Source organism: Gluconacetobacter sacchari (genome assembly GCF_014174255.1).
Classification (GTDB): Bacteria; Pseudomonadota; Alphaproteobacteria; order Acetobacterales; family Acetobacteraceae; genus Gluconacetobacter; species Gluconacetobacter sacchari.
On record NZ_JABEQJ010000006.1, the window covers coordinates 1 to 57671 of the forward strand.

The 57671-nt window shown below is 67.2% G+C and carries 46 protein-coding genes (1 of these 46 running past the window's edge); 30 read left to right on the forward strand and 16 right to left on the reverse strand.

Features of this window, described 5'->3' with window-relative positions; all coding sequences use genetic code 11:
• Positions 1 to 230: 230 nt before the first annotated feature.
• From HLH48_RS06125 to HLH48_RS06135, 3 genes are all read left to right on the forward strand, one after another.
• Complete coding sequence (locus HLH48_RS06125; protein ID WP_182996622.1) at positions 231 to 2015, forward strand: tetratricopeptide repeat protein; 1785 nt, start codon at positions 231 to 233, stop codon at positions 2013 to 2015.
• A gap of 7 nt (positions 2016 to 2022) precedes the next feature.
• Positions 2023 to 2904 (forward strand): 4-(cytidine 5'-diphospho)-2-C-methyl-D-erythritol kinase, encoded by an 882-nt coding sequence (locus tag HLH48_RS06130; RefSeq protein ID WP_264812450.1) that lies wholly within the window; start codon positions 2023 to 2025, stop codon positions 2902 to 2904.
• Between the two features lie 76 nt (positions 2905 to 2980).
• The gene (locus HLH48_RS06135) at positions 2981 to 3373 is read left to right on the forward strand and encodes a hypothetical protein (RefSeq protein WP_182996624.1); all 393 of its coding nucleotides are present in this window, start codon (positions 2981 to 2983) and stop codon (positions 3371 to 3373) included.
• 136 nt (positions 3374 to 3509) lie between these two features.
• Here the strand turns inward: HLH48_RS06135 and HLH48_RS06140 are convergent, their stop codons facing one another.
• The 4 genes from HLH48_RS06140 to HLH48_RS06155 all read right to left on the reverse strand — a co-directional run bounded on the left by HLH48_RS06140 (position 3510) and on the right by HLH48_RS06155 (position 7582).
• Positions 3510 to 4898, reverse strand: a complete 1389-nt coding sequence (locus HLH48_RS06140; RefSeq protein WP_182996625.1) for a hypothetical protein — start codon at positions 4896 to 4898, stop codon at positions 3510 to 3512.
• The gene (locus tag HLH48_RS06145) at positions 4895 to 5770 is read right to left on the reverse strand and encodes an ABC transporter ATP-binding protein (protein WP_182996626.1); all 876 of its coding nucleotides are present in this window, start codon (positions 5768 to 5770) and stop codon (positions 4895 to 4897) included. Before HLH48_RS06145 ends, HLH48_RS06140 begins: the two co-directional genes overlap by 4 nt.
• Before the next feature lie 96 nt (positions 5771 to 5866).
• Positions 5867 to 6868: an SDR family oxidoreductase gene (locus HLH48_RS06150; RefSeq protein ID WP_182996627.1), complete on the reverse strand. Its 1002-nt coding sequence runs from the start codon at positions 6866 to 6868 to the stop codon at positions 5867 to 5869.
• A 135-nt stretch (positions 6869 to 7003) separates the two neighbouring features.
• Positions 7004 to 7582: a YqaA family protein gene (locus tag HLH48_RS06155; RefSeq protein WP_182996628.1), complete on the reverse strand. Its 579-nt coding sequence runs from the start codon at positions 7580 to 7582 to the stop codon at positions 7004 to 7006.
• Between the two features lie 404 nt (positions 7583 to 7986).
• On the opposite strand from HLH48_RS06155, the gene HLH48_RS06160 reads away from it, so the two are divergent.
• The 4 genes from HLH48_RS06160 to HLH48_RS06175 all read left to right on the forward strand — a co-directional run bounded on the left by HLH48_RS06160 (position 7987) and on the right by HLH48_RS06175 (position 13587).
• A complete protein-coding gene (locus tag HLH48_RS06160; RefSeq protein ID WP_182996629.1) occupies positions 7987 to 8997 on the forward strand; it encodes a lipid A deacylase LpxR family protein in 1011 nt (336 codons plus the stop codon).
• Between the two features lie 120 nt (positions 8998 to 9117).
• Positions 9118 to 11433, forward strand: a complete 2316-nt coding sequence (locus HLH48_RS06165) for a TonB-dependent receptor (RefSeq protein WP_264812449.1) — start codon at positions 9118 to 9120, stop codon at positions 11431 to 11433.
• Positions 11434 to 11546: 113 nt separating this feature from the next.
• On the forward strand, positions 11547 to 12203 hold the full coding sequence (locus HLH48_RS06170; protein ID WP_182996630.1) for a response regulator transcription factor: 657 nt from the start codon (positions 11547 to 11549) through the stop codon (positions 12201 to 12203).
• A gap of 22 nt (positions 12204 to 12225) precedes the next feature.
• Positions 12226 to 13587 carry a sensor histidine kinase gene (locus HLH48_RS06175; RefSeq protein WP_182996631.1) on the forward strand — a complete coding sequence of 454 codons (1362 nt, stop codon included), beginning with the start codon at positions 12226 to 12228 and terminating at the stop codon, positions 13585 to 13587.
• A 35-nt stretch (positions 13588 to 13622) separates the two neighbouring features.
• On the opposite strand, the gene HLH48_RS06180 is transcribed toward HLH48_RS06175, so the two are convergent.
• Positions 13623 to 15020, reverse strand: coding sequence for an ATP-binding protein (locus HLH48_RS06180; RefSeq protein ID WP_246387029.1), 1398 nt, complete (start codon positions 15018 to 15020; stop codon positions 13623 to 13625).
• A gap of 40 nt (positions 15021 to 15060) precedes the next feature.
• Positions 15061 to 15783 carry a response regulator gene (locus tag HLH48_RS06185; RefSeq protein ID WP_182996633.1) on the reverse strand — a complete coding sequence of 241 codons (723 nt, stop codon included), beginning with the start codon at positions 15781 to 15783 and terminating at the stop codon, positions 15061 to 15063.
• A 147-nt stretch (positions 15784 to 15930) separates the two neighbouring features.
• Between HLH48_RS06185 and HLH48_RS06190 the strand changes: the two genes are divergently transcribed.
• Entirely contained in the window at positions 15931 to 16689 is a 759-nt protein-coding gene (locus HLH48_RS06190; RefSeq protein WP_182996634.1) for a PRC-barrel domain-containing protein, read from the forward strand.
• A gap of 37 nt (positions 16690 to 16726) precedes the next feature.
• Positions 16727 to 18043, forward strand: a complete 1317-nt coding sequence (locus tag HLH48_RS06195; protein ID WP_264813166.1) for an MFS transporter — start codon at positions 16727 to 16729, stop codon at positions 18041 to 18043.
• Here the strand turns inward: HLH48_RS06195 and HLH48_RS06200 are convergent.
• Positions 17988 to 19022: a cysteine synthase A gene (locus tag HLH48_RS06200; protein ID WP_182996635.1), complete on the reverse strand. Its 1035-nt coding sequence runs from the start codon at positions 19020 to 19022 to the stop codon at positions 17988 to 17990. The two genes, HLH48_RS06195 and HLH48_RS06200, sit on opposite strands and share 56 nt — an antisense overlap.
• A 114-nt stretch (positions 19023 to 19136) precedes the next feature.
• On the opposite strand from HLH48_RS06200, the gene HLH48_RS06205 reads away from it, so the two are divergent.
• Positions 19137 to 19544, forward strand: coding sequence for a rhodanese-like domain-containing protein (locus HLH48_RS06205; RefSeq protein ID WP_182996636.1), 408 nt, complete (start codon positions 19137 to 19139; stop codon positions 19542 to 19544).
• Positions 19545 to 19583: 39 nt separating this feature from the next.
• Here HLH48_RS06205 and HLH48_RS06210 read toward each other — a convergent pair whose 3' ends face one another.
• The gene (locus HLH48_RS06210; RefSeq protein ID WP_264813167.1) at positions 19584 to 21038 is read right to left on the reverse strand and encodes an MFS transporter; all 1455 of its coding nucleotides are present in this window, start codon (positions 21036 to 21038) and stop codon (positions 19584 to 19586) included.
• A 20-nt stretch (positions 21039 to 21058) separates the two neighbouring features.
• On the opposite strand from HLH48_RS06210, the gene HLH48_RS06215 reads away from it, so the two are divergent.
• The 6 genes from HLH48_RS06215 (at position 21059) to HLH48_RS06240 (ending at position 30481) form a co-directional block, all read left to right on the forward strand.
• Positions 21059 to 21673, forward strand: coding sequence for an RNA polymerase sigma factor (locus HLH48_RS06215; protein WP_246387006.1), 615 nt, complete (start codon positions 21059 to 21061; stop codon positions 21671 to 21673).
• A complete protein-coding gene (locus tag HLH48_RS06220; RefSeq protein WP_182996638.1) occupies positions 21642 to 22586 on the forward strand; it encodes a DUF4880 domain-containing protein in 945 nt (314 codons plus the stop codon). The genes HLH48_RS06215 and HLH48_RS06220 overlap by 32 nt, the downstream gene beginning before the upstream one ends.
• Before the next feature lie 137 nt (positions 22587 to 22723).
• A complete protein-coding gene (locus HLH48_RS06225; RefSeq protein ID WP_182996639.1) occupies positions 22724 to 25495 on the forward strand; it encodes a TonB-dependent receptor domain-containing protein in 2772 nt (923 codons plus the stop codon).
• Positions 25495 to 27765, forward strand: a complete 2271-nt coding sequence (locus HLH48_RS06230) for a Ca2+-dependent phosphoinositide-specific phospholipase C (RefSeq protein WP_182996640.1) — start codon at positions 25495 to 25497, stop codon at positions 27763 to 27765. The genes HLH48_RS06225 and HLH48_RS06230 overlap by 1 nt, the downstream gene beginning before the upstream one ends.
• Positions 27766 to 27767: 2 nt before the next feature.
• Positions 27768 to 29978 carry a GH92 family glycosyl hydrolase gene (locus HLH48_RS06235; protein WP_220795018.1) on the forward strand — a complete coding sequence of 737 codons (2211 nt, stop codon included), beginning with the start codon at positions 27768 to 27770 and terminating at the stop codon, positions 29976 to 29978.
• A gap of 8 nt (positions 29979 to 29986) precedes the next feature.
• Positions 29987 to 30481 (forward strand): hypothetical protein, encoded by a 495-nt coding sequence (locus tag HLH48_RS06240; protein WP_182996641.1) that lies wholly within the window; start codon positions 29987 to 29989, stop codon positions 30479 to 30481.
• Positions 30482 to 30708: 227 nt separating this feature from the next.
• Here the strand turns inward: HLH48_RS06240 and HLH48_RS06245 are convergent, their stop codons facing one another.
• A complete protein-coding gene (locus HLH48_RS06245) occupies positions 30709 to 31200 on the reverse strand; it encodes a hypothetical protein (RefSeq protein ID WP_182996642.1) in 492 nt (163 codons plus the stop codon).
• On the opposite strand from HLH48_RS06245, the gene HLH48_RS06250 reads away from it, so the two are divergent.
• The 5 genes from HLH48_RS06250 (at position 31193) to HLH48_RS06270 (ending at position 36895) form a co-directional block, all read left to right on the forward strand.
• Positions 31193 to 31720 carry a GNAT family N-acetyltransferase gene (locus HLH48_RS06250; RefSeq protein WP_182996643.1) on the forward strand — a complete coding sequence of 176 codons (528 nt, stop codon included), beginning with the start codon at positions 31193 to 31195 and terminating at the stop codon, positions 31718 to 31720. The two genes, HLH48_RS06245 and HLH48_RS06250, sit on opposite strands and share 8 nt — an antisense overlap.
• 187 nt (positions 31721 to 31907) lie before the next feature.
• Positions 31908 to 34460, forward strand: a complete 2553-nt coding sequence (locus HLH48_RS06255) for a TonB-dependent receptor plug domain-containing protein (protein WP_246387008.1) — start codon at positions 31908 to 31910, stop codon at positions 34458 to 34460.
• Positions 34461 to 35040: 580 nt separating this feature from the next.
• On the forward strand, positions 35041 to 35358 hold the full coding sequence (locus HLH48_RS06260; protein ID WP_182996644.1) for a hypothetical protein: 318 nt from the start codon (positions 35041 to 35043) through the stop codon (positions 35356 to 35358).
• A complete protein-coding gene (locus HLH48_RS06265; RefSeq protein ID WP_182996645.1) occupies positions 35355 to 36254 on the forward strand; it encodes an alpha/beta fold hydrolase in 900 nt (299 codons plus the stop codon). The genes HLH48_RS06260 and HLH48_RS06265 overlap by 4 nt, the downstream gene beginning before the upstream one ends.
• Positions 36255 to 36361: 107 nt before the next feature.
• Positions 36362 to 36895, forward strand: a complete 534-nt coding sequence (locus HLH48_RS06270) for a GNAT family N-acetyltransferase (protein ID WP_182996646.1) — start codon at positions 36362 to 36364, stop codon at positions 36893 to 36895.
• Here the strand turns inward: HLH48_RS06270 and HLH48_RS06275 are convergent.
• Positions 36838 to 37419 (reverse strand): winged helix-turn-helix transcriptional regulator, encoded by a 582-nt coding sequence (locus HLH48_RS06275; RefSeq protein ID WP_182996647.1) that lies wholly within the window; start codon positions 37417 to 37419, stop codon positions 36838 to 36840. The genes HLH48_RS06270 and HLH48_RS06275 overlap by 58 nt on opposite strands.
• A gap of 365 nt (positions 37420 to 37784) precedes the next feature.
• Between HLH48_RS06275 and HLH48_RS06280 the strand changes: the two genes are divergently transcribed.
• From HLH48_RS06280 to HLH48_RS06295, 4 genes are all read left to right on the forward strand, one after another.
• Positions 37785 to 38204 carry a tautomerase family protein gene (locus HLH48_RS06280; protein ID WP_182996648.1) on the forward strand — a complete coding sequence of 140 codons (420 nt, stop codon included), beginning with the start codon at positions 37785 to 37787 and terminating at the stop codon, positions 38202 to 38204.
• Between the two features lie 356 nt (positions 38205 to 38560).
• Positions 38561 to 39082, forward strand: a complete 522-nt coding sequence (locus HLH48_RS06285; protein WP_182996649.1) for an RNA polymerase sigma factor — start codon at positions 38561 to 38563, stop codon at positions 39080 to 39082.
• A 134-nt stretch (positions 39083 to 39216) separates the two neighbouring features.
• A complete protein-coding gene (locus tag HLH48_RS06290) occupies positions 39217 to 40173 on the forward strand; it encodes a FecR family protein (RefSeq protein WP_182996650.1) in 957 nt (318 codons plus the stop codon).
• A gap of 320 nt (positions 40174 to 40493) precedes the next feature.
• Positions 40494 to 42947, forward strand: a complete 2454-nt coding sequence (locus HLH48_RS06295) for a TonB-dependent siderophore receptor (RefSeq protein ID WP_182996651.1) — start codon at positions 40494 to 40496, stop codon at positions 42945 to 42947.
• 323 nt (positions 42948 to 43270) lie between these two features.
• Here the strand turns inward: HLH48_RS06295 and HLH48_RS06300 are convergent, their stop codons facing one another.
• The 5 genes from HLH48_RS06300 to HLH48_RS06320 all read right to left on the reverse strand — a co-directional run bounded on the left by HLH48_RS06300 (position 43271) and on the right by HLH48_RS06320 (position 51702).
• Positions 43271 to 45598: a xanthine dehydrogenase family protein molybdopterin-binding subunit gene (locus HLH48_RS06300; RefSeq protein ID WP_182996652.1), complete on the reverse strand. Its 2328-nt coding sequence runs from the start codon at positions 45596 to 45598 to the stop codon at positions 43271 to 43273.
• Positions 45591 to 46067, reverse strand: a complete 477-nt coding sequence (locus HLH48_RS06305) for a (2Fe-2S)-binding protein (protein WP_182996653.1) — start codon at positions 46065 to 46067, stop codon at positions 45591 to 45593. The genes HLH48_RS06300 and HLH48_RS06305 overlap by 8 nt, the downstream gene beginning before the upstream one ends.
• Positions 46068 to 46083: 16 nt before the next feature.
• Positions 46084 to 47430 carry a c-type cytochrome gene (locus HLH48_RS06310; protein WP_182996654.1) on the reverse strand — a complete coding sequence of 449 codons (1347 nt, stop codon included), beginning with the start codon at positions 47428 to 47430 and terminating at the stop codon, positions 46084 to 46086.
• Positions 47431 to 47699: 269 nt separating this feature from the next.
• Complete coding sequence (locus tag HLH48_RS06315; protein ID WP_182996655.1) at positions 47700 to 50087, reverse strand: glucose/quinate/shikimate family membrane-bound PQQ-dependent dehydrogenase; 2388 nt, start codon at positions 50085 to 50087, stop codon at positions 47700 to 47702.
• Between the two features lie 112 nt (positions 50088 to 50199).
• Positions 50200 to 51702, reverse strand: coding sequence for a mannitol dehydrogenase family protein (locus tag HLH48_RS06320; RefSeq protein WP_182996656.1), 1503 nt, complete (start codon positions 51700 to 51702; stop codon positions 50200 to 50202).
• Between the two features lie 210 nt (positions 51703 to 51912).
• On the opposite strand from HLH48_RS06320, the gene rpmI reads away from it, so the two are divergent.
• From rpmI to lpxB, 5 genes are all read left to right on the forward strand, one after another.
• Positions 51913 to 52116: a 50S ribosomal protein L35 gene (rpmI, locus tag HLH48_RS06325; protein WP_114729229.1), complete on the forward strand. Its 204-nt coding sequence runs from the start codon at positions 51913 to 51915 to the stop codon at positions 52114 to 52116.
• A 14-nt stretch (positions 52117 to 52130) separates the two neighbouring features.
• A complete protein-coding gene (gene rplT / locus HLH48_RS06330; RefSeq protein WP_114729155.1) occupies positions 52131 to 52490 on the forward strand; it encodes a 50S ribosomal protein L20 in 360 nt (119 codons plus the stop codon).
• 155 nt (positions 52491 to 52645) lie between these two features.
• Positions 52646 to 53716 (forward strand): phenylalanine--tRNA ligase subunit alpha, encoded by a 1071-nt coding sequence (gene pheS / locus HLH48_RS06335; protein WP_182996657.1) that lies wholly within the window; start codon positions 52646 to 52648, stop codon positions 53714 to 53716.
• Positions 53717 to 53719: 3 nt separating this feature from the next.
• The gene (gene pheT / locus HLH48_RS06340; protein WP_182996658.1) at positions 53720 to 56188 is read left to right on the forward strand and encodes a phenylalanine--tRNA ligase subunit beta; all 2469 of its coding nucleotides are present in this window, start codon (positions 53720 to 53722) and stop codon (positions 56186 to 56188) included.
• A 5-nt stretch (positions 56189 to 56193) separates the two neighbouring features.
• Entirely contained in the window at positions 56194 to 57366 is a 1173-nt protein-coding gene (lpxB, locus tag HLH48_RS06345; RefSeq protein WP_182996659.1) for a lipid-A-disaccharide synthase, read from the forward strand.
• Positions 57367 to 57379: 13 nt separating this feature from the next.
• Here lpxB and HLH48_RS06350 read toward each other — a convergent pair whose 3' ends face one another.
• Positions 57380 to 57671: the 3' portion of a helix-turn-helix transcriptional regulator gene (locus HLH48_RS06350; protein ID WP_182996660.1), read on the reverse strand. It continues 29 nt past the right edge of the window; only the last 292 of its 321 coding nucleotides appear in the window; the start codon falls outside the window, past its right edge; its stop codon occupies positions 57380 to 57382.

Genomic DNA, 57671 nt, shown 5'->3' on the forward strand with positions numbered 1-57671 from the left:
GGTGGCGCGGCGGGTGGCGGGCTCGCGGCCGGGGCGCGCGGGGGCGGCGCGGACGAGGCGGGCGGCGGGAGGTGGGCCAGCCGGTTCGCCGGGCGGTCGTCCAGCGCCGCGTCGGCTCCCCATTCGACATACAGCCGCAGCAGGGCGAGTGCTTCCATCATGCTGTCCGGGGAACTCCTGCGCGGGTGGGTGTTTGGCAGTTTAGCCGACGCGGGGTAGGGTCCGCCATCATGCAGCGTCTTCGCTCTTTCTGCGCGTTTCTTCTGGCCCTGTCGGCGCCGGCCGGCGCCCTGTCCGCCCGCGAGGTGGCGGGACCGCCCGCGCCCGTCGTGGAGAGCGGCGCCGCGTCGTGGCCGCCCGGCCTGGATGCCCCGTATCTGGTCGCCACCGTCGCGGCGCTGGAGGGGGAGGACGCGGTGGCCGCGACGGCGTTCCGCCAGGCGGCGCAGATCGATCCGGCGCAGCCGGTCCTGCTGCGGCGGGCCTTTCTCTATAGTGCCCTCGCGGGCGACGACTCGGCGGCCGTGCTGGCGGCGCGGCTGCCGGGCCAGACGCTGGCCGAGCTTGTACTGGGCAACCAGGCGGTGCGGACCGGGCAATGGACCGGCGCGCTGGCCGCCTATGGCCGGGTCCGCACGGATGCGTTGCTGGCGACGGTGCGCCCGTTGCTGGAAGGCTGGACCCTGCTGGGGGCCGGGAAGGGCGAGCGCGCGCTCGCCGCGCTCGATCCGCTGGTGGCGGACCATGATCTGGGTGGATATTACGCCGTGCATGCCGCGCTGATCGCCCGCGCCGCCGGCTGGACCGATCGGGCGGACCGCTTCATGCGCGCGGCGCTGGCCGCGCCGGAATCGGGCCATGACCTGTTTGCCGTCCTGACGCTGGGGCACTGGCTGATCGGCCAGGGGCGGCGCGCCCAGGCCGCGCATCTGGTCGACGTTCTGCTGGCCGGGGCGCCCGGCCTGTCGCTGTCGCGGCAGGGCATCGTGGCCGCGATGGACCGCGCGCCGCCGGCCGCGCCGCGCCAGGGCATCGCGCAGGCCTATACCTTCCTGGCCGGGCTGGTGGGGCAGGAAGTGGAGCGGATGGCCGATCCGTCGGGCCGGCTGGCCCAGGATGTCGGGCTGCGGGACATGCGGATGCTGCTGCTGCGCTTCGCGCTGGGGCTGGACCCGGCCCAGGGCCAGGCGCGGCTGATGCTGTCGGCGCTCCAGTATGAGAGCGGCCATGCGGCGGCGGCGCGGGACATGCTGGCCGGCGTGGGGGCGGACGATCCGCTGGCGAGCGTCATCCAACTGCAACTGGCGCGGCTGGATGCCGCCACCGGGCGGTGGGACGACGCGAAGGCCGTGCTGGACCGGCTGATCGCCGCCCAGCCCGGCCAGCCGCGTATCTGGCAGACGCTGGGCGACCTGCAATCGGACCGGCAGGACTGGCTTGGGGCCGAGAGCTCCTACAGCCGCGCGATCGCCGCCGCGGGGACCCTGACCGGTGACGACTGGCTGCTGCTGTTCGGCCGGGCCGTGGCCTATGACCGGCTGGACCGGTGGCCGCAGGCGCAATCCGACCTGGAGCATGCGCTGGCCCTGGCGCCCGATGAGGGGTTGCTGCTGAATTATCTGGGCTATTCGCTGGTGCAGCAGGGGCGCGACCTGCCGCATGCCGAGTCTCTGTTGCGCCGGGCCGTTGCGCTGGAGCCGCAGAACGCGGCGATCCGCGACAGTCTGGGCTGGGCGCTGGTGCGGCAGGGGCACATCGCCGAGGGCGTCGCGGTGCTGGAGCGCGCGGCGGAACAGACGCCTGAGGACCAGGCGGTCAATTACCATCTGGGCGTGGCCTACCAGGAATCCGGCCGGCTGCGCGAAGCGATCAACCAGTGGCATTTCGCCCAGGGGTTGCCCGCCAGCGACCCGGGCGACGCGCGGCGGATCAGCGATGCCCTTGCGGAGGCGGCGCGTTCGGTCCATCAGGTCGGGCCGCCGGTTCAGGCACCGTCCGGCCAGAAGAAGGACTGAATCGCCCGTGACAGGGACCCTGTACGAATCCGCGCACGCGAAGATCAATCTCTACCTGCATGTGACGGGGCGCCGGGCCGATGGCTACCATCTGCTGGACAGTCTGGCGGTGTTTGCCGGCGCGGGCGACACGCTGGCCCTGCATGCCGGCCACGGGGCGGCCGGCGCCGTCTCGCTGGATATTGCCGGGCCGTTCGGGGCCGGGCTGGCGGCGGATGCCGACAGCAACCTGATCCTGCGGGCGGCGCGCCTGCTGCGCTCGGAAATCGGCGGCACCGACCGTCTGGACCCGCTGCATATCGTGCTGGACAAGAGGTTGCCGGTCGCCTCGGGCATCGGCGGCGGCTCGGCCGACGCGGCGGCGGCGCTGCGGCTGCTGCTGCGCGCCTGGCCGGCGAACGTGCCGCGCGAGCGGCTGATGGCGCTGGCGACCGAACTGGGGGCCGACGTGCCCGTCTGCGTCGACCAGCGCGCCGCCCGCATGGGCGGCATCGGCGAACGGCTGGACCCCGCGCCGGGCCTGCCGCCCTGTGGTCTGATGCTGGTGAATTGCGGCGAGGCGGTTTCGACCCCCGCCGTGTTTCGCGCGCGCGCGCCGGTCTTTACCCCGGCCGCCGCCCTGCCCGCCGCCTGGCCTGACGTGGCGGCGATGGCGCGTGACCTTTCGGGGCTGACCAACGATCTTCAGGACGCTGCCTGCGCGCTGTGTCCGGCGATCCGTACCGTGCTGGACGTGCTGGAGACGGCGCCCGGCTGCCGGCTGGCGCGGATGAGCGGGTCCGGCGCGACCTGTTTCGCGCTGTTCGACAGCCCGCAGGCCGCCGAGGCCGCGCGGGCGGCGGTGGAACGGCCCGACTGGTGGGTCTGGGCCGGTTCCCTTTTCGCCTGAGCCTCTGTCCGAGAACCGGGTTGCTCCCGCCCGCCTTGTGGTATCCTGCATCCCGTGACGGGTCGGGAGGCGAGGGATGAGCGCGCGGATGCAGGTTACGCTGTCTGAGGATCGCCAGACGGCCACGCTGGCGTTTCTGGACGGCAGCGGGGTGGAGGGGGCGATCGCCCTTACGCTGGCGCAGTTGAGCGAGTTGATCGCGAGCCTGGGCACCGTGCGCGGCGCGATGGTCGAGACCCTGCCGCCGCCGCCGATCGAGGGCGTGCCGGTGGTGCCGGTGTTGCGCACCAACTGGGCCGTCCAGCCCGAGGCGCTGAGCGAGGGGTCGCTGATCGCCTTCCAGCACCCGGCCTATGGCCCGGTCGGGCTGGCGCTGGCGCCCGACGATGTGCGGCGCGTGGTGCAGGCCCTGACCCGGCATCAGGCGATGATGCATTCCGGCAAGGGGAAGACGGGCCTGCCGAGCTGATGCCGAGCCGTCGTTGAATATGCGCGTTGGGCCTAGAGCCATATCCGTTCACACTGGTTCACGGATATGGCTCTAGATCATTGTTTTATAGAGCATCTTTATCCGACCGAATGAGTCCATCCGGTTGGATGATGCTCTAAAGCGCGGGCGGTTCGATCGGCCAGTCGGCGCGGGCCAGCGCCCGGGGGGCCAGGCGGGCCATCAGCAGCGCGAAGGCGATCGCCGCCACGGGCAGGCCCCAGTAGAGCAGAGGCGGGGGCAGGCGCCCGTTGAACAGGACGCCGGTATAGAGCTGGAGGCCGGCCATGCTGCCCAGCATCGACAGGAGCAGCATGACGCCGGGGCGGTTGGTCACGGGCGAGAGCACGGCCAGGCTGGGCAGGTAGCTGCCGCCGATGATGACGGCCGCCAGGGCCGGCCACGCCGCCAGGGCGCGCAGCGGCGGCACCGTGCCGATCAGGCCGGCGGCCAGTGCGGCGAACAGGCTGAGGATGATTCCGGCCATTATGGCGCGGCCGGCATGGGCGCGGTAGAGCGCGCGCGCGAAATCGGCCCGCGCGCCGAACGGGCCCAGCGACAGCAGGAACGGCCAGTCGCGGCGCGACAGCATCCAGCTGGGCAGGACCGCCGCGCCCAGCATCACGACCTGGCCCAGTGCCATGGTGGCGGCCTCGCGCCCGTCTTGCGGCGTGGGCACGCGCAGGGTGCTGAGTCCGTTGACCAGCAGCATCAGGACTGTGCTCGCCATGAGGATCAGGGCCGACTGTACGAACAGTCCCAGCGGCGCGCCGGTGGCCAGCCCGTTGGGCAGCGGCATCGCGCGCAGGGCGGGTGGCTGCCACATCAGCACGCGGGCCAGGGCACGGACGGTGGCACGCGGCGGCCCGCCGTCCGGCCCGGCGGCGGAGCGGGCGGGGCCTTGCTCCCCCGGATGGGCGAAGGGATCGTGGTGCAGTTCGACAAGGGCCGCGGGCAGCGCCACGGCCAGCAGCGCCAGCGCGACGAACCAGGGGGCCTGCATCAGCCGGTCCTGCATCGCGGGCAGCATGAACAGGGCGAACAGGCCGAAGACGATGGCGGTGCGCGCCTTGCGCAGGCGCGGCCGCAGGACCTTCGGCCCGGTCAGGTCGCTGCCGGTGCTGAGCGCGAGGTTGAGGGATTCCAGCGCCAGCACGTTCAGCAGCGGTAGGCCGCGCACGATGGCGGGCACGGCGAGCAGCCCCAGCGCCAGGGCGAGCATGAGGTGGATCGCCCGGTATTCGGCCCCGATCAGGCGCGGGACCATCGGCGACAGCGGCGAGCGCACCTGGCGCCAGTACTGGCAGCACAGGCCGGTGAAGAGCGCCTGCTGCGCCAGCCACCACATGATGCCGATATCGTGGAGGCTGCCGGGGTGCCCCGGCCGCGGGTGGTGCAGGCTGAAGGCGGTGATGGCGCCATAGGCCGCGGCGGGGATCAGGGAGGGATTTTCACGGATGAAGACCGGCGAAACATAGAGCCGGAGCGCATGCAGCGTGTCCATCATCGGGTCAGGGCCAGGAACAGCCGTTCGATGTCCCCCGGCAGCATGGCGTGGCCCGCCGCCGCAGCCGCCGCGTCCAGTGCCGGATGCCAGCCGCGCACCCACACGCCTTCCGCCCCCTGGGCGGTCCCCGGGGCGGCCCCCGGGGCGGCAATGACGTCGAGGTTCCAGCCCGCGTCGGGCGGCCCGGAGAGGCGGCGGACGGTGGCCGCGATCTCGCGCGCCGTCATGTCCAGCATCACCTGCCCGTGGCGCATCATGATGAAGCGGTCGCTGGTGTCCTGGAGGTCCGAGATGATGTGCGAGGAGATCAGCACGCTGGCGCCGCTGCGCCGCGCATAGGCCGGCAGCAGGCGCATGAAATCGTAACGGGCCTGCGGGTCGAGGCTGGCGACCGGTTCGTCCAGCACGATCAGGTCGGGGCGGAAGCGCAGCGCCAGCACGATCGCCAGCCGCTGGCGCTCGCCGCCCGACAGGGTCTTGATGCGCGCGCGCGGGTCGAGCGCCGCCCAGTCCTCCCATGTCCGGTCCTCGGTGTCGTCGGGGCGGGCGCGGTAGCGGGACAGGTAGGCCATCAATTCGCCGACCCGGAACCAGGTGAAGCCGGTCATGGTCTGCGGCACGAAACCGATGCGCGCCCGGGTTTCGGCGCGCAGGGAGGTGGCGTCCTCGCCCCAGAGCCGCACCGTGCCGCCATCGACCGACAGCAGGCCGAGCAGACAGCCGATCAATGTGGTCTTGCCCGCGCCGTTGGGACCCAGCAGGGCCGTGATCTCGCCGGGGCGCAGGGTCAGGCTGAGATCGTCGAGGACGGGGCGTCCGCCGAGCACCTTGCGCAGATGGGAGATTTCGACCGGGATTTCTGGATCAGGCATCGTTCATGCGTCGGAAAACATTGCAAATTGTTGCAGTGTCGAACGCTTGTCTGTCAAGGGGCAGCGGCGGGAGGTCCGTGGAGACGGGCCGGAGCGTCACCCGCGCCTGTCCGCGGCCCCGCGGCGCAATGTCGCCAGCAGGGCGGCCGCGCCGACGGCCAGGGCGGTGCCGGCGAGGATCGTCTGCAGGGTGGTGGTCAGCAGCAGCGGCATGCGCCGCCGGCTGAGATGGTCGAAGGGACCGTGCGCGGCGTGGGCGCCGGCGACGGGGGTGAACAGATTGTCCGGCGTGTCGTCGTCGGCCGGATGTTTTTCCAGTTGCTGGCGATAGGCGTGGACGGCCTGGCGCCGGTCCAGCAGCGAGGGGGCCAGCAGGGCGGCCACGCGCTGGCCCACGCCCGACAGGCCGACCCGCAGGTCGCGGTGGCGGCCGAAGGCGGCGCGGCTGATCGCCTCGGCCGCGATTTCGGGTTCGAAGACCGGGCCGGCCGGGCGCAGGCGCTTGCCGGTATGGTTGCGCGTCCATACGAAGCGCGGGGTGTTGATGGCCGGCAGGCTGACCAGCGACAATTGGATGCGGTCGCCGTCATGCAGGATTTCGGGGCGCAGGCTTTCGGTAAAGGCGCGGATTGCCGCCCGGGCGCCGCTTTCGATGCTGCGCAGCGGGCGGGGCAGGGAGAGCGCGTCCAGATTGACGATGGTGCCGTACCCCCGCCGCCGCATGCGGATCAGCGCAGTCCGGGTGCCGAAGACGGTGCCGAGATAGGTCACGTCGGTCGCGCGGCGGATTTCCTCGGGAGCGAGTTCCACGAACTGGCCGCTGACGCCCGCGCCGGCGCAGTTCACCCACAGGGTGATCGGGCCCAGCGTGTCCTCGATCCGGTCGGCCGCGCGTTCCAGTGCCTCGGCGTCGGTGACGTCGGCGGCGATGGTGAGGGTACGGATATGCAGTTCCGCCAGTTCCGCCGCCGTGTCTTGCAGCCGTGCCGCGTCGCGGCCGATCAGCGCGACGTCGCACCCCGCGCGCGCCAGGGTCCGCGCCGTGGCGCGGCCGATTCCGGCGCCGGCTCCGGTGATGACGGCGATCTGGTGGGGCATGGTGCGGACTCCGCTCGACGGATCGTGGTGGGGATCGTGGTGGGGATCGTGGTGGGGATCGTGGTGGGTGCGCCTTGTTTGCTCCGGGAGCGGGCGCGCCGCAAGTCGGGGGCGGTATGCCGGGGGCGGGTTCTTCTACAGATATTTCAGGGCGACGAAGCCGCCGACGAGGATGGCGCCGAACAGGGTGGCCACCAGGGTCAGGCGGCGTTCGATGAAGGCCTGGATCGAAGCGCCGTAGCGCCGGAGCAGGGCGGCGAGCAGAAAGAAGCGGGCGCCGCGGGTGACGAGGCTGGCCAGCACGAAGGGGATGAGCGGAAAATGCGCCGCCCCGCTGGCGATGGTGACGATCTTGAAGGGGATCGGCGTCAGGCCCTTGAACAGGATGATCGCCACGCCCCAGTGGCGGAACTGCGCCTGCATCGCGGCCAGCCGGGCCTCGGCGTGGTAGAAATGGATGATCGGCATGGCGACGTGTTGCAGCAGGGCGGCCCCGATATACCAGCCGAGCAGCCCGCCGCAGACGCTGGCCAGCGTGCAGAGCGCGGCCAGCGCCCAGGCCCGGTCGCGATGGGCCAGGACCATCGGCACCAGCAGGATATCGGGCGGCAGGGGAAAGACGCTGGCCTCGGCGAAGGCGATCACGCCCAGCCAGAGCGGGGCGTGGCGGCTGGCGGCCAGGGACAGGGTGCGGGCGTAGAGTCGGTCGAGCATGTCGGTGCGCCTGGTCGGGTGTCGGGGCCGGATTCCGCCTGACACAACGCCCGAAACGGGCGGCGTGCGCAATCGGGGGGCGTCTGAAATACGGCGATCATGCCATTTTCATCCGTGCCTGCGTCTGCCCGCCTGCCGGTTCCGGCGACGGGCGCCGGAAGAAGAAGGACATATCTTCATCGGCATCGATATTTGATCGTTATTTTCAGAATGCGTTCTTCCGGCCGGATGTGGACCATATTTTACTGTATCGGTCTCTGTCGGGAGAAATTCTGGAAACGTGACGGGGTGGACCCGCCATCATCAGGTTCGCATCAGGTTGACATGTTAGGAGGCGCGCCTGGTGTCAGGAAAGGGCGTGCCGGGTGGGACAGGATATCAAGGTCTTCAGGAGGGCCCTGCCGTTGGCGTCCAGGCTGGCGGTCACGTCCATCGGTTTGCTGATTGGCACCGGATTTCTCTCCCGGACGAGGGCGCAGGCAGCGGACCTGCCGCCAGCCGACCCGCGCAGCATCATCACGCTTCAGGACGAGAATGCCTCGATCAGCACCGCGTCGCTGACGGATCGCTATTATGTCAACGGCTTGCGGCTGGGATACACATCGCCCACGGACATCACGCCCGGCTGGATGCAGCGTCTGGGCCATGCGATCTGGGGCGCGGGGCGCCAGCGATTTGCGATCGATATCGCGCAATCGATGTTTACGCCCGGCGACACGTCTGTTGCCCCGCCCGCGCCTTATGACCGTCCCTATGCCGGGCTGCTTCAGGCAACGGCGACCCTGATCCAGGACTCGCGGACGACGCGGGACATTCTCTCCTTCTCGCTTGGCGTCATGGGGCCGGGGTCGGGCGCCGGCGATCTGCAGGACGGTTTCCACAATGTCATCGGCCAGGGCCACGATGCGGGGTGGCATGACCAGCTCCCCAATCAGGCGGTCGGCGAGGTCATGGCGCAGCGGACGTGGCGACTGCCGCTCGCGCGCCTGGCCGGCATGCAGGTCGATGTGCTGCCGGCGGCCACGATCGCGGCCGGCAATGTGCGGAGTTACGGGCAGGCATCGGCGCTTTTCCGCATCGGCCAGGGCCTGGAGTCCGATTTCGGCGTGGCGCGGATACAGCCCGGCATCACGGGGGCGGACGCATACATGCCGTCCCGGCCGCTGGTATGGTACGTGTTCGGCGGCGGCGACGGCCAGATGGTCGCCAATGACATCACCCTCGACCCGGGCGGTGCGCCCTATCTGTCGCATGTTTCGATGATCAACGAGGTCGGGGAAGTGGAGCTTGGCGCGGCCCTGATCTGGCATGGGGTGCGGATCAGCTACACGCAGGTGTTCCAGGCCCGCGAATTCCATGGCCAGACCGGCGGCATGCACCAGTTCGGCTCGCTGGTCGCCGGCGTACGGTTCTGAACGATGCGGGTTTCCATTAAAATCACGACGGGTTCCCGCTCATATGCATGCCTTCTGGCCTGTACGGGTGCGTTCGCGGGCCTTCATGCCTATGCGCAGACACCAGTCAGAAACCTGCCTGTGCGTCACGCCCAAGGCGCGTCACCCACCCGTGCGGCGCCCGGCAAGCCGGTCCGGCCGGTCCATGCCGGCACCGCGACGAAGCCGACCGGGGAAAATATCGTCGTCACGTTCCGCCGTCACCGGTCGGCGGACGGCGTGACGGGCCTGCAACCGGGTGGTGGCCTGATCAAGCCCGAAACCGCGCCCAAATCGGTCAGCACCGTCAGCCGAGACTTTATCCAGAAGCAATCGCCGGCTCAAAACCCGTTGCAATTGGTGCAGTTGCTGCCGGGCGTGGTCGTGGGGTCGGCCGATCCGTTTGGCGTGACGGGGGGCACCATCTCGCTGCGCGGCCTCGATCAATCCGAAATGGCGATGACGTGGGAGGGAGCCCCTGCGACCGATGTCGGCGTCTACACGATCGACACGTCGGAATTCGCCAGCAACGAGGATCTGGAGGACATGACCGTCCAGCAGGGCTCTTCCAATCTCGACACGCCGACCATCAACGGTTCGGGGGGCCTGCTTTCCTTCCGTGACCGTGATCCCTCCCGGAAGATGGGTGGCCTTGTGACGCTGGGCTACGGTTCGTTCAACTATCACCGTGAATTCGTCCGCTTCGATACGGGCGAGATCGGCCATAGCGGCGTACGCGCCTATGTCTCCTACGCCAACCAGCAGGACGATGCCTGGCGCGGGCCCGGTCACGACACGATCTGGAACATGGACTGGAAGGCGGTGAAGGAATGGGGCGATGACAATCGCGTCACCTTCGTCGGGGCCTATCGTGACTCCATCGAAAACACGTGGCCCTCGACGACGATGGCGGACTGGCAGACCTATGGCCGCGATTTCACCTGGGACAGACATTATGTCCTGGGGCCGGAGGGACAGAATTACTGGCGGCTCAATCGGAACCCCTACGACAACCTGCTGCTCAGCGCGCCGTCCCACGTCACGCTGACGGACCGCTGGAAGCTCGATGTCACGCCCTATTTCTGGCATGGCTACGGCAATAGCGGGGCGGGCGCCTTCATCAACAATACCAACGGCAATTTCCTCGGCACGGAAGCCGTCACGCAGCCGCTCGACCTGCCCTATGCCCGGCCGGCCGGAGACGGCACGACCGACGCCATGACGTTGATGGCCTTTCAGAACGACCAATATCGGGGCGGCTTCACGGCAAAGACCGATTACAGGATCAACAGCCACCATGATGTCTATCTGGGATGGTGGTTCGATTACGCGAACGACCATGATTCGGTCATCCTGTCGCCCGTTACCTTCAGCGGACGACCTGTCAATATCTTCGGTGAAACCGACAATATCAAACTCGCCAATGGTCAGTTGCTTGCCTACCAGAACATCTCGACGATCACGACCGTCGATGCGCTATTCGCGGGGGATCGTGCAACCTACCTTGGCGGCAAGCTGACGGTGGATGCCGGACTCAAGGTGGCGATGGTCAACCGCAACGGCACCAACATGCTGCCCGGCCCGCAATACAAGGTCGTCCTGAACGATTTCCAGCCCTTGCCGGCGCTGTCGGCGCGCTACCAGTTCAGCAGGGAACATCAGATCTTCGCCAGCGTTTCGACGAATTTCCGCTCGCCGGCGACCCCGACCCTGTACGATGCCTATTACGGGCACGGGATTTCAGTCCGGGGCACCACGAACCTGAAGGACGAATATTCGATCTCGGAAGAGATCGGCTATCGCTATAACGGTCCGCTGCTTGTCGCCAGCGCGACCTATTTCCACTATAATTTCACCAACCGGCAGATCCAGAGCGTCATTCCCGGCACGAACGGCGCGGAGACGGTGGACCTCAATGCCGGCGGCCAGACGTCGGACGGCGTCAGCCTCGAAGCGGGGACGCGGCCGTTCCGGCATTTTCGGCCCTATGTTTCCGGCCAGTATCTGCATGCCACGATCGACAATAATATTGCCGGCCTGCCGACCAGCGGCAGGACGGCCGTGCGCTCGCCGCGCTGGACAGGGGCTCTGGGCATCGACTGGGACAATGGCACGGTCTTCTGGAACTACAGCATCCGGTACGTGTCGCGGCAATATTCCACCTTCATGAACGACGAGTACATTCCCGGATATTACGACATGAACGCATCGGTCGGCGCGCGGCTGCCGGGATACGGGCCGATGAAGAGCCCGACGATCCAGGTCAATTTCATCAATCTGACGAACAATAACTACCTGTCCGGTGTGCAGAGCGTGACGACCAACGCGGTGACGACGCATGGCGTGCAGGGCACGGCGCCGGATTACCTGATCGCGCCGGGCCTGGCCGTGGTCGCGACGGCGAAGGCGGGGTTCTGAGCCGCGCGGCCTTGCCGCCGGGAGCCTGTCGGGTAGCCTGATGAGCCGGCGCGGCCCCGGCGAGGGGGTGGGACCGCGGTCCGCCGGCTTTTTTTCGCGGGATGGAACATCGGATGCAGATCCTGCTTGTGGAAGATCACGACCTGCTTGGCGTGGCGATGAAGAGCGCACTGGAACAGGACGGCTATGATGTCCGGTGGTGCCGGGACGGCGAGGCGGCGGCGAGTGCCCTGACGCAGGCGCGCTTCGACCTGGTGCTCCTGGATCTCGGTCTGCCTGTCCTGTCCGGTGAGGAACTGCTGCGCCAGGTCCGTCGGCAATCCGTCTATATCCCGGTCATCATCGTCACGGCCCGCGATCACCCCCGGCATCGTGTGGCGGGCCTCGATGCCGGAGCGGACGATTTCGTCGTCAAGCCTGTCGATCTCGCCGAACTGGCGGCCCGCATCCGGGCGCAAATCCGCCGGCAGGACGGGCGCCTGTCCGATATCCTGGCCCTCGGGAACGTGGAGATCGACCTGGCAGGCCGCGTCGTGCGGCGGGACGGTCGGCCGGTGCATCTGACCGCCAAGGAATTCAAGCTGGCGGCGCTGCTGGCGCGCCGCGCGGGCCGGTTCGTCTCGCAGTCCGATCTTGCCGACGAATTGTATGACGGCGGCAGGGATTATGACAGCAACACGATCGAAGTCGCGATATCGGCGATCCGGCGCAAGCTCGGGGCCGATTTCGTCATCACGGCGCGGGGGCTGGGGTATACGATCCCGAAATAGGGATTTCGGGAGTGCCTTTTCGATGCGTCTTCGCTCCCTGACGGCTGCCGTCTATATCCGCATGCTGCTGGTGCTGATCGCGCTCGGCTCGGCCGCCGGCGGCATCGCGTACGTCATGGCGCGCGCGAATGTCGACCGGGCATCGGACGGCAGCCTGCGGGTCAGCGCGAACATGCTCTATGCGCTGATGCAGGAGGAACTGTCGGAAAGCGCCGATGCGCATGTCCCGGACAGCCTGTTGAGTGCCGAGGACAAGCTGGCCTTTCGGACCGGCGCACGGCAGAGGATGTTCGCCGTCTTCCGGAATGGCACCGAGATCGTCCGTTCCGAGAATGCGCCGCCCGGCGGCGGCATCCCGCGTGATCCGGGTTTTCATACCTTCGGCCGGGAGGGCTGGCGGTCGTACGGGATGGACATTCCGCGTCATGGCCTGCTGATCGTGGTGGGCGAGCGCCGGGCCGACATCGACCGGGGCTTCACGAACCTGATCTACGACATTGTGTTCCCCGTGGAGCTTCTTGTTCTGTTCTGCGTATTTCTGCTCTGGACCATGCTTCGGGACGGTCTTTCGGACATGCGGCGGCTGAACCGGCAACTGGATTGCCGCTCGTTCCACGATCTCGACCCGCTCGACCCTGCCCAGTGGTCGCGGGAACTGGGCGGCCTGATCGGGACATTGAACACGCTGTTCGAACGCGTCCGAAGCGGTATCGAACAGGAACAGGCCTTTACCGATGCCGCCGCGCATCAACTGCGCACGCCCCTCGCGGCCATTCGCATGCATGCCGAGTTGCTGGGGCGGACCGTGGGCCTGCCGCATGCGCGGATGCTGCCATTGCTTCAATCGATCGATCAGGCGCGGGCGTTGACCGACCGCATGCTGCTGCTGGCCCGCCTGGATGCGACGACCGCCAGCAGAACGCGATTCGATGTCGCGGATCTCGTCGCCGCGCTTCTGGCACGGCAGGCGTTGCTTGCCGCGCGCAGCGGCATCGCATTCTCGTTCGACAGCGACGGGCCCGCGATCGTCGACTCGGACCCCGCATTGCTGGAAACCGCGTTGTCGGCGCTGGTCGAGAACGCCATGATCCATGCCGCCGCCGGTGGCATCGTCGAGATCAGGCTCGGTACGCTCAGGCGGAACACTGCGCGGCTGCTGCGGATCGACATTTCCGACCGGGGGCCGGGCATTCCCGAAGACAGCAGGACGGATGTCTTTCGTCGCTTCCACCAGGTGGGCGGCGCGCCGGGCGTGGGCACCGGGCTGGGCCTGGCGATCGCGGCGCGGGCTGTCGAGAGAATCGGCGGCAGGATCGAACTCTCCGGGCGTGACGATGGGCCGGGGCTGATGGCGTCCATCCTGATGCCTTGCATGTCGCCCTGATGTGTTTCGTTCGCGCGCCGGCCGCGTTCCGGTCTTCAGCAGACCAGGGTGACGGTGGCGCGCAGTCCGTGGGGGGTGCGGTTGCCGAGCCGGATGTCGCCGCCGAGGCCCCAGATGATGTTGCGGGCGATGGCCAGGCCCAGGCCGGTGCCGCCGGTTTCGCGGTTGCGGCTGGCCTCGGCGCGGACGAAGGGTTCGAACATCCGGGTCAGGTCCTCGGGTGGCAGGCCGGGGCCGTCATCCTCGATCAGGATCGTCGTCAGTCTTTCGCCCTCATGTTCCGGCTGCGGGGCTTGCAGGGTGACGCGCGCGCCGCCGCCGTAGAGGATGGCGTTCTGGACCAGGTTGTTCAGCGCGCGTTTCAGCGCCACCGGACGGGCCGCGATGGCGACCGCCGGCGGGGGCGTGGAGAAGCCGATCGCTTCGGCCTGGTCTGGGTGGGTTTCCGCGGCCTCGTCCAGGATGGTCTGGAGCAGGGCGGTCAGGTCCAGGCGGCCCATGGGCTCGCGCCGCGAGGTGTCGCGGCCGAAGGCCAGGGTGGCGGCGACCATGGATTCCAGCTCGTCCAGGTCGGCGAGGAACTTGCCGCGCAGCTCGTCGTCCTCGACGAATTCGGCCCGCAGCTTCAGGCGCGTGATCGGGGTGCGCAGGTCGTGGCCGATCGCCGTCAGCATCAGGGTGCGGTCGGTCACGAAACGCCGGATCCGGCTGGCCATGGTGTTGAAGGCCTGTGCCGCGCGGGCGATTTCCAGCGGTCCGTCCTCGGACATCGGGGGGGCGTTGACGTCGCGGCCCAGGGCCTCGGCCGCCGCCGCCAGGGTGCCGACGGGGGCCACCAGCCGCCGGACGCCCCACACGATCAGGATGCCGCCGGCCACCGTCATCAGCGCGAAGGCGGTCGGGAAGGTGGGGGAGCGGAACGGATTGGGCGACGGCAGGACGTAGCGGATCGTCAGCCAGCGCGTTTCGTCGGGCAGCAGGAATGCCACCGCCCGCCGAGGCGAGCCGTGCGGCGCGCTGAACAGCACCTGGCGCGGGCGCATGTGGGGGGGCAGCGGCGGCAGGTTCTGCGACGGATGAGCGAAGGGCGGGGGGGCGAAGGGGGGATGGCCCATGCGCAGGCGGGCCAGCGGGTCGCTGGCCGCCTGTTCGACCATGTCGGGGTCCGGGCCCGGGGTGAGGGCGATGTGGAACGTCGCGGGCGGATGCAGGGCCAGCAATTCGGCCTCGCGGTCCTGGGGCTGGGTCTCGACGATCGAGCGATAGATCATGCCGACATGATTCTGGCTTTCCTGCTGGATCATGCGGCGGTCGAAATCGATCCGGTCCAGCGCGTGGACGGCCAGGCCGATGGCCTCGATGATGCCCAGCCCGACGATCAGCAGCAGGCTGGTGCGGGCGGCCAGCGACCGGGGCCGGAACCGGCGGAGCATGCGACGGTGGAGGGGCGGCGTGTCGGCGGGCGAACCGGGCCTAGCGGCGTTCGACATCGGATGCCAGTACGTAGCCGCCGCCCCGGACCGTCTTGATGAGCTGGGCGTTGCGGCCGTTATCTTCCAGCTTGCGGCGCAGGCGGCTGATGGCGACGTCGATCGCGCGGTCGAAGGGGCCGGCCTGGCGGCCGCGCAGCAGGTCGAACAGCATGTCGCGGGTCAGGACCCGGTTGGCGCGGTCCAGCAATGCCGACAGCAGATCGTATTCGCCGCCCGTCAGCGCGACCTCGGTGCCGTCGGGGTTGAGCAGCCGGCGGCGCGTCGCGTCCAGCGTCCAGCCCGAGAAATGCAGGGAATGCGACAGCGGCCCGCCGGCGCGCGGTGCCGCGCCGTCGCCCGCCCGGCGCAGGATGGCGCGGATTCGCGCCAGCAGTTCGCGCGGGTTGAAGGGTTTTGGCAGGTAGTCGTCCGCGCCCATCTCCAGGCCGATGATGCGGTCGGTCTCGTCGCCCATCGCCGTCAGCATGATGATCGGCACATTGGCCTGCTCGCGCAGCCAGCGGGCGAGTTCCAGCCCGGTTTCGCCGGGCAGCATCAGGTCCAGCACCACGATCTGGTAATGGCCGGCCTGCCACGCCTTGCGCGTTTCGCGCCCGTCGCGCGCCGTGGTGACGCGGAACATGTTGCGTTCGAGGAAGCGGGCGAGAAGATCGCGGATTTCGCGGTCGTCGTCGACGACCAGAATATGCGGCAGGGGCTCCATACCCCTCCCTTACCGCTCTTTTCGCGCCCGCGCAGCCGATGTTTCATTCGGTTGCAATGGCCGTGGAGCGGGCGGGGCGGAAAAAAAACGCCCCGGACCCTCCGGAAGCCTGTGACAGGAGCGCCCGGTTCATGCACAGGATTGCGAATGGAACATTCCACCCTGTCCCCGGTCGCGCGTACGCCCGGCCGCTTGTCGTGTCCGGCGGTCCTGCTCGCTGCGCTGTCCGGTCTTCTCGTCCTGTCGTCCGGGCCGGTTCGCGCGGCGGGGATGCCCTTTATCGGCGATGCCGCGCGGGACATGCCGACGGGCGACCTGCCCGAACTGACGGTGCCCCCGCCGGTGCTGCCGGCCGCGGCGCCGGTCGCGCCGGACCGGGGGCCGCCGGCCATGGCTGCGGCCACCGCCACCCGCCGGCTGGGCAGCCTGATCGACCGCGACGTGGTGGCGCCGAACGGCAGCCATGTCGGGCAGGTGATCGACGTGCTGCTGGACCAGAGCGGGCACCCGGCCGCCATGGTGGTGGATGTCGGCGGTTTTCTGGGCGTGGGCAACCGGCGCATCGCCATTGCCTGGGACGCCTTCGCGCTGGGCGGGCTGACGGAGAAGACTCCGGTCCGGCTGCGGATCGACGGCGCCAGCGTGCGTTCGGCCCCGGCCTATGACGCGACCTCGATGGACGTGACGGTGGTGCAGGCGCCGCCGCCCGCGCCCGTGCCGCAGGCCGCGCCGGCGGCGGCGCCCGTGGCCCCCGTCATGGCGCCGGCCGACGCCGAGCCCGGGCCGGTCTCGATCGGGCCGCCGCCCGTGCCGCCGCCGCTGGTGCCCGGGGCGCCGGGCGGCGGGGGAGAGTCGCCTCCGGCGGAGCACGCGACCTCCGGGCGGTCGGGGTTCATGGCGCGATGAGCCGTCGCGACGACAGGCGGCGCGGGGACGGCCCTGCGTGAGATTGCCCAGGAACAGCCAGCGTGGGCTGGATTTGCTCAATTTCTTCGTCGGAAACCTACAGGCGTCTTTCGGCTCGTTCATCGCGGTGTACCTGACCGGGGCCCACTGGACGCAGGGGCAGATCGGATACGTCCTGAGCATCGGGTCGATTACCGCCATGGTCAGCCAGGTTCCGGCGGGAATGTTGGTCGATCGCCTGCGCGACAAGCATCGGGTGGCCGCGCTGTCGATCCTGGCGGTGATCTTCTCGTGCCTGCTGCTGGCGATCTTTCCGCATCAATTGCCCGTGGCGCTGGCCGAGGTGCTGCACGGGCTGGCCAGTTGCACGCTGACGCCCGCGATCGGCGCGATCACGCTGGCGGTGGTGGCGGCGCGGGTGCTGCGCCTGCCCGATGACGGCAAGGGGATGCTGGGGGAGCGATTCGGCCGCAATGCCAGCTTCGCGTCGGTGGGCAATGCCATCGGCTCGGGACTGATGGGGGCGGTGGGATACTGGGTGTCGCCCCAGGCGGTGTTCTTCTTCGGCGCCGCGCTCGCGATGCCGGGGCTTCTGGCGCTGATGATGATCGAACCGGCCCAGGCGCCGGCCTCGATCAATACCGCCGCCATCGCCGAGGGCGAGCGGCCGCCGCGCACCAAGGGGGCGATGTGGGAATTGCTGCGCGACCGGCGGCTGTTCGCCTTTGCGATCTGTGTCGCGTTCTTCCATCTGTCGGCGGCGGGGATCCTGTCGCTGGCGGCGGGGCAGGTGACCAAGGATGCGGGCAATATCGCCGAGATCGTGATCGCGGCCTGCATCCTGCTGCCGCAACTGGTCGGCGCGGCGCTGTCGCCGGTCATCGGCCGGCTGGCGGAGACGATCGGGCGCCGGCCGGTGATGCTGGTGACGTTCGCCGCGCTGCCGCTGCGCGCCGCGCTGCTGGCGACGACGACCAACCCCTATCTGATCATCGCGATCCAGTTGCTGGACGGGATCAGTTCGTCGTCGTTCGGGGTGATGATGCCGCTGGTCGCCGCCGACCTGACGCGGATCAGCGGGCGGTTCAACATGTGCATGGGCATCCTGGGGCTGGCGATGGGGGCGGGGGCGAGCTTTTCGACCTCGCTGGCCGGCACGGTGGCCGATCGCTCGGCGTCGCTGGCCTTTCTGCTGCTGGCGGCGGCGGGGGTGGTCTGCGTGGTGCTGGTCGCGCTGCTGATGGGCGACACGGCGCGCCCGGATGCCATGCGGGCATCCGGGGCGGAGGACGAGGCCGTTACGCCAGCCACGCCGGAACAGGCAGGTTCTTCTCGCGCAGGAAAGACGGGTTGAAGAGCTTGGACTGGTAGCGGCTGCCGCCGTCGGACAGGATGGTGACGATGGTGTGGCCGGGGCCCATCTGGCGTGCGACGCGGATCGCCGCCGCGACGTTGATGCCCGAGGAGCCGCCGATCGACAGGCCCTCGTGGAGCAGCAGGTCGTAGATCAGGTCCAGGGCCTCGGGGTCGGGGATGCGTTCGGCGTCGTCGATGGCGATGCCTTCCAGGTTGCCGGTGACGCGGGACTGGCCGATGCCCTCGGTGATCGAACTGCCGCTGATGCTCATGTCGCCGGATTTGACCCAGCCGTACAGCGCCGAGCCTTCCGGGTCGGCCAGGACGATGCGCGGGCGGGCGCGGCCTTCGGCGCGGGCGGCGTCCTCCAGCCCCAGCGCGGTGCCGGCCAGCGTGCCGCCGGTGCCGCACGAGCAGGTGAAAGCGTCGATCCGGCCCGCCGTCTGGGCCCAGATCTCGGGCCCGGTGGTGGCGCGGTGGCCCTCGCGGTTGGCGAGGTTGTCGAACTGGTTGGCCCAGACCGCGCCGGTTTCCTCGGCCAGGCGGCGGGAGACATGGACGTAATTGCCCGGGTCGCGGAACGGCTTGGCCGGAACCAGCCGCAGGTCGGCGCCGATCATGCGCAGGAAATCGATCTTCTCCTGGCTCTGGGTCTCCGGCATCACGATCACCGAGCGGTAGCCGCGGGCATTGGCCACCAGCGTCAGCCCGATTCCCGTATTGCCCGCCGTGCCCTCGACCACCGTGCCGCCGGGCTTGAGCAGGCCGCGCCGTTCGGCGTCATCGATGATCGCCAGGGCCGCGCGATCTTTCACCGAGCCGCCGGGATTCATGAATTCGGCCTTGCCCAGGATCTCGCAGCCCGTCAGGTCTGACGCGCGCCGCAGGCGGATCAGCGGCGTGTGGCCGATCGCGGCAGTCATCCCGGGGGATGAGGTTGCCCAGCCGATCGGGGCCGGATTTGCACTTTGGTCCATAACGCAGCACCTTCTCCGCAACGTGCGTGGCGGCTGTCGGCCGCCGGAATGCGCCTGGCCGGGGCCGGGCGCCCGTCAGGCGCACAATGTGCATTTCTTGCGATGGGACACAAGATGATCGAGGACGTAGCCCCCACCGAAACCTGGGACGCGCTGGGCAGCCGCCCGCAGGCGCAACTGGTCGATGTCCGCACCGATGCGGAATGGATGTTCGTGGGCTTGCCCGACCTGGCGTCGGTCGGCAAGCAGGTGATCCCGGTGTCGTGGCAGACGCTTGGCGGCGCGCCGAATCCGCGTTTCGTCGAGCAGCTTCAGGCGGCAGGGCTGACGCCGGAGCATGAGATCCATTTCATCTGCCGGTCGGGCGCGCGCAGCCAGTCGGCCGCCATGGCGGCGCGGATGGCGGGGTTTGCCCATGTGTTCAACGTGGCGGGTGGCTTCGAGGGGCCGCTGGATGCGGAGGGGCATCGCGGTGCCACGGCCGGGTGGAAGGCCGACGGCCTGCCCTGGCGCCAGAACTAGGGCCGCGGGGGCGCGGCCGGATCGTCGGCGGGAAGGCCTTCAGGACGCCTTGCGCAGCGCGGCGCCGGCGGTGCGCTCCAGGCGCAGATAGCGGGGGATCGACAGCAGCAGGGGGACGGCGACGACCAGGAACGCCCAGTGGAAATCGGTGGGGGTGAAGGCGTCGGTGGAGGGGTGCTCGCCCCGCAGGAGGGCGGTCAGCCGCAGGGTGAGGGCGGCGAAGGCGACGCCCATGCCGATGCACATCTGCTGGTTGACGCTGAGCAGCGTGCTGGCGGCGCCCTTCTCCTCCGTGCCGATATCGGCGTAGCCCAGGGTTGCCAGCAGCGTGTACTGCATGGAGCGCGTGACGCCGCAGCCCAGCAGCACCAGCAGCAGGAGCGTGACCGGCGTGGCGGGGACCATCGTGCCCGCCAGCATGATGAAGGCCGCGCCCAGCGCCGCGTTGACGGCGGCGGTGGCGCGGAAGCCGACGCGGGTGAGGATGCGGGTGGTGAACATCTTCATGCCCAGGTTGCCGAGCGCGAAGGCCAGCATCAGCGACCCGGCGCGAAAGGCGCTGAGGCCGAAGCCGACCTGGAGCAGCAGCGGCACCAGATAGGGAATGGCGTCGATCGTCAGGCGGGAGAGTGTGCCGGCCAGCACCGTCACGCCGAAGGTGGGGTGGCGCATCAGCCGGAAATCGAGCAGCGGGTGGGGCTGGCCCGACGCGTGGCGCAGGGTGGCGGTGCCCAGCAGCAGGCCGCCGCCGAACAGGCCGCAGGCCAGCAGGGGACTGGCCTGCGTGTTGCTGGCCAGCTCGGTGCCCAGCAGGATGGCCGTGAGCGAGGCGCCCCCCAGCAGGAAGCCGCCCCAGTCCAGCGGCCGGCGCTCGCCGAACTGCTGCGGCACCACGGCGAAGATGACGCCCAGCACCGCCAGGCCCAGTGGCAGGTTGATGAAGAAGATCCAGTGCCAGCTTGCGAAGGTGACGATCATGCCGCCGACCGTGGGGCCGACCACGGGCGCGGCCACCGCCGGCCAGGTGATGGTGGAGATGGCCTGGATCATGCGGCTGGTTTCGGTATTGCGCACCACGATGAAGCGGCCGACCGGCACCATCATCGCGCCGCCCAGCCCTTGCAGCACCCGGGTGGCGATGAACGTGCCGACGCTGCCGGCGAAGCCGCACAGCACCGAGGCAGCGGTGAAGATGGCGACCGCCGTGGCGAAGATCGTGCGCGAGCCGAAACGGTCGGCCATCCAGCCGCTGATCGGGATGAAGACCGCCAGCGTCAGCATGTAGGCCGTCATGCCCAGGCTGAGTTCGTTGGGGCCGACATGGAAGCTGCGCGCCATCGCGGGCAGGGCCGTGGCGATGATGGTGGAGTCGAGATACTCCATGAAGAAGGTGGCGGCGACGATGTAAGGCAGGATCGGCATGGCGGGACCATACCGCGCCACGGGAGCGGGGGCCATGGCGGGATGGCCGATCGGGCCGGCCGGGCTTGTCACGAGTTTATCACATTTCGCGCATGGGGAGCGTGCTATCGACGCGCCGTCCTTGTGCGACTGGGTGTGGTCCATTGCGTCCCGAAGAACGAAATCGTTGGCTGGCGACCCACATCCTTCCGCATGAGGGGGACGTGCGGAGCTGGCTGCGCCGGTTTTCGGGGATCGAGATCGACGACATCATCCAGCAGGCCTGGGTGGAACTGGCCGAAGCCGATCCCGCGTCCATCAGATTTCCGCGCGCGTGGTTTTTTGGTGTGGCGCGCAATCTGGTTCTTCAACACTATCGCAAGGCACGGATCGTTTCGTTCGATTCCCTGACGGATTTTTCCGGCGCGGAGATCCCCGACCTGGGGCAGGCGGTCGAACGGTCGGTGACCGCGCGGCAGGAACTGCGTTTTCTCGACCAGGTGGCGCGCGATCTGCCCGACCGGTGCCGGGACGTGTTCGTGCTGCGCCGCTTTTATGGATATTCACAACGCGAATGCGCGCTTCACCTGAATGTTTCGGAGAATGTGGTCGAAAAGCAGCTTGCCAGGGCGCTCAGGATCGTCGGTACAGCCTATGCCGGCCGGGATCTGCCGGGACAGGGCGGACAGCGAGCCGGTGACGCCCGCAAAGGAAAATCCAACGCCTGACGCCATCGCCGCCGACTGGGTGACGCGCATGGACCGTGCCGCGCTGACGGCGGGGGAGCAGGAGGCGCTGAACCGGTGGCTGGGTGCCGATATCCGTCATCGGGGCGCGATGATCCGCGCGCAGGTGGTCTGGCAGGCGACGGAACGCGCGGCGGCGCTGCGGCCGGGCGCGCTGCCCGCGCCCGTGCTGCCTGCGCCCGTGCCGCCTGTCGCGGCGTCGGCATCGCCGCCCAGGCGCCTGTCGCGCCGGGCGATGGTGGCGGCTTCGGTGGCGCTGGCGATCGGCGGCCGGGCGGCGCCGTCGCGGGAGATGGGGCGCTTCTATACCGTGCGCGACGCGGCGCCGCGTTCGGTCGGGATCGCGGGCGGGACGGTGCGGCTCGACTGTTTTTCCGGCCTGCTGGTCGGGCGGGAGGCGGCGCTGCTGCTGGAGGGGCGGTGCGTGCTGTCGAGCCGGCGGGAGGCGCGGCTCGATGCCGGCGGGCTGAGCTTTCGCTCGGTCGGGCAGGTGCAGGTTTCGACGGGGGGCGACCGCACGAGCGGCCTGCTGCTGTCGGGGCATGCCGTGGCGATCCGGCGGGGCACGGGCGAACGCTTCATGCTGCGCGCGGGGGATTGCCTGACCCTGGTGGCGGATGAGCCTCCGCGCCTGCGTGCCCTGACGGCGGAGGAACTGGCGCACGCGACCAACTGGCAGCGCGGCGTGGTGGAATTGCAGGGCGAGACGCTTGGCGATGCCGCCGCGATCTTCAACCGTTATAACGGAAAGAAGCTGGTGGTGCATGGGCAGGCCGGGGGGCGCGTGCTGATGGGGTCGTTCGCGCTCGACGACCCGGATGCCTTCGCGCGGGTGGCGCACGCCGTGCTGCATGTCGATTATGTCGCATCGGCGGGGCGGCTGGATATGTTCTGAACATCTGTCCGGGACCGTGGGCCGGCGGCGATCCATGCCCGTCGTCATTTAAGTTTCACAAAAACGGGACGCGGAAAACAGGGGCGCGAGGCAACGCATCATTGTCTTCCACCCTATGAAAAGCCCGGATAGATCCAGTGAAAAGAAAGACCCCGCGTTCTCGTTCCGCGTTCGGTGCCGCTTTTCCTTTTCCGCCCGTTCTTGGCCTCGCCGTGGCCGCGATGGTCGCGCTGCCGCTGGTGCCGCCGTGCGTGGCGGCCGCGCAATCGGTCGCCGTGACGGATTTTTCCATTCCGGCGCAGGCGCTGTCCTCGGCCCTGACGCAGTTCAGCCGCCAGTCGGGCGTGCATGTGGCCGTGGACGGGAAGGACGTGGAAAATCTCCGCTCCAGCCCGGTACAGGGGAAAAAGACGCCCGAGCAGGCGCTTGACGACATGCTGGCGGGCACCGGGGTCGTGGTCCGGGCGAAGGCGGACGGGGTGTGGATGCTTCAGCGCGCCGCCCGGGCGGCGATGACGCCGGCCGGGCTGCCGGAAGGCGAGGCCGTGATCGTGACCGGCCGTGCCTCCACCCGCCGGCAGCGGAAGATCGATGCCAGCTATGCGATCACGACCATTTCGCAGGAGGATCTGCGCGTGCGCGGCACGTCTTCGGTCTCCGAGGCGTTGAAGAACACGCCGGGTTTCTGGGTGGAGGCCTCGGGCGGCGAGGTGGGGGCCAATATCCGGGCGCGCGGGATTCCGGTGGACGGATACGGGTCGGTCCAGCTTGAGGAAGACGGGTTGCCGATCCAGTCGGACCCGGCGCTGGGCTATCTGAACGCGGACGATTCGTTTCGCATCGACGAGACGATGAAGCAGATCCAGGTGGTGCGCGGCGGGCCGAGTTCCATCGTGGCGCAGAACGCGCCCGGCGGGCTGGTCAATTTTCTGTCGCGGCGGGGGACCAGCAGGCTTTCGGGCCTGGCCAAGCAGACATTCGGCGATGACGGGCTGTATCGGACCGATGCGTGGCTGGGCGGACCGGCGGGGGCGTGGCGCTGGAGCCTGGGCGGGTTCTACCGGGTGGAGAACGGCGTGCGCGACCCCGGATTCCGCGCCAATTCGGGCGGCCAGATCCGCGCCAATATCAGCCGCGATTTCAGCCATGGCGGCAGCGTCTTCGTCGATTACAAGCATCTGGACGACCGGACGGCGTTCTTTACCGATATTCCGGTCACCTACGACAAGGCGGGGAATATCGCGTCGCTGCCCGGCTTCAATGCCAATACCGGCGACTATTCGTCTTCCGTGCTGGAGAATGCGTATCTGCCCGGCCCTGGCGGCAGCACGAAACATATCGACCTGCAAAGCGGCATTCATATCAACCTGAACCAGGTGACGGCGGGGTTCAGGCACGATCTGGCCGATGGCTGGCACCTGACGGACACGTTCCGCTATCGCGCGATGAACGCCACCTGGACCGTGCTGTCGCCCAGCGCGGTGACGGATGCCGACAAGAGGCTGGCCGGCCTGGGCGATGCCGGGTCGATGTTCGCCGGGGCCACCGGCTGGCAGTTGCGGTATGCGAACGATCCCGCCCAGCCCTTTTCCTCGTCCCTGGCGGGCAACAATTACGTCACCGATGCCTCGCTGCGCGCCGTGTGGATCAACGAGCATGAGGTCATGAACGACTTCAAGCTGGAAAAATCCTTTGCGTTCCTTGGCCATCACGATGTGGCGGCGGGAGCGTTCGTCACCTATTTCAACGAGGATTTTACCCGCTATTCGGCCAACCTGCTGCTGGATACCACGCCGCACGCCCAGCTTCTGAACATCGATGCCGTCAATGCCGCGGGCGATGTCGTCGGCTCGACCACGCAGAACGGCTATACCCGCTACGGCACGGAATTCGCCAACGGGAGTGGCGACGATACCGACGTGGCCGGGTACGCGACCGACGAATGGGCCATCACGAAAAAGCTGCGCGTGGATACCGGCGTGCGCTACGAGGCGCAGCGGACCAGCGGGCTGGTCGAGGGCAGCCACAGCGTGGTGGCGGGCGCGGCGCCGTACCTGTCCAACATGCTGTCGGGCAACGGGGTCTACACGCCCTATCATGCGGGTTTCGCCGGGTTTGGCGGTACGATCGGCGTGAATTACCAGCTTCAGCCCAATCTGGGGTTTTTCGCCCGCTTTACCCGCGCCTATCGCCTGCCCAGCCTGGCCTCGTTCATCACCAATCCGGTGGCGGTGCCGATCACGCAGAAGATCTTCATGTATGAAGGCGGCGTGAAATACCAGTCGCGCTATGCCGATCTTTTCCTGACCGGGTTCAATACCGACTATCCCAGCTACGCGATCAACAATCTGGTCTTCGACGTGAAGACGGGCTCGTACAACCAGCAGGCGATCACCGCCACCACCCATACGTATGGGCTGGAATTCGAGGGGACGATCCGCCCCAGCCATTATTTCGACATCGTGTTTTCCGGCACCGCGCAGAATGCGCGCTTCGGCAGGATGCGCTACCTGGTGTTGAACAACGGGGCGCCCAGCCTGCTGGACTATACCGGCAACCATCTGCTGCGCACGCCGCCGGTGATGTTCCGCGTGACGCCGCGCCTGCATCTGCTGGACGGCAGGCTGCTGTTGCAGGCCGATATCGAGCATTACGGCCTGCGCTATGCCGACGTGGCCAATACCCAGCGCCTGCCGGCCTACACGGTGATCAATTTTGGTGCGACCTATGCGATCACGCCTTATCTGACCTTCAATCTTTCCGGCGAGAACCTCAACGACTCGCTGGGCCTGACGGAAGGCAATCCGCGCTCGGGCGAAGTGCTGAGCTCGCAGGCGGGGCAGAACGTCTTTCTGGCGCGGCCGATCCTGGGCCGGAATTTCCGCCTGTCGCTGATGGGCCAGTTCTGATGCCCGTCCGGTTTCCCCGCCGCGCCGGCAGGGCGGTGGGGGTCGGTCTCGCGGTGCTGCTTGCGGCATGGGCGCGGCCCGGCGCCGCCGGGGCCGAGGAGGGGATGCGGCTGGACCAGATCCAGGTGATCGGGTCGCACAACAGCTATCACGCCGGGCTGGCGCCTTCGATCGCGGCGTTGCTGGCGCGGCGCGACCCGCGATCGGCGCAGGGGCTGGATTATGCCCACGCGGACCTGCCGACGCAGTTCGATCATGGAATCCGGCAGATCGAGCTTGATATCTATGCCGATACCGCCGGCGGGCGCTTCGCGCACCCAAAAACGGCGCGCTGGCTGGCGGAGGCGGGCCTGCCGCCCGCCGATACGGGCGATGGCGCGGTGATGCGGCGCCCCGGCTTCAAGGTCATGCATATTCCCGATATCGACCAGCGGGCGACCTGCCAGCCCCTGCTGGCCTGCCTGCGGCAGGTGCGGGCGTGGTCGCTGGCGCATCCCGGCCATCTGCCGCTGTTCGTTCTGCTGGAGATCGAGCAGGGCGCGCGCGCGCCGCTGACCGAGCCGGAGCCCTTTGCCGCGCGTACCTTCGATGCGCTGGATGGGGAGGTGCGCTCGGTCTTCGCGCCCGGAGACTTGCTGACGCCCGACCAGGTGCGGGGCGATGCGCCGAGCCTGCGCGCGGCCGTGGCGGCGCATGGCTGGCCGGCCGTGGCGGCCGCACGGGGGAAAATCGTCTTTCTGCTGGACCAGCGGTCGAACCGCGACCTGTACCTGGCCGGGCATCCGGGCCTGCGTGGGCGGATGGCCTTTACCAACGCGCCGCCCGACGCCGACGACGCCGCCTTCACCGAACTGAATGACGGGCCGCCGGAGGCGATCGCGGCGCTGGTGCGTCGGCACATGCTGGTGCGGACGCGCGCCGATGCCAACACGATGGAGGCGCGCCGCGGCGACCCGGCGCGCCGCGATGCCGCCCTGGCCAGCGGCGCGCAACTGGTCAGCACCGACTACCCCGATTTCGAGCCCGCGCGCTGGACGGGCTATCGCGTGGGATTGGAGACCGGGCTTGCGGCGCGCTGCAACCCCGTGAGCGCGCCGGCCGGGTGCCGGGATGCGGCGATCGAGCCGCGCGCGCCCGAGGCCCCGCGCCTGCGCCGGCTGGTGCTGGTGATGCGGCATGGCCTGCGCTCGCCCTTGGCCGACCAGGTGCCGTCACGCACGGTGATCGACCATATCTGGCCGGAGTGGAGCGGGACGCCGGGCGACCTGACCGAGGCGGGGGTGGCGCAGATGCGCGGGCTGGGCGCCTGGGAGCGCGTGCTGATGGCCGGCAATGACGGGACGGGCATGGCGGCGGCCGGCTGCCCGGCGCCCGGCGCGCTGCGGCTGCGGGCGAATGCCAGCCGCCGGACGATCGCGAGCGCCGAGGCGTTTGCCGCCGGTTTCGCGCCCGGTTGCCCGGTTCCGGTCGTGCATGGGCCGATCGGGGTGCCGGATGGGGTGTTCTCGCCGCTTGAGGCCGACGGGACGGGGACCGACCTGCGGGCGCTGCTGCCACGGTTGCGGGCGGAGGCGGCCGCAGTCGGCCTGCTGGCCGGGCCGCCACGCGAGGGGCTGTCGGTGTTGCGCCGTCTGGCGGGGTGTCCGGGGCGGGGGACGTTCTGCGCCGACGACAGCGCGCCGGCGGTGCTGGATGTCGACGGATCGGGGCGACATCTGACGCTTTCCGGATCGCTGTTGCCGGTGTCGTCGGCGGCGGAGGCGATCATGCTGGGGGCGCTGTCCGACCTGCCGGCATCGCGATTTGCGTGGGGTGTGGTCGATGATCGCGACCTGGCCCGCCTGTCCCAACTGCATGCGGCGATGCTGCATGCGATGACCGGCCTGTCGGCGCTGGCGCCCGTGCTGAGCCGCCCCCTGGGGGCGGCGATCGCCGCAGACCTGGCCCGTGCCGACGGGCCGGCGCTGACCGTGTGGATGGGGCATGACGGCACGATCATACCGTTGCTGACCCGGCTGGGCGTGCATGTGCATGCGCCGGGCTATGCGATGGACGACGTGCCGACGGGCAGCGCGCTGGGCTTTGCCCTGCTGACCGATGCGCGGGGCGGCCACCCGGCGGTGCGGGTGCAGTTTCAGTCGCAGACGCCGGACGGGGTGCGGGACGGGCGATATGCCCCGGACACGGCGTACCTCGCCCTGCCGGGCTGTGGCGGGGCGGTGGCGTGCCCGCTGGCGACCTTTACCCATCTTCTGGAAGGGACATTGTGACCGTGAGCCGATATGTCGTCCTTGCCTGCGCGCTGCTCGGGCTTGCCGGTGTCGTGGCCGGCGGGCCGGCGCGCGGGGAGGATCTGGTCGACCTGGTGCATCCGCTGATCGGGACCGGTGGCGGGCCGATCGGCTATGGCCGTACCATGCCGGTGGTGACGCCGCCGTTCGGCATGACGGGCTGGGTGGCGCAGACGCGGCAGAGCGGCCATCCGGGATTGTCCTATTATCACAAGGACCGGTCGATTTCCGGCTTCGTCGGGACCCATCAGGCCGCGCTGTGGATGGGGGATTATGGCGAGGTGGTGATCATGCCGGAGAGCGGCGCCGCGCGGAGCGGGGTGGCGGAGCGGGCATTGCCGTTCAGCCATCGCGACGAGGTGGCGCGGCCGGATTACTATCGGGTGGTCATGGGACCGGAGGGGCGGGCGATCCGCGCGGAGATGACGGCGGCGGCGCATGCGGCGCTGTTCCGCTTCACCTTTCCGGCGGGAGCGGCGCGGCGGGTGATGGTCGAGGCCAGCCGGCCGGGATATGCCGGCGGCGTGCGGGTGGACGAGGCGAAGGGCGAAATCACGGGATATGATCCCCGTCGTTCGGATGCCGACCTCGGCCCGCTGAAGCTGCCGCAATTCCGGGGTTATTTCGTCGTGCAGTTCAGCCGGCCGGCGAGGATGAGCGTGTATCCGGCGATGCCCCCGCCCGACGGGGCGACGGACCGGGAGAGGGGAGCGTTCGCGACGTTCGACCCCGGGACGGATGCGGTGGAGGTGCGGGTGGGCACGTCCTTCATCAGTGTCGAGCAGGCGCGGGAGAATCTGCGGCGGGAAATCCCGGGATGGGATTTCGAGGCCGTGCGCCGGACGCTGCATGACGCCTGGCAGGAGAAGCTGGGCAGGATCGCGGTGGAGGGGCTGGACGACGCGCAGCGCCACATCTTTTACACCGCGCTGTACCATGCGCTGCTCTATCCGAGGTCGCTTTCGGAATATGGGCGCTATTACGGCGCATTCGACGACCGGGTGCATGAGGGCGCGAGCTATACCGACTTTGCCACCTGGGACATCTTCCGCGCCGAGTTCAGCCTGCTGACGCTGGTGGCGCCGGAGCGTGTCGGCGGGATGATCCAGGCCCTGTTGCAGGATTACCGGCAGGGGGGATGGATGCCGAAATGGCCTAATCCGTCCTATACCAACATCATGATCGGCACCCATGCGGATTCGCTGGTCGCGGAGGCGATCGGCAAGGGGTTCGCGGGCTTCGACCGGTCGCTGGCCTGGGAGGCGGTGCGCAAGGATGCGACGGTGCCCCCCGACGGCGATGCCACCAATGACTGGCGCGACCGCAAGCCGGGTACGCCCTACGAGGCGCGGGGTGGCCTGGGCCATGCGCTGCGCCTGGGCTATATCCCCGCCGACCGGACGGCGGAGGCGGCATCGAGCACGCTGGACGACGCCTATGACGATTGGTGCGTGGCCCAGGTGGCGAAGGCGGTGGGCCGGCGAACGGAGTATGAGCATTTCCTGCGTCGGTCGATGGATTACCGGACCCTGTTCAACCCTGCCACGGGCTTCATGCAGGCGCGGAAGCTGGACGGGTCGTGGGCCGGGCCCGACGCCGGGTGGACCGAAGGCGGAAAATGGGTCTACACCTTCGACGTGCTGCACGATGTCGGCGGGCTGATCGGGTTGATGGGCGGACGGGCGGCGCTGGCGGCGCGGCTGGACCGCTATTTCGACGGCAATTACGACTGGCACAGCAACGAGCCGTCGCATCACGTGCCGTATCTCTACGATTTCGTCGGGCAGCCGTGGAAGACGCAGGCGCGGGTGCGCGAGATCATGCGGACGGAATATGCCGACACTGTGTCGGGGCTGGATGGCGACGACGATTGCGGACAGATGTCGGCGTGGTACGTGTTTTCCGCACTGGGGTTCTATCCGGTCAATCCGGCCTCGGGCGTCTATATGATCGGGTCGCCGCTGGTGTCGCGCGCGCGCCTGCGGATGGCGGACGGGGCGGTGTTTACCGTCGTCGCGGACCGGAATGGCGCGGATGATCCCTATATCCGCTCGGCGATGCTGGGGGGGGCGCCGCTGCCGGTGCCCATGCTGACCTACCAGGACATGATGGCGGCCCGCACCCTGCATCTGGTCATGGCAGCGCGGCCGGGCCGCTGGGGGGCGCGATGGATCGCGCCGGGCCTGCGATGATGAAACAGATGATGAGGCATGCGCTGCTTTTCCTGTTCGTCGGTCTTTCCGGCGTGTCGGCCCATGGGCAGGCGCCGGCCGGGTTTTCGGGGACCTGGCGCCTGGACGCGGACGAGAGCGACTATCGCGACCTTCAGCAGCCGGAGCAGCGGACGGACAGGATCGTGGACCGTGGCGACCGTGTGACGGATGTCATCACGGCCATGGCGCGGGGCAGGACGCAGCATGTGACGCTGGACCTGCCGGCCGATGGCCGGGTGGTGCGCCTGCCGGAGCGGACCGTGCTGGGCACCGGCACGCTGCGGACCGTCGCCCTGCGCCGGGACGGGGCGGCGCTGGTCGTGACGCAGGAGGTACGGAACGGCGATACCGTCCGCGTCATCGTGACGCGATGGGCGCTGTCGGCGGACCGGACGCGGCTGGCGATGCGTGTCGGGTCGGACGATGACGGGCCGGACCTGGGGACGCTGGTTTTCGATCGCGCGATGCCAGGGACGCGCTGAACGGAACGCGATCCTGTTTCGATGTGCGATGGATCAGGAACCGGAGGCGCGCAACCTCGTTCGTGCGGTCTGGAGCGGATGCCGGGGGCGCGGCGGGCGCGGTCAGTCGTGCGGGGGAAGATAGTCACGGGTAATTTATTTGTGGCCGTATATATTATTAAAATATTAATATATGGAAACACTTATCGTGAATGATAATAAAAATGTCGATAGATGTTCCGCCGCCTTCATTCTTCAATAAAAGATCCGCCCTGGATTCCGGCATATCGTTTCCGCCCCATTCTGCCGATGGCATTCCGGCGCATCCCGATCCGTTCGACGAGGAATGGTGGATGGACGCGGCGACCAATGGGCGGTTCGACATTATCGAAATATGCCGCGACGGTGTGCTGCGTGTGAGCATGCCGATCTTCGTATCGAGACGGCTGGGATTTACCTGTATCAGCATGCCCGTTTATACGCGGACGTTGGGGCCGCACTTTTATCTGCCGCCGTCGAAGCGATTCAAGCGCGCGCAGACTGTCAGGAACCTGACGGAGGAACTCGTCGGCAGGCTGCCCCGGCATGACAGTATCAGAATTCGCCTCGCCCCCGGCGACGAATCCGTCTTCGGCTTTTCCCTGCTGGATTTCAACTGCGACCAGCTTTTTACGTTTCGCGTTCCCTGCTCGTCGGATCTCGATACGGTATGGAAAAACTGTGATCAGAAAAATGCGCAATGCGATCCGGTCGGCGCAGAAGCTGGTTACGGTCACCTATGGATTCGATTTCGCGGAATTCGTGCGGATATCGCTGCTGAACAGGGCGAAAGACGAGAACAGGAACGATTTCGAGGCGATGGAGCGCATTTTCGATGCGGCCAGCGCCAGGAAACAGGCGGTCATCGTGACGGCGCGGACCGACGATGGAAAGGGCGTCGCGGCCGTCATGATCGTATGGGGGGGCGCCAATGCCTATTTCTGGCAATCCGCGCGCGATCCGTCCTGCGGCATCGGGGGCGTGAATGCGCTGCGGCTCTGGACGTCCATCGAACTGGCCGGCCGGATGGGACTGACCTTCGATTTCGACAGCTATGGATCGGTCAAGAGCGCGAAATTTCTTGCCGGGTTCGGGTTGCCGCCGCTGGCGCGGGTCGAAGTCTCGCGACAGATCGCGTCCTACCCTGGTAAACTGTTCAAGCTGGCGAATGGCCTGCTGTTGCGGCGGGCCCGCGCGGCGGCCGATGCCGTGCGACGGTGAGTGTCCCGCACCTGAATGTTTCTAATAAGCAACATACTGTGCTGAATTTGCAACGGTGTGCGTGGTAAGCATGGAGAGATGGATGGAATAAATTCACATTCCGTAATGCTGCTGATACCACGAGCGGGTTCATGCGTTGTGATTTTATAAAACAACGTTTTCCACTCGTGTGTTTGGAGCCGCCATCATGTCATCTTTTCGCTCGCTCGCCCTGGAGTCCGCGCCTGCCGGCAGACGGAATCGGGTGGTGGAACGTGCCGTGCGGCCCCGGCATGCGCTGCTGGCGGCGTCGATCCTGGCGGCATTGCCGCTTGGGCCGGCGCGAGCGGCGGATGTGGCGGTGGAGGGGACGACGCAGGGTGACGGCAAGGCAAGCCGGGCGCGGGCGGTGAACGGGGCGGTTCGTGCCGCGCTTCCGGCGCAGGCGGCCGGCCCGCAGGATGCCGGCGAGGCGATCATCGTGACCGGAACCCGCGAGACCGGCAAGAAGGCGCGGGATAGCGTGGCGCCGATCGATATCGTCTCGGCCCGGCAGTTGGCCCAGACGGGGCAGCCGACGCTGCGCGAGGCGCTGGGGCAGTTGCTGCCGTCGCTGACCCTGCCGACCGGGGGATTCGATACCGGGGCGCTGACCTCGGCTTTCAGCCTGCGCGGGTTGAGCCCCAACGAGACGCTGGTGCTGGTGGACGGCAAGCGGCGCCATACCACGGCCAACCTGTATGCCGACGGCGGCCCGCAGCAGGGCACCACGCCGGTCGATATCGACATGATTCCGCTGGCGGCGATCGACCATGTGGAGGTTCTGCGTGACGGGGCCTCGGCGCAATATGGATCGGATGCCGTCGCGGGGGTGGTCAATATCATCCTGAAGACGCAGGATCATGGCTTCAATGCCCAGTCGATCACCGGCATCACGGCGGCGGAGGACGGGTTCCAGCAGGGTGTCTACCTGGATGGCGGCGCGAAGCTGGGGGCGCGCGGCTTCGTGCATGTCAGCGGGGATTTCGTGCATGAGGACCACACGTTCCGCAGCGCACCGGACCTGCGGACCGGGACCAAGATCAACAAGCTGCTCGGCCGGCCGGAACAGACGCGCGAGAGCGTGGCGGTGAAGGCCGGGTACGACCTGACCGACGATATCCAGGCCTATGCGGTGGCGACCTATGCCCATCGGCATGGCGAAGCGTTCCAGAATTATCGTCTGCCCAGCTCGCTGGCGACGCATCCGGAATATGCCGCCATCTATCCCAACGGGTATTCGCCGCTGGAGACGATCGACGAGAATGACTGGGAAGTCACCGCCGGGGTGAAGGGCGTCCTGCTGGGGTGGCACTGGGACCTGTCCTCGGTCTACGGGCGGGACTATGACGCGATCGGGCTGAAGGATTCGGCGAATTTCGCGGTGGCGGCGGCGACCGGCCGGACGCCGACTGTGATCGCGGCGCAGGGATTCAACAATTCCCAGTGGAGCAATACGTTCGATGTCAGCCGGGCGTTTCATCTCTCCGGCTGGCCGCACAGCATCAATGTGGCCGGCGGGGCGACCTATCGCTACGAGAGCTATTCGGTGGGCACGGGGTCGCCGGATTCGACCTATGGCAGCGGGTCGGACGCGCTGGCCGGGACCAATGCGGGCAATGCCGGCAACTTCAACCGCGATGTCGTCGGCGGATATCTCGATGTCGCCACGCATCTTGCGAAGAACTGGCAGGTCGATCTGGCCGGACGCTTCGAGCATTATACCGATGTGGGCGATACCGAGACCGGCAAGCTGTCCACCCGCTACGATGCTTTCCGGTGGCTGGCGTTCCGCGCCACCGTCTCGAACGGGTTCCATGCGCCGACGCTGGCGCAGGAACATTACAGCTCGCTGACGCTCTCGCCCACCGCGGCGCGCGGGTTGATTGCCGCCAATTCGCCCGGCGCGCTGGCCAATGGTGCCGCGCAGTTGAAGCCGGAACGCTCCACCAACGTCACGGGCGGGGTGATTATCGAGCCGGTGAAGAACCTGCATGTGACGGTCGATGTCTATCAGATCAACCTGCGCGACCAGATCCTGCCCGGCGGCAACATCATCGGCAACGCGGCGCGTTCTGCCCTGAAGCTGAACGGCTTTACGCTGCCCGAAGGATCGGACCAGTGGACGGCGGCTTCGCTCTCGACCAACTGGTTTGCGAACGTGGCCAGCACGCGCACGCAGGGGCTGGACCTGACGGCGACCTATCCGACGCGGCTGGGCGAGGTGGGGCGGATCGACTGGGATGTGGCGATCAACCTGAACCGGACGCGCCTGAGCCATCAGGCGGATTCGGCGACGGGGCAGCCGCTGCTGTCGGCGCAGAGCATCGCCTACATCACCACGGCCTATCCGCGCAGCAAGATGATCTTCGGCGGGCGCTTCACGCGGGACGCGTGGACGGTGGGGCTGCATGAGATCCGCTATGGCCAGACGACGTCGGAACTGACCTATTATACCGGGGCGGCCAATACGGGCTCGCTGTCCAGCACAGTGTTCCTGCCGTTCCGCAACACGCCGAAATTCGTCACCAACCTGGACATCACCTATCGCGCCAACCGCAACTGGTCGTTTACCCTGGGGGCGAACAATCTGTTCGACGCCCGGCCCAGCCGGGTGCCGGACGGGAACCGCTATCTGGGCGTGCCGCAATATTACATGAGCACGTCGCAGCTCGGGATGAATGGCGGGTATTATTATCTGCGGGCCAATCTGACGTTGTAAGTTCGAAGGCTGGCGCCGCTGACCCGTATGTGACGTGGTGAGCGGCCCGGCTTCGCGTGCGCGCCTTCAAAAGGGGACGATGCCCCAGGCGCCTGCTGACGGCCTGGATTGCGAGGGGCTCGCTTTCTTGCGGTGTCTGATCCTGACGTGATCGTTCGTGCAAATCATCGTTTGAAGAAAAACTGCAGCGTCCCGGGTTTCCCGGAGGCTGGTTGGTTTGAGGCACGCAGCCATATCGATGGTCTCAATGGCTACATAGTCGTTGGTCTCGGCCCCGGCGGGTCGATACCCCCGGCCAGGAGGGTCGCCACCAGATGACCTCGCTCGCGCGCATCAGGATGAAAACGCAACTGTGGTGCTGAGACTATAATATTTTACCAGGGTATAATTGACATGTGTGTTCTGCCCGGGTATTAATAGTGCCTGCCATCAAGCGGGTGCGACATGTCCGATCCTTCCACCAAGTCCTGCATTGCATTTGTCGGACAATGGTGGCTGCCGACAGGTTCACGCGTTGAGAGGACCTTGGCAGTTCGGCGATCATCACCGGGAGCAACGGATCGCTGTGTGGCCTGAAGACATGCGCACCGACGCGCTCTACCCCGATCTGGCTCCTGCCAGGCCGATCAGCGGCGCTGAGGCTTTCGATCGCCATATTGAACATACGGTGCCCCTTTTGCGGGAGACCGGCGGCCCCTGCCTGATTGGTCCCGGCGATGAACGCTGGAACCTGGCGATGCGGGTCAGGCAGGCCGGTGCCGTGTCCTTCCCGTCCTTCGTCAGCCATGCGGCGTATCTGGCGGGGCTCGGCCATCGTATCGCTGTTGTGGTGGATTCCGGACTTCCGCCGCTGTCCGAAATGTCGCGACCCGTCGCAGTCGAAAGAGCGACGCCATGAACATTGTAAAAGCCAATGGCATCGCGCTTGCCTCGGAGAGTTTCGGCCATACCGATGCCGAACCGATCCTGCTGATTTCGGGGCTCGGAACGCAGATGGTCCGCTGGTCCGAATCCTTCTGTAGAGGGCTGGCCGCCAGGGGCTATCGCGTGGTCCGCTTCGACAACCGGGATGCGGGCCGTTCGACGCATTTCCGCACGTCGCCCGCGCCGGATTTCGGTGCGCTCGCCGCTGCCCTGATGGCCGGGCGCAGACCCGACGTGCCTTATACGCTTTACGACATGGCGGCCGATACGATCGGCATTCTTGATGCGCTCGGGATCGGAAGGGCGCATGTCGTCGGGCGCTCGATGGGCGGCATGGTCGCGCAGATCCTCGCGAGCGATCATGCCGACCGTGTCCTTTCCCTGACCTCGATCATGTCGAGTACCGGAAATCCGGCCCTGCCGCAGGCTGCACCCGATGTCATGGCCATGATGATGCGCCCGGCTCCTGACCCCGTTGGCGACCCCGAAGGCTTTCTGGCGGTGCGTCTCGCGTTCGCGCGCAGGATTGCAGGCATGGGTTATCCCTTCGATGAAGAGGCCCATCGCGCCATTCTCCTTGACGAAGTCCGGCGTTGCTACGATCCGGGTGGCACCGCCCGGCAGATCGCCGCCATGGCGGTGGCCGGAGACCGCCGAGCACACCTTGCCGCCATCGCGGCACCGACGCTCGTCATCCATGGAACCGATGATCCGTTGTTTCCCCCCGCCTGCGGTCAGGATACGGCGCTTTCGATACCGAATGCGGTTTACCTGCCGATCGATGGCATGGGACATGATCTGCCGCGCGAATGCGAGGCGTTGATCATCGACGCGATTTGCGGCGTGGCGACAAGGGCGGTCCTGTCCTGAAGAACCGTGCGGTCCATGACCGCGAAAATCATCCCTGCACGGCGTGCGTACCGGGGAAGGAAATGAGAATGGTATCTCTGCAACCGGCACCGACATTGGTCGGCGACATGTCAAAGCCGCGCCGCCTGATACTGCGCCCGCGCCGTCCATCGGACGCGGACGCCCTGTTTTCAACGATGGCCGATCCAGATGCGATGCGGTGGTGGTCTCGCGCACCGTTCAAGCATGTCGAGGAACTGCGGGCGTATTTCGTCAATGACGATCAATCGAACTGGCGCTCATGGGCGATTGTACGGGCAGGTGAAGAGCTGGCCGTTGGCTTCGTGGCGGCAGGACAGAAACGCGAGGGCGTGTCCGAGATCGGCTATCTGCTTGCGCGCGCAGCGCAGGGGCATGGGTATGCGCACGAAGCTGTAACGATACTGATCGACCACTTATTCGCCGAGGGACAACGGCGCATTTTCGCCGATACCGATCCGGACAATCATCCGTCGATCGCGCTGTTGACGGCGCTCGGCTTCACGCTGGAGGGGCGCCTGCGGGCCGAATGGCATACGCATATCGGCGTTCGGGATTCTCTGATTTACGGGTTGCTGGCTGAAGAATGGTCATCCGGGACTGGGGGAGGGCCCGCGTCCTGACTTCGGTCGGAACGGATGACAAGAGCATCCGCGCGTTCGGGGCCCCGTGAGAGGCGCCAGGTCATCAACGCGTCGGCGCCGCGCCCTGGCCGAACGCCGAGTTGGTCCCTCTCGACCGGCTCGCTCGTTTCCCGGTCGACCGTCATCAGCTTGACACCATGGCCCGTTCGCCTGTCGATGAAGTCGAGCGGCGGGCCTTCGAGGCTGGACAAGTTCCATTGGTCGCCGATCTGCACCAATGCCTGCATGAGCAGATTGAGGTCGCGACCTTTTTCGGTCGGCTGATATTCGAACCGCTCGGGCCGTGTCTGATACTGTCGTCGCTCGACCAGTCCGTTTTCCGTGAGCAGTTTCAGCCGATCCGACAGGGTGGCGTTGGTGACGCCGCTCGACTGCCGCAGGTCGTCATAACGGCGAATGCCGAGCAGCAGGTCGCGCATGATGAGCAGAGCCCAGCGATCCCCGATCGCGCCCATCACGGCGGCGATCGAGCAAGCCATTCCCTCGAACCCCTTCGACCGCATCGTCTTCGCTTGCCTCCACGCGTTTGGGACATGTCAGCGATAGCACAGGATCACTCTGATGATGAGACCTTGACTGACTCTAATTACCAGAGTTAGCTTTGGTCGCCATCACGGAGGTGCTGATGGGCCAGACCGGTGAAGTCACCGAAGGGAAGCGCAATCGTCATCGGCGCATCGTCTGGCATCGGCGCGGTCCATGCCGATCGCCTGGAGGCCAGTGCGGGCAGGAGACGCGACATGAGTGGACGAAACGTTGAGATTGTCGCCGCTGATCGTGCGCACGACGTCGGTATTCGTCGTGTCGCAACACTGCGGCACTGAAGTCGCCAGCACGCATCGATGTTCGTCATCCAGGGAGAACGACTATGCCCATGTGGCAAATCTACCACCCCGAAGCGGCCTTTTCCGAATCCGACAAGGAGGAACTGGCTGGGAAGATCACGGCGATCTACGAGAGCTTCCTGCCGCGCTTTTATGTGAACGTCTTCTTTCATTCGATTCCGAAGGACGGTCTGTTCATCGGCGGTGTGGTGGCGAACGACTTCGTCCGCGTCACGATCGATCATATCGCGCGCTCGATCGACGATCCGGGAAGGCAGCAGGCATTCCTTCGAGGATGCGCACGCGTACTGGAACCCTATGTGGCCGGTCGCGGCTATCGCTGGGAGTTGCACGTGGACGACACGCCCTTCGATTTGTGGATGATCAACGGCTTGAAACCGCCTCATCCGGGCACGCCAGCCGAATTGAAATGGCGTTCGGAGAACGGGCCATCAGCGTATTGAGGCGAGAATCCGGCGGAGTTCTCGCATCGGGCGGTCGCTTGGACCGGGCGGCCGCCGCTCTTGTGAGAGGAAACTGACGAGCGAGATCAGGGCCCCGGAAGGCACTGGAAACATACCCCTTGTCGCCGACGACCCCTAACGGCGCGCGTGGCGGGCGGTCGAGCATGGTGGGGGCCAGCGGCGGTTCGTGCGCCTGACCGGGCGCCAGTGTGGCTCTCTCCTGCCGCGGGACGGTCTACTCAAAAGCTCCCTGACGGTTGCGGAAACGGTCGTCCTGTGACAAGAAGTTAAGAAAGACTCGCAACTTTGTCGTCAGCCATAGCGTGAACCGGTAGCTTGACAGGGCAACACGCTCCATGGAGGTCTCCGCCTTGAAGGCGAAACGCACGTCGCTCCAGCTTTACGAGGCTCACCGGGAGCGTTTGCTGAGCTATGCGAATCGTTTGTCGGGAGACCTTACGCTCGCGGAGGATATTGTTCAGGACGCGTGGCTGCTCTTCGCCCGTCAGCCGGTCGAGCAGATCGGCGCGCCATTGCAGTACCTTCGCGCCATCGTCCGTAACCTGTTCATAACCCGCCTTCGCCGCACCATCGGCGAGTGTACCGACGGTGTGGATTTCGACACGGTCACCGAGGGGATGGCGGACAATGCCGCTTCTCCGGAGTACGCGGCCAGCGCACGTGAGACGCTCGCCCGCGTAATCGCGGTGATCGACGCCATGCCGCCGCGTCAGGCCTGTGCATTCAAACTCTATTATTTCGAGGGGCTGAAGCTGCGCGAGATCGCTGCCCGCCTCGATCTGTCCGTCCCGATGGTGCATCGGCTGATCGCCGATGGCATGACGATTTGCGATCGGATTTACGAGGAAGGACTCTGATCCGTCGTGTTTTTCGGGAAATTGGTGAAAAAAGACCTGCTTTCACGCATCTCAGAGAGTAGGGACAAGGGATTGCCGGCCTGTGGGCATGGGCGTCCATGTGTCGTCCTCTGGCTGCGGAGACCGTGCGCGCGATGACCGAACAGCGAACGCCTCAGCAAGCCGCCGCCGACTGGTATCTTTCTCTCCGAGAAGACCCGGACGGTGAGGATCTGAAAGTCAGGTTCGAGCAGTGGCTGATCGAAGACGATGCGCATGCGGAGGCTTGGGCGCGCATGAACGCGACCGCCACCAGGATAAACTCCGCTGCCGCGCTGTATCGATCCGCTCATGTCGCCGAACGCCGTGCCGAACCGACAAACCAGCGTTCCCGGCGGCATCTCCGTCGTTTTTTTCTCCCGGTTGCCGCTGTTGCCGCCATGGGTGCCGTTGTCATACTGAACGGGTCCGATTTACTTCTCCGGCTGCGTGCCGATTACGTCACGCCCGTTGGCGATACCCGTGACCTGCGTCTCGCCGATGGCAGCACGGTGACCCTTGCCCCGCACTCGGCGATTGCCGTCGAGACGAATTCCGAGGGGCGAAGCGTCCGGCTTCTGCGTGGTGAAGCGCTGTTCGACGTCCGTCATGATGCGGCGCGTCCTTTCCGCGTGATGGCGGCCGATGTCGAGGCCACCGATATCGGCACTTTGTTCGACGTGAGTATGGAGGACAATGCCACCATGGTCGCCGTACGTCAGGGGAAGGTCCATGTTCGGGATCCTGGAAAGGCGGATCGCGATCTTCAGGCCGGTGAGTGGATTCGTGTGTCTGATGATGTCGTCACGGGGACCATGCCACCCAACGCGATAGGGGCCTGGCGCGACGGAGCATTGATCGCGAATGATCAGACGATCGCACAGGTGATGGCGTCTCTTCGGCCGTGGAGCAAAGCCAGGATCGTGCTGACCAGCCAGGCTCTGGGAGAGAAGCGGGTGACCGGAACCTATGACCTCCATAAGCCCGAAGCGTCCTTGCGTCTCATCGTCGGGCCGTATGGGGGTACGGTCAAATCCGTAACGTCATGGTTCGATTTTGTGAGCGGGCGCTGATCCGTTCCATCCGGGTGCGCCCTGCATTGTCGTCCCCATGGTCTGCACCTCGTCTGGTGCGGACCATGGGAACTGCCTGGGCCGTCCATCCGTCTTATGAAGAGCGGGCGTCGGGGCAGAAAAGTTTCCATCCTTTCATAAAAATCACTTCTTTTCATATGGTTAATACGCCATGCGCCGTTATTTCCAAAAAAATCGCGCCCTTTAGTTAAAAACGGGATCCGTCAGCGCATCTCTAGAATCAGGAGCTTAAAATGCGACGCACTCGCATTTTCGGCGAGCGACCTGGCTGGATGCGATTGAAGGAAAGAGCTGCGCTAATGGACTTGAACGTCTGCCTTGAACGGGAATTTGGCACAATATTCGCCAAAAAATTCTCCATTGCGCCGATCGCGCTTCTGGTGGCCACGACCACGCTGACGTCGCTGTCAGTCAGCAAGGCAGTCGCCCAAATTACGGTGACTCCATCGAAAGCCGGGTCTTCGCAGGCGGCTGACCCGCTGATCAGCTTCAAAATTCCCGCCGGATCACTCTCCGGCGCGCTGACCGCCTTCAGTGTTCAGGCGCATGCCCCGCTAGGATCGCAGGCTCCGATTCTTGCCGGCAAGACCACCGCCGGACTTCAGGGAAGGTTCACGTCGCCGGATGCGCTCGCACATCTCTTGCTGGGGAGTGGGCTGACCTATCGGATGACGGTCGATCATGCTTATCAGATCGTTCCCGCTTCTTCTCACATCACCCTTGGCCCGGTTCGGGTTCAGGGCAAGGCCGATACTCTTGCGTCGTTCCTTGATTCGGCCAATACGGCGAATGGCACAGGCTATTCGGCCGACCGGGTGACCATCGCGGGCAAGCTTCCGCTTTCGGTTCGCCAAATTCCCAATTCGGTATCGGTCGTCACCCAGCAACGCATCCTCGATCAGAACATGGTAACGGTTGAAGATGCGTTACGCTTCACGACAGGGGTGACGGCGACACCATATGGAGATGGAACCGCCTATTTCATGTCGCGTGGATATACGCTCGATGTACAGTATGACGGGATGCCGGTCGTTTCGGGGATCCAGTACTTACCGCAATTCGATATGATAATGTACGATCGTGCCGAAGTGATGCGCGGCCCTACCGGGCTTTTGCAGGGAACGGGCTCCGGAGCGGGATCGGTCAATTTGGTGCGCAAGCACACCGAGGACGAATTTGCCGTTCGGACGGGCGTCCAGGCGGGTTCGTGGAACAACGTGCGCCCTTACCTCGACGTGAATACACCTCTCAATGCAAGCCATACCCTGCGTGCGCGCATTGTCATGGCGGGGCAGAGCACGAATTCGTTCGTTCATGAAGTATACCGCTCGGAAGGAATGCTCTATGGTGTCGTTGACTATGACTTGGATCCGGAGACACGCCTGACTGTCTCCGGGGCCTATCAATATAACGATAATGGTCCGTTCGATTATGGTCAGTCCCGCTATACGAATGGCAAGTTCCTGAACGTGCCCCGAAGTGCGTTCTTCGGCTCATCCTGGAATGACAGCCCGAGCCATCTTGGTGAGGGTTATATAAATCTTACCCATTCCTTCAGTAGAAATTTGATCTGGTCGACAAGTGTCATAGACCGATATCTGGATTCTTCTGGTCAGTACAGCTACATGGGCGGGGGCGTTAGTCCTGTTCAGAACATGTCCCGTTATTTCGAGCAAAGTAACCTCGGGCGCCAAAACATGATCGGTGCCGACACGAACCTGCATTATCGTGCCTGGCTGGCTGGCCGCGAGATGGATTTCGTTCTCGGGACGAACATGTATCAGGTCTATGCCCGCAACCTCTACGGATCGGGCACGGTCAGAACGCTGAACATTTTCGATGCCGTGCTGCCTCGGACATCGATGCCCTATACAGGCGGTACCGATACGATTACCGAGCAATGGGGTGCCTATGCGCAGGCGAGGCTTCATCCGCTGAAGGATGTGACGCTGGTTCTTGGCGGCCGCGTCAGTTCCTATTGGGACAGCGTCCGAACCATCCTGCCTACTCGGTCAGGCACCAGAGGGCAGCCTGGTGTTGAAGGCAAACTGACGCCCAATGCGGGCATCCTGTACGATCTGACGTCTCAATTGACAGCGTATTTCAGCTATTCGACAATCTTCACACCACAGAGCGAACTGACGGCTTCCGGCTCCGCGCTGCCGCCTGCAACGGGACGTCAGTATGAAGTCGGTCTGAAGGGCGCCTTCCTGTCCGGCGCTCTACAGGCTTCTCTGGCTGCGTTCCAGCTTGATACGAATGACAGAGCCGTCAACGACCCGAACAATATACGGTATTACGTTTCATCCGGCCGGGCACGGAGCCGCGGGGTGGAAGCCGAAATGACGGGACGCCTGCTTCCCGGGTGGAATGTCTATGCCGGGTACACGTGGCTGGAGACGCAGTATCTATCCGATCCTGTTTATGGAAACCTCAGCCTACAGCCCGAAGAGCCAAAGCATAATTTCAAATTCTGGTCGACCTATCAGATACAGGACGGATTTCTGAAAGACCTGTCATTTGGTGCGGGGCTTCTGGTGTCCTCGCGAACTTCTCGTGATTACGTCGTCTGGCAGGGCGGCTATGCGCTGCTTGATCTACAGGCTGGCTACAAAATCAATCCGCACCTTTCTACGACTTTGACAGTGAATAACGTCACAGACAAGGTGTACTGGGCTCGTCTTCCAACAAACTATTATGGAATTTACGGTACGCCGCGCAGTGTCATGGCCGCGATACGCGCGAATTTCTGAGAGCCGGGTATGCACGGATTTTCATGGCAGACATGGACTTCAGTGCATCGTTGGTCTTGTGCCCTCCTGGGGTTTCTATAACAGTGATGGCGGACTCTGCCTCGCCGACCGGCATTTCTTCAGGTATGGTGCGTGGAACATTGCCCGGGATACCGGAGCCGACCTGCTGTGGCGCGTCAGAAAAAACCCGCGCCTGGAACGCGATCGTCGGTTGCCTGACGGTTCTTATCTGAGCCGCATCTATCCGTCCGAGCGTCCGGGCCGAAATCGCGCGCTCGACGGAAGGGACCGGGGCAGCGCTCCAAGGCGCTGCCCCACTTTGATCAGACGGTCGAAGAGCCCTTTTCCTTCAAGGCGCGCAGCACGTCCGCCGGACGGATCGGCAGGTGGCGCAGGCGGACGCCCACGGCGTTGAAGATCGCGTTGCCGATGGCCGGGGCGATCGGCGTGGTGCCGGGCTCGCCCAGGCCAGTCGGTTTTTCGGTGCTGGCGATGAACTCGATGTCCATCTCCGGCACGTCGGCGATGCGCAGCGGGGTGTAGGTGTCGAGATTGCGGTCGCGCGGCAGGCCGCCCACGATCTCGGAGCCCTCGAACAGGGCCATGCTGAGGCCCCACAGGGCCGCGCCCTCGGTCTGGGCGCGGGCGCCGTCGGGGTCGACGATGGTGCCGGCATCGACCACCAGCGTCAGTTTCCGGCAGCGGACGATGCCGGTGGCGCGGTCGACATGGACCTGGGCAGCGCAGGCGACCCAGGTCGGCATGCCGCGTTCCTGGCCGAAGGTGCTGGCGATGCCCAGCGCGGTATCCTTGGGCAGGGCGCGGCCCCAGCCCGCCTTTTCGGCCACGCGGCGGATGACCGCCGCCTGGCGCAGGGCGCCCCCGGTGGAATTGGGGGCCTCGCCCTTGTTGCGACCGGCGCCGGTCAGATGGTCGAGGCGGAACTGGACGGGATCGCGCCCCTGGAGATGGGCGATTTCGTCCCACGAGGATTCCAGGCCCCAGCTTGTCCAGCCGGGGCTGACCGAGCGCAGCCAGCCGGGACGGAAGGTGCGGTTGGCCAGGTCGTTGGACAGCGCGCGCACCCGCAGCGGCCCGACCTCGTACCAATGGTCGCCGCCGGCGATGGCGAACTGGTCGTAGGGCTTGCCGTCCACGCCCTTTTCCATGAAGGCCGCCGCCATCACCTCGGTCGGCCAGCCGGCCGCCGCATGGTATTCCATGGCGGTGATGGCCTTGTTGGCGTCGAAGGCGACGCGGATGCGCTGGATCGACGGCGAGCGGAAGGAGTCGAACTGCATGTCGTCCGAGCGCGTCAGGACCAGCTTGACGGGTTTGCCCAGCGCCTTGGCGGCCAGGGCGGCCGGGACCATGTAGTCGCCGTTCAGCCGGCGGCCGAAGCCGCCGCCCAGCAGGTAGCTGCGCAGGACGATACTCTTTTCCGGCCTTTGCAGCGCCTTGGCCAATGAGGGCAGGATCAGCGACTGCCACTGGTTGCCGGCGTGGATCTCGAAGATGCCGTCCTTCTCGAACGCCAGGGCGTTGGTCGGCTCGAGCTGGTAGTGCAGCACCGAGGCGCAGGTATAGTCCTGCGAGAAGGTCGAGGCGGCGGCGGCGAACGTGCTGTCCACGCCCTTGTCGTCGAACACCATCACGCCGCCATCCTTGCGGTCGATCTGGGCGCGGCCGTGGTCGATGACGTCCTTTTCCGAGACGTTGACCGTCTCGCCCGGTGTCCAGTCCACCTTCAGCAGGTCGGCAGCGCGGATCGCGGCGGTGTAGGTGTCGGCGATGGCCAGCACCCAGCCCTGCACGATCTGCGACGGGTCCTCGATCACCAGATAGCGCTGGTAGCCCTTGACCGCGCGGGCCGCGGCGTCATCGACCGAGCGGACGCGCGAGCCATAGCGGGTGGGGGGCATCCTGGGCCGGGCATAGACCATGCCCTCGACCCGGGCGTCGATGCCGTAGATGGCGGTGCCGTTGGTCTTGGCCGGGATGTCCAGCGCCTTGAGGTCGTGATTGCCGATCAGGTGACGGTCGGCGGCGGGCTTCAGCGGCAGTCTGGCCAGTTCGTCGGGCGTGAAGCTGCGCGCGGGGTGGGCACGGGCCACGATGTCGCCGTAGCCGATGCTTTTCGTGCCGGCGATCACCATGCCGTCGCGGGTGGTGCATTGCGACGCGGGGACGCCGAGCAGGGCGGCGCCGGCATCGGTCAGGGCGACGCGCGCGGCGGCGCCGGCCTGGCGGAAGACGTCCCATGTCATCCATACCGACCAGCTTCCGCCGGTGACCATCAGGCCCCATTTCGGGTCGGTGTCCACATAGTTGATCTTTACGTGGGCCCAGTCGGCGTTCATCTCGTCGGCGATGATGCGGGCCAGGGCGGTGCCGATATGCTGGCCCATCTCGGCGCGGATGATGTTGACGGTGATGGTGCCGTCCGGCGCGATGGCGCACCAGATCGTGGGTTCGAACGCGCCGTCGCCGGGCAGGCCGGCGGCGGGGAATTGCTGGGCCGCGCGGGCGGCGGGGAAGCCGAACATGACCCCCGCGCCCACGGCCGCCATCAGGAAGCCGCGCCGGGACAGGCCGCTCGCGGCGTCGTTGCCGGCCCGCTGGCCGAGGCCGATCCGGCCGAGCTTACCCATTGGACGTCTCTCCCCCGGCGGCGGTCGCCGCGGCCTTCCTGATGGCGTCGCGGATGCGGATATAGGTCATGCAGCGGCACAGCGAGCCGCCCATCACGGCGTCGATGTCCTGGTCGGTCGGCTGCGGGTAATCCTTCAGCAGGCTGGCGACCTGCATGATCTGGCCGGACTGGCAGTAGCCGCATTGCGGCACTTGCAGATCGCGCCAGGCCTCCTGCACCGGGTGGTTGCCGGCCGGGTCCAGCCCCTCGATGGTCGTGATGTCCGCGCCCTGCACCGCCGAGACCGGCGTGATGCAGGAGCGGGTGGCGCGGCCGCCCACATGCACGGTACAGGCGCCGCACATGCCGATGCCGCAGCCGAACTTGGTGCCGGTCAGGCCGATTTCGTCACGGATCACCCACAGCAGGGGGGTATCTTCCGGGACATCGACCGAGACGTCGTGGCCATTGAGCCGAAAACTGGTCATGTCGGGACTCCGTCTCTCAATGGGACGCGGCGACCGGTGGGGCCGGAAGCGTCGCGCGGACGGCGGCGGCTTTCTTCTCCAGGTCGGTCCAGGGCGGCAGGGTGGTGCGGGTGCGGCGCAGATAGGCGGCGAGACGCGCGAGGTCGGCGTCGGTCAGCGCATGGTAGAAGCTGGGCATGGTGATGCCCGGCTGCCCTTCCTCGGTGCCGATGCCGCGCAGGATGACCTGGTAGAGGTTGGTCGGCTCGTCCAGCCACAGCGCGTTGTTGAGCGCCAGTTCGGGGCGGCCGAGGACCGGTTGCGCGCCGGTATTGGCGTGGCAGGCCGAGCAGGCGCCCTGATAGAGGCGGGCATCCGGGTCGGAGGTCAGCGGGGTGGTGAGGTCGCGCGTCGAGCTGGCCATGGCCGCCGCCAGGTGCCCGGCGTCGCCGGGCCGGCGGGCATCGGCATGGTCGATGTCGGCCAGGTAGTGGGCGATGGCCCGCACGTCGGATTCCGGCATCTCGCTCAGGCCGCCATGGATGACGGGGGACATCGGCCCGGCGGCGCTGCCGTGCAGCGGGGCGACGCCGTAGCGCAGATACTGGAAGAACTCGTTCTCGGTCCAGGTGACGGGAGTGGGGTTGGTGGCGTTGAGCGGCGGGGCGATCCAGTTGTCGACCGGAGCGCCGTCATAGGGGGCGCCCGCCCGCTCCGCGCCCATCGCGTTGCGCGGGGTGTGGCAGGCGCTGCAATGGCTGAGACCCTCGGCCAGGTAGGCGCCGCGATTCCACTGGGCGTCATGCGCCGGGTCGGGCGTGTAGGCGCCCGGATGCAGGAACAGCAGCTTCCAGCCGGCCTGGAGGAGGCGCAGGTCGAACGGGAACGGCAGCGTGTTCTCGCGCTTGACCGAATGGACCGGCTTTTGCGTCATCAGATACGCGTAGACGTCGGCGATGTCGCCGTCGGTCATGTGCGTGAAATGATCGAAGGGGAAGGCGGGGAACAGGTTGGCGCCGTCGCGCGAGACGCCGTAGCGCATGGCGCGGGTGAAGGCGGCCAACGACCAGGTGCCGATGCCGGTCGCGGCGTCGGGCGTGATGTTGCTGGAATAGATGGTGCCGAACGGCGTGGCCATGGCGTAGTCGCCGGCCAGGGGCACGCCCGGATGGCCGTCGCGCCTGGTATGGCATTCGGCGCAATAGCCGCCGGCGGCGAGGATGCGCCCGCGCGCGACGCTGTCGGGCGCGAAGCGGGTGATGGCGGGCGGCGCTATCGGGGCGATCGCGGGGTGGATCGCATAGGCCAGGAAGCCCGCGCCGGCGAGGGCGCCGAGGCCGGCCGCGGCGGCGACGATGCGTATGATGGCGGTGCGGCCGATCATGAGTGCCTGGTGGACGGAAGCCGCATGTCGTCACCCCTCTGTCATGCGCGTGGGCAGGATGCCGTGCTCGGGACCGTGCGGGTGGAAAAACGGATGTCCACCCCCTGTCCGCCTTCGCCGCGCGGCACCCTCTTATGGGCGCCGCGCGGTTGCCCGCAACCCGTCCGGGAACGTTGTGACAAAAGTTTAATCAATAAGTCGTGAATTTTAGTAATCACAAATTATTGATAATTTTGCCACTGATGGATGATCGATGCCCCAGTCGATGTTCAGTGCGCCTCCGGAAGGGCATAGGCCACCACATAGTCGCCCAGTTTGGTGCCGAACGATCCGTGGCCGCCATCCGCCGTGACGATGAACTGCCGTCCGCCCACCGCATAGCTCATCGGGGTGGACTGGCCGCCGGCGGGCAGTCGGTCCTGCCAGAGCTGGCGGCCGGTGGTGACGTCATAGGCGCGGATATAATAATCGGCGGTCGAGGTGAGGAACGCGACGCCGCCCGCCGTGGTCAGCGGACCGCCCAGGCTGGGCACGCCCAGCTTGAAGGGCAGGGGGACCGGGGCGCTGTCGCGGATCGTGCCGTTGCGGTGCATCCAGACGATCTTGTTCGTCACCAGGTCGATGCCCGCCATGTAGCCCCAGGCGGGCTGCTTGCAGGGCAGGCCCAGCGGTGACAGGAACGGGTTGAGCGTCACGCCGTAGGGCGCGCCGAACTGCGGCTGGACGCCGGTTTCGGACCCCGAGGGCTTGGAATTGTCGGGCGAGGCCGGGTTGCCGGGGCCACGGGGGATCAGGCGCGAGACGAAGGGGATGGCGATCGGGTTGGCGATCGCGACCTGGCGTTGCGGGTCGACCGCGAGGCCGCCCCATTCGAACATGCCCAGATTGCCCGGAAAGACCAGCGTGCCCTGCAAGGACGGCGGGGTGAACGGCCCCTCGTAGCGCAACTGGTGGAACATGATGCGGCACATGAGCTGGTCGAACATCGTGCCGCCCCACATGTCGGCCCCGGTCAGGTTGTTCTTGGGACGGAAGGTCAGCTCGGAGAATGGCTGGGTGGGGGAGAGATGGTCGCCCGGGGCCGGGCCCTGCGGCACCTTCGTCTCCGGCGCCGGGACGACGAGCGCGCCGGTGCGGCGGTCGAGCACGAAGATGTTGCCGGTCTTGGCCGGGGCGTAGAGCGTGGGCACGATCTCGCCCGTCGCGGTGCGGATGTCGACCAGGCTGGGCTGGGCGGGGATGTCCATGTCCCACAGGTCATGATGGACGGTCTGGTAGGACCAGGCCAGCTTGCCGGTATCGGCGTTCAGCGCCACGATCGCGCTGGCATAGCGCTCGGCGTCCGGGGTGCGGTTGCCGCCCCAGATGTCGGGGGTCTGCACGCCCATGGGGATGTAGATCAGGTTCAGTTTCGGGTCGTAGGACGACACGATCCAGGAATTGGGCGAGTTGGGGACGAAATGATGCGTCGCGGACGGCATTTCGTTGGGGTCGGGGTTGCTGGGGTCGAACGCCCAGATCAACTGGCCGGTATAGACGTCGAAGCCGCGCGTGACGCCCGAGGGCTCGTGCGTCGAGTAATTGTCCATCACCGCGCCCGAGACGATCACGGCCTTGTCGGTCACGACCGGGGGGGACGTGGCCTCGTAGAAGCCCGGCGTCGTCACGCTCATATGCTCCTGCAGGTCGATCACGCCGTTATCGCCGAAATGCGAGCAGCGGTCGCCGGTCTCGGCATCCAGCGCGTAGAGATGGCCGTCGTTGGTGGGCAGGAAGATGCGGCGCGGGCAGTCGATGGGCGCCTGCGCGCCGTCGATCGTCTCGGCGCCCGGCTGGGTCTCGTGGTACGACACGCCGCGGCAGGTCATGTGCTGGAAGGTGGGGTTGTACTTGATCTGCGGATCGAACTTCCATTTCTGCCTGCCGGTCGCGGCGTCGAGCGCGAACAGGATCTGGTGCGGCGAGCAGAGATAGACCGTGTCGCGGATCTTGATCGGCGTGACTTCGTCGGTGATCTCGACCGGGTCGTCCGGCCGCTTCATGTCGCCGGTGCGGAACACCCAGGCCACCTTCAGGTCATGCACGTTGGCGGGCGTGATCTGCTTCAGCGGGCTGAACCGGTCGCCGAACTGGGTGCGGCCGTAGGCCTGCCAGTCGTCATCGGGCATCTCGGCCGCGTCGCCCGGTGTCGGCGCGTTGCTGGCCATCGGGGGCAGGGTGCCGGCCTTGTCCTGCGGGTCGTGCATCAGGGCGGCGGCGACCACGGCGATCGCGGCGACCACGGAGGCGCGCAGCGGCAGGGTGCCCACCGGGCCGGCCGGGCCGAGATGGCGCGTGACCGGCGGCAGCAGCAGCCAGATGCCGAGCGGCACCAGCACGTCGCCGCGCGGGGCCAGGGCCCAGAAATCGAAGCCGACTTCACTGACCGCCCAGAACATCGTGCCGATCAGCAGCGCGGCGAAGACCCACAGGGCCTCGCGCCGTCCTCGAAACAGCAATCCCGCCGTGACCAGCATCGCCAGCCCGGCGATGACGTAGTACGGCGACCCGCCGAGGCTGGCCAGCCAGACGCCCCCCGCCAGCAGATAGAGGCCGATCAGGATGAAGATCCCGGAGGTGAGGGTGAGCACGGGAGGCCTCCCGTTTCGATTTTTCATGAATCATCCGATGACTGTTGAAAGACGGGCCGTGGGGCGGCGGGAGTCGGGGCGGTGGGGGCACGTTGTCCATGCGGCCCGTACCAACGTTTGCATGTGATGGGAAACGTTATCAATTTTTTGTGTCGCCGGGCGCCCCGGGCTCCCCGGGGGTGACCAGTTGGCGCAGGCAGGCGCGCGTGCCGCCGGCGCGCAGCGCGGCGCGGGTCTGCGCGAACAACGCCACGAAGGCCGGATGGTCGCCCAGGCCCCAGCCGGCGAAGACCGACATCTCCAGCGCCCTTGCCGGGTCCTCGTCCGCCGCCAGGGCCATGTCGCCGGGGGCGAGATGGGGTTCGTGGATGTCGTATGCCGCGCCGGTATCGTCGTGGCCGCGCAGATATTCGGCGAAACAGGCCAGCAGGAAGGCGATGCGTGCGGCGTCGGTGCCGCGCGCCAGCGTGCCCTCGGCCGTGGCGCGGACGAAGACCGGCAGTTTCGAGGCGCTGTCGGAGGCGATGCGCGGAAGCTGGTCGCTGATCGCCACGTTGCTGAAGCGGCGGAGAAGCTGCGCCGCGTATTCGTGCAGTTCCATCCCCGGCGGGGCCTGGAGCAGCGGTTCGGCATCGCGGGCGAGATAATGTTCCAGCAGCGCCACGACGTCGGGATTGTGCATGATGTCGCTGACGACGCGGTAGCCCATCAGCATCCCGGGCAGGGCGAGCATGGAATGCGAGGCGTTGAGCATCCGCAGCTTGACCTGTTCGTAGGGCGTGACGTCGCCGGTGAACAGCACGCCGGCATCCTGCAATGGCGGCCGGCCGGCGCAGAATTTATCCTCGATCACCCACTGGATGAAATCCTCGCAGAAGACGGGCACGCGGTCGTCGACCCCGCTGCCGGCATTCAGGCGCGTGATGTCCAGCGGGCCCACCGCCGGGGTGATGCGGTCGACCATCGTGTTGGGGAAGGTGACGTGGGCGGCCATCCAGTCGGCCAGGTCCGGGTCGCGGGCGCGGGCCCACGCCAGGAAGGCGGTGCGGGCGACATGGCCGTTATGGGGCAGGTTGTCGCACGACAGGATCGTGAACGGGCCGGTGCCGGCGGCGCGGCGCAGGCGCAGGGCCTCGGTCGCCAGGCCGAAGACGGTGTGGGGGACCGGGCGGGCGAGGTCTTCGGCGATCGTGGGGTGGTCGAGCTGGAACTGGCCGGATTCGTCGATGTAATAGCCGCCCTCGGTGACGGTGAGGCTGACGATGCGGATCGCCGGGTCGGCCAGGCGGCGGATGGCGGCGGCGCGGTCGTCGGGCGCGTGCAGATAGTCCACGATGGCGCCGATGACGCGCACGGTGTCGGGCGCGTCGGCCGGGCATTCGGTGAGGGTGTAGAGCCCGTGCTGGGCCTGCATGGCCTCGGCCTTGGCGCGTTCGTGCGTGTCGTCCATCACGCCGATGCCCAGGATGCCCCATTGGGCGTTGCCGGGTCGCGCCAGCACGCGGTCGAGATAGACCGCCTGATGCGCGCGATGGAAATTGCCGACGCTGAGATGGGCGATGCCGGGACGTACCGCCGGCCGGTCGTAGGACGGGACCAGCACGGCCGGGGGCACCGGGCCGAAGGGGGGAAGAATGGTCATGGGGGATCCCTGGTTGCGTGTCGGGCTTGCGGCTTCGAGGGGAAACCCGTCATCGCGGGTCGAAAGGGGGAACGCAAGGCTTGATTGCGGAGTTCGCATTGTCTATAGGCTGCGGCCTGTTCGCGCGTCCGGGCCTGAAATGGGCATGCCCGGCCGTGACTGCTGCCTGACCGCCCGCGGTCGCAGCCCGCAGAATTGAAGGAGATGAAAATGCCCAAGATGAAGACCAAGTCGTCGGTCAAGAAGCGGTTCAAGATCACCGCGACCGGCAAGGTGCTGGCCGGGCCGGGCAACAAGCGCCACGGCCTGATCAACCGCTCGCAGAAGATGAAGCGCACCAACCGCGGCTCGCAGACCCTGACCGAAATGGACGGGAAGACTGTGAAGCAGTGGGCGCCCTACGGGCTGGCATAAGGAGCACCTGACACATGGCACGTGTAAAGCGGGGCGTCACGACGCACGCCCGTCACAAGAAGGTCCTGGAGCAGTCCAAGGGCTTCCGCGGCCGGTCTTCGACCAACTATCGCATTGCCCTGGAGCGTCTGGAAAAGTCGCTTCAGTATGCCTACCGCGACCGCCGGAACAAGAAGCGCGATTTCCGCGCCCTGTGGATCCAGCGCATCAATGCCGCGGTGCGCGAGCATGGCCTGACCTACAGCAAGTTCATCTTCGCGCTGGACAAGGCCGGGATCGAGATCGACCGCAAGGTGCTGGCCGCCATCGCGTATGACGATGCCGCCTCCTTCGCCGAGATCGTGAAGAAGGCGCAGGCCGCCCTAGCGGCCTGATCGCTCCTTTACGGTGGTGATCTGGAAAGGGCTGCCCCCGTCAAGGGGCGGCCCTTTCTGCTTTTGGGGGTTTATTCCCGCCGTCGGAGCCTGTATCCGCGCAGGTCTCGGGGGCGTTGTCCCTTCCATCGCGTGTCTGTTTCCAGCGAGGTGCCATGAGCGACGATCTCGAAACCCTGCGGCGGGAGACGCTGGCCGCGCTGGCCGCCGCCGGCGACCGGCGGGAATGGGATGCCGTGCGCGTGGGCACGCTGGGCAGGTCGGGCCGGCTGACCGGGCTGCTGAAGGAACTGGGCCGGATGTCGCCCGACGAACGCAAGCTGCGCGGCGGGGCGCTGAACCGGCTGCGCGACGATCTGTCGCGCGCCATCGAGGAGCGGGGCGCGGAGATCGAGGCCGCGATCCTGAATGCGCGCCTCGCCTCGGAGCGGGTGGACGTGACGTTGCCCGCCCGCCCGGAAGCGCAGGGGGCGATCCATCCGATCAGCCGCACCATGGAGGAGATGACCGCCATTTTCGGCGCCATGGGCTTCAAGGTCGCCGAGGGGCCCGATATCGAGACCGACTGGCATAATTTCTCGGCGCTCAATACGCCCGACCATCATCCGGCGCGCACCGACCAGGATACGTTCTATCTGCCGGCCGAGGCGGGCAGTCCGCGCGAGCGCGTGCTGCGCACCCAGACGTCGGGCGTGCAGATCCGCACCATGCTGGGCGAGGCGCCGCCGATCCGCGTCATCGTGCCCGGGCGGACCTATCGCGCCGACCATGACGCCACCCATTCGCCGATGTTCCATCAGTGCGAGGGGCTGGTGATCGACCGGGGGATCACGCTGGCGCATCTGAAAGGGTGCCTGATCGATTTCCTGCGTGCCTATTTCGGCCAGCCCAGCCTGCCGGTGCGCTTCCGGGCCTCGTATTTCCCGTTCACCGAGCCGTCGATGGAGGTCGATATCGGCTGGTCGCGCAGGACCGGCGAGATCGGCGGCGGCGGCGACTGGCTGGAGGTCCTGGGCTCGGGCATGGTGCATCCGCGCGTGCTGGCCAATTGCGGGCTGGACCCGCGCGAATGGCAGGGCTTTGCCTTCGGGATGGGGATCGAGCGGCTGACGATGCTGCGTCACGGCATTCCGGACCTGCGTTCGTTCTATGAGAGCGACGTGCGCTGGCTGCGCCATTACGGCAGCAGCCCGCTGTCCCCGGCCCTGCTGCATGAAGGTCTGTGATCGATGAAGTTCACCCTGTCCTGGCTGCGCGACCATCTGAACACCGATGCCACGGTCGATGAGATCTGCGCCAAGCTGAACACGATCGGGCTGGAGGTGGAGGGGATCGAGGACCCCGGCGCCAGGCTGGCCCCCTTTCGCACCGCGCGCATCGTCGAGGCCGTTCAGCACCCCAATGCCGACCGGCTGCGCGTGTGCCGCGTCGATGCCGGGCCGGGCTTCGAGGAGGTGCAGGTGGTGTGCGGCGCGCCCAACGCGCGGACCGGGCTGCCGGTGATCTTCGCCCCGCCGGGGTCCTGGATTCCGGGGTTGGACATCGTCATCAAGGCCGGGTCGATCCGCGGCGAGGCCAGCGGGGGCATGCTGTGCTCGCTGCGCGAACTGGGGCTGGGCGCGGACCATGAGGGCATCGCCGAATTGCCCGAGGGCACCGCGACCGGCCAGTCCTATGCCGATTTCGCCGGGTTGAACGATCCGGTGGTCGAGATCGCGGTGACGCCGAACCGGGGCGACGCGCTGGCGGTGCGCGGGATTGCCCGCGACCTGGCGGCGGCGGGGCTGGGCCATCTGCGGCCCTGGCTGGCCGAGACGGTCGAGGGGACCTTCGAGTCGCCGATCGTGTGGGCCAATGATTTTCCCGAAGCCTGTCCGTGGGTGCTGGGGCGGACCATTCGCGGCGTACGCAATGGGCCGAGCCCGGACTGGTTGCAGAAGCGGCTGCGGGCGATCGGGCTGCGGCCGATTTCGGCGCTGGTCGATATCACCAATTTCTTCGCCTTCGATCTGGGACGGCCGCTGCATGTGTTCGATGCCGACCGGGTGACCGGCGGGCGGTTGACCCTCTGTCGGGGAGCGGGGGAGCGCTTTCGCGCGCTGGACGGGCGGGATGTCGTGGTGTCGCCCGAGGATTGCGTGATCGCCGACGCGGCCGGCGTGCAGTCGCTGGCCGGCATCATGGGCGGCGAGGCCACGGGGGCCACTGACGGGACCACGAGCGTGTTCGTGGAATGCGCGCTGTTCGACCCGGTGCGGATCGCGTTGAGTGGCCGGCGGCTGGGGCTGCATTCCGACGCGCGGCACCGGTTCGAGCGCGGGGTGGACCAGGCGTTGCCGGTGGCGGCGCTGGAAGCGGCGACGCGGATGATCATCGAACTGTGCGGCGGCGAGGCCAGCGAAGTGGTCTCGGCCGGCGAGGCGCCGGCGTGGCAGCGCGAGGCGCATCTGCGCTTCGCGCGGATTGCCGGACTGGGCGGGCTGGACGTGCCGGCGGATGACGCCGTGGCCTCGCTGGAGGCGCTGGGCTTTGAAGTGCGCGCGCGCGACGAGGCGCGCGTGGTGGTGGATGTGCCGCCGTGGCGCAATGACATTGCCATGAAGATGGTGCTGGACCAGGCGCCGGACCTGCCGGCCGAGCGTGCGCGCATGGCCGCCGAGGGCGCCCTGGCCGTGGATTCGGAGTGCGACCTGATCGAGGAGGTGCTGCGGCTGCGCGGGCTGGATTCGATTCCGCCGGTGTCGCTGCCGCCGCTGTCCGCCGTGCCGCGCCCCGCCCTGACGCCGCGCCAGACGCGGACGGCGACCGCGCGGCGGGTGCTGGCGGCGCGGGGGCTGATGGAAACGGTGGCCTATTCCTTTGCCGGGCAGGAAGCGTGCGCGCGCTTTGGCGCGGTACCGGAAAGCCTGCGCCTGCTGAACCCGATCGCCGCCGACCTGGACCAGATGCGCCCGACGCCGCTGGTCAATCTGCTGGCGGCCGTCGAGCGGAATGCGGCGCGCGGTTATCCCGACCTGGGGCTGTTCGAGGTCGGGGCGGGTTTCTCGGACGCCGGGCAGAGCCAGATTGCCGCCGCCCTGCGCGGCGGCCATGCGCCGCGCTTTCCCGGCCGCGCGGCGGAGCCGGTCGATCTGTGGGATGTGAAGGCCGACGCGATGGCGGTTCTGGCCGCGCTGGGTGCGCCGGTCGAGGGGATCAGCGTGACGGCGGATGCGCCGGGCCATTATCATCCCGGCCGTTCCGGCGTGCTGCGGCAGGGGCCGAAGATCGTGCTGGGCGTGTTCGGGCAGTTGCATCCGGCCCTGCTGGCCGGGCGCGGGCTGGACCGGCCGGTGGTGGGGTTCGAACTGTTCCTTGACGCGGTTCCCGAGCCCAAGCGGCGACGGCGGGCGGCGCCCGAACTGTCGCCGTTCCAGCCGGTGCATCGCGATTTCGCGTTTGTCGTCGGGCGGGATGTGGCGGCCGAGACCGTGCTGCGCGCGGCGCGGGGGGCCGAGCGGACGCTGATTTCCGGCGTGCGGCTGTTCGATGTCTATGAAGGCGACAAGGTGCCCGAGGGCAGCAGGTCGCTGGGTGTCGAGGTGACGTTGCAGCCCCTCACGGCCAGCCTGACCGATGCCGAGATCGACGCCGTGTCCGCCGCCGTGGTGGCGGCGGTGCAGAAGGCGTGCGGCGCGAGCCTGCGGGGGGACGGCTAGCCCCCATGGCGGACGCCGCGCACGGGCGGACGGTCTGGCTGCTGGCCGGCGAGGCGAGCGGCGACGTGCTGGGCGCGCGCCTGATGACGGCGCTGCGTCGGCGTGACCCGGCGCTGCGCTTCGCCGGGGTCGGCGGTGTGCGGATGGAGGCGGCGGGACTGCGCAGCCTGTTTCCGCTGCGCGACCTGGCGGTGATGGGGCTGGTGGAGGTGCTGCCCCGGCTGCGGCATCTGTCGCGCCGGCTGGACCAGGCGGTCGCGGACATCGCGGCGACGCGGCCGGACCTGGTGGTGACGATCGACAGTCCGGGCTTTACCCTGCGGCTGCTGCGCCGCATCGCCGATCTGGGCATTCCGCGCGCGCATTATGTCGCGCCGCAGGTCTGGGCGTGGCGGGAGCATCGGGTGCGGGAATTTCCCGGCCTGTGGGACCGGCTGCTGTGCCTGTTGCCGTTCGAGCCCGGGTTTTTCGGCCGGCATGGGCTCGATGCCCGTTTCGTCGGCCATCCGGTGCTGCAATCCGGGGTCGATCGGGGGGATGGCGCGGCGTTCCGCGCGCGTCATGGCATTGCGCCGGAGACGCCGGTGCTGATCCTGATGCCGGGCAGCCGCCGGTCGGAGGCACCGCGCCTGCTGCCAGTGCTGGGGCGGACGCTGCGCATCCTGATGGCGACCTGTCCGGGGATCGTGCCGGTGGTGCCGGTGTCGCCCGTGGTGGCGGACATGGTGCGGCGGGGGGTGGCCGACTGGCCCGTGCGGCCGATCGTGGTGACCGACCTGGCGGAAAAGCACGATGCCTTCGCGGCGGCGGGGGCGGCGCTGACCAAATCGGGGACCTCGACCCTGGAACTGGCACTGGCCGGGGTGCCGATGGCCGTGACCTATCGCGTCAACCCGATCACGGCGGCGCTGGCGCGGCGGCTGATCCGCGTGCCTTATGTCGCCATGGTCAATCTGCTGGCCGGGCATCGGCTGGTGCCGGAACTGTTGCAGGAACGCTGCCGGCCGGACCTGCTGGCGGAAACCGTGCATCGGCTGTTGACCGACGGGTGCAGTGCCGACCTGCAACGGGCGGGTTTTCGTGCCATCGCGGCCGGGCTGGCCGCGCCGGAGGGGGAGCCGGATGACGCGGCGGCGGCTGAGTTGATGGCGGTGCTGGACGGGATCCGCGTCGGGTAGGCGGGGGATCGGGTTACTGCCCCTGTCCTGGTCCCGGTCCGGCGCGCAGCATGGTGGCGATGGTTTCGAACGGTTCGAGAGAGAAGACGAGTTCGATCGGGACGTCGAAGACGCGGGCGATCTTCATCGCCAGTTCCAGGCTGGGTGGGTAGTCGCCCCGTTCCAGGAAGCCGATCGTCTGGGGATTGACGTCCAGACGTTCCGCGAGGGTTTTTCGCGTCCAGCCCCGCTCGGCCCTGAACATGCCGATCCGGTTGAAGATGCCCAAGGATGGGGTTGCGCGCGGGCGATGACGGCGCGCAGCC

Excerpts from the sequence above, each read along its gene's own strand:
- HLH48_RS06125 (WP_182996622.1), top strand. The coding sequence starts at position 231 with ATGCAGCGTCTTCGCTCTTTCTGCGCGTTTCTTCTGGCCCTGTCGGCG.
- HLH48_RS06135 (WP_182996624.1), top strand. The coding sequence starts at position 2,981 with ATGAGCGCGCGGATGCAGGTTACGCTGTCTGAGGATCGCCAGACGGCC.
- HLH48_RS06140 (WP_182996625.1), bottom strand. The coding sequence starts at position 4,898 with ATGATGGACACGCTGCATGCGCTCCGGCTCTATGTTTCGCCGGTCTTC.
- HLH48_RS06145 (WP_182996626.1), bottom strand. The coding sequence starts at position 5,770 with ATGCCTGATCCAGAAATCCCGGTCGAAATCTCCCATCTGCGCAAGGTG.
- HLH48_RS06150 (WP_182996627.1), bottom strand. The coding sequence starts at position 6,868 with ATGCCCCACCAGATCGCCGTCATCACCGGAGCCGGCGCCGGAATCGGC.
- HLH48_RS06155 (WP_182996628.1), bottom strand. The coding sequence starts at position 7,582 with ATGCTCGACCGACTCTACGCCCGCACCCTGTCCCTGGCCGCCAGCCGC.
- HLH48_RS06170 (WP_182996630.1), top strand. The coding sequence starts at position 11,547 with ATGCAGATCCTGCTTGTGGAAGATCACGACCTGCTTGGCGTGGCGATG.
- HLH48_RS06175 (WP_182996631.1), top strand. The coding sequence starts at position 12,226 with ATGCGTCTTCGCTCCCTGACGGCTGCCGTCTATATCCGCATGCTGCTG.
- HLH48_RS06180 (WP_246387029.1), bottom strand. The coding sequence starts at position 15,020 with ATGCTCCGCCGGTTCCGGCCCCGGTCGCTGGCCGCCCGCACCAGCCTG.
- HLH48_RS06185 (WP_182996633.1), bottom strand. The coding sequence starts at position 15,783 with ATGGAGCCCCTGCCGCATATTCTGGTCGTCGACGACGACCGCGAAATC.
- HLH48_RS06190 (WP_182996634.1), top strand. The coding sequence starts at position 15,931 with ATGGAACATTCCACCCTGTCCCCGGTCGCGCGTACGCCCGGCCGCTTG.
- HLH48_RS06200 (WP_182996635.1), bottom strand. The coding sequence starts at position 19,022 with ATGGACCAAAGTGCAAATCCGGCCCCGATCGGCTGGGCAACCTCATCC.
- HLH48_RS06205 (WP_182996636.1), top strand. The coding sequence starts at position 19,137 with ATGATCGAGGACGTAGCCCCCACCGAAACCTGGGACGCGCTGGGCAGC.
- HLH48_RS06215 (WP_246387006.1), top strand. The coding sequence starts at position 21,059 with ATGGGGAGCGTGCTATCGACGCGCCGTCCTTGTGCGACTGGGTGTGGT.
- HLH48_RS06230 (WP_182996640.1), top strand. The coding sequence starts at position 25,495 with ATGCCCGTCCGGTTTCCCCGCCGCGCCGGCAGGGCGGTGGGGGTCGGT.
- HLH48_RS06240 (WP_182996641.1), top strand. The coding sequence starts at position 29,987 with ATGATGAGGCATGCGCTGCTTTTCCTGTTCGTCGGTCTTTCCGGCGTG.
- HLH48_RS06250 (WP_182996643.1), top strand. The coding sequence starts at position 31,193 with ATGCGCAATGCGATCCGGTCGGCGCAGAAGCTGGTTACGGTCACCTAT.
- HLH48_RS06255 (WP_246387008.1), top strand. The coding sequence starts at position 31,908 with ATGTCATCTTTTCGCTCGCTCGCCCTGGAGTCCGCGCCTGCCGGCAGA.
- HLH48_RS06260 (WP_182996644.1), top strand. The coding sequence starts at position 35,041 with ATGCGCACCGACGCGCTCTACCCCGATCTGGCTCCTGCCAGGCCGATC.
- HLH48_RS06265 (WP_182996645.1), top strand. The coding sequence starts at position 35,355 with ATGAACATTGTAAAAGCCAATGGCATCGCGCTTGCCTCGGAGAGTTTC.
- HLH48_RS06270 (WP_182996646.1), top strand. The coding sequence starts at position 36,362 with ATGTCAAAGCCGCGCCGCCTGATACTGCGCCCGCGCCGTCCATCGGAC.
- HLH48_RS06275 (WP_182996647.1), bottom strand. The coding sequence starts at position 37,419 with ATGCGGTCGAAGGGGTTCGAGGGAATGGCTTGCTCGATCGCCGCCGTG.
- HLH48_RS06280 (WP_182996648.1), top strand. The coding sequence starts at position 37,785 with ATGCCCATGTGGCAAATCTACCACCCCGAAGCGGCCTTTTCCGAATCC.
- HLH48_RS06285 (WP_182996649.1), top strand. The coding sequence starts at position 38,561 with ATGGAGGTCTCCGCCTTGAAGGCGAAACGCACGTCGCTCCAGCTTTAC.
- HLH48_RS06290 (WP_182996650.1), top strand. The coding sequence starts at position 39,217 with ATGACCGAACAGCGAACGCCTCAGCAAGCCGCCGCCGACTGGTATCTT.
- HLH48_RS06295 (WP_182996651.1), top strand. The coding sequence starts at position 40,494 with ATGGACTTGAACGTCTGCCTTGAACGGGAATTTGGCACAATATTCGCC.
- HLH48_RS06300 (WP_182996652.1), bottom strand. The coding sequence starts at position 45,598 with ATGGGTAAGCTCGGCCGGATCGGCCTCGGCCAGCGGGCCGGCAACGAC.
- HLH48_RS06305 (WP_182996653.1), bottom strand. The coding sequence starts at position 46,067 with ATGACCAGTTTTCGGCTCAATGGCCACGACGTCTCGGTCGATGTCCCG.
- HLH48_RS06310 (WP_182996654.1), bottom strand. The coding sequence starts at position 47,430 with ATGATCGGCCGCACCGCCATCATACGCATCGTCGCCGCCGCGGCCGGC.
- HLH48_RS06315 (WP_182996655.1), bottom strand. The coding sequence starts at position 50,087 with ATGAAAAATCGAAACGGGAGGCCTCCCGTGCTCACCCTCACCTCCGGG.
- HLH48_RS06320 (WP_182996656.1), bottom strand. The coding sequence starts at position 51,702 with ATGACCATTCTTCCCCCCTTCGGCCCGGTGCCCCCGGCCGTGCTGGTC.
- rpmI (WP_114729229.1), top strand. The coding sequence starts at position 51,913 with ATGCCCAAGATGAAGACCAAGTCGTCGGTCAAGAAGCGGTTCAAGATC.
- rplT (WP_114729155.1), top strand. The coding sequence starts at position 52,131 with ATGGCACGTGTAAAGCGGGGCGTCACGACGCACGCCCGTCACAAGAAG.
- pheS (WP_182996657.1), top strand. The coding sequence starts at position 52,646 with ATGAGCGACGATCTCGAAACCCTGCGGCGGGAGACGCTGGCCGCGCTG.
- pheT (WP_182996658.1), top strand. The coding sequence starts at position 53,720 with ATGAAGTTCACCCTGTCCTGGCTGCGCGACCATCTGAACACCGATGCC.
- lpxB (WP_182996659.1), top strand. The coding sequence starts at position 56,194 with ATGGCGGACGCCGCGCACGGGCGGACGGTCTGGCTGCTGGCCGGCGAG.